The 47,477-nt window shown below is 60.0% G+C and carries 51 protein-coding genes; 12 read left to right on the top strand and 39 right to left on the bottom strand.

Annotation, left to right across the window (positions count from 1 at the left end; all coding sequences use genetic code 11):
• The 31 genes from QZ638_RS04420 to QZ638_RS04270 form a co-directional block, all read right to left on the bottom strand.
• A partial coding sequence (locus QZ638_RS04420) for an FHIPEP family type III secretion protein (RefSeq protein WP_295807381.1) occupies positions 1 to 842 on the bottom strand: 842 nt, incomplete at its 3' end.
• A gap of 99 nt (positions 843 to 941) precedes the next feature.
• Positions 942 to 1,208 carry a flagellar biosynthesis protein FliQ gene (gene fliQ, locus QZ638_RS04415; protein ID WP_295807379.1) on the bottom strand — a complete coding sequence of 89 codons (267 nt, stop codon included), beginning with the start codon at positions 1,206 to 1,208 and terminating at the stop codon, positions 942 to 944.
• A 3-nt stretch (positions 1,209 to 1,211) separates the two neighbouring features.
• Positions 1,212 to 1,613 carry a flagellar hook assembly protein FlgD gene (gene flgD / locus QZ638_RS04410; RefSeq protein ID WP_295807377.1) on the bottom strand — a complete coding sequence of 134 codons (402 nt, stop codon included), beginning with the start codon at positions 1,611 to 1,613 and terminating at the stop codon, positions 1,212 to 1,214.
• A gap of 3 nt (positions 1,614 to 1,616) precedes the next feature.
• The gene (gene flbT, locus QZ638_RS04405) at positions 1,617 to 2,054 is read right to left on the bottom strand and encodes a flagellar biosynthesis repressor FlbT (protein WP_295807373.1); all 438 of its coding nucleotides are present in this window, start codon (positions 2,052 to 2,054) and stop codon (positions 1,617 to 1,619) included.
• A complete protein-coding gene (gene flaF, locus QZ638_RS04400; protein ID WP_295807370.1) occupies positions 2,051 to 2,401 on the bottom strand; it encodes a flagellar biosynthesis regulator FlaF in 351 nt (116 codons plus the stop codon). The genes flbT and flaF overlap by 4 nt, the downstream gene beginning before the upstream one ends.
• 32 nt (positions 2,402 to 2,433) lie before the next feature.
• A complete protein-coding gene (locus QZ638_RS04395; RefSeq protein WP_295807368.1) occupies positions 2,434 to 3,483 on the bottom strand; it encodes a flagellar hook-associated family protein in 1,050 nt (349 codons plus the stop codon).
• Positions 3,484 to 3,494: 11 nt separating this feature from the next.
• Positions 3,495 to 4,955: a flagellar hook-associated protein FlgK gene (flgK, locus tag QZ638_RS04390; protein ID WP_295807367.1), complete on the bottom strand. Its 1,461-nt coding sequence runs from the start codon at positions 4,953 to 4,955 to the stop codon at positions 3,495 to 3,497.
• A gap of 37 nt (positions 4,956 to 4,992) precedes the next feature.
• Entirely contained in the window at positions 4,993 to 6,285 is a 1,293-nt protein-coding gene (locus tag QZ638_RS04385) for a flagellar hook protein FlgE (protein WP_295807366.1), read from the bottom strand.
• Positions 6,286 to 6,385: 100 nt separating this feature from the next.
• Positions 6,386 to 7,060, bottom strand: coding sequence for a response regulator transcription factor (locus QZ638_RS04380; protein WP_295807363.1), 675 nt, complete (start codon positions 7,058 to 7,060; stop codon positions 6,386 to 6,388).
• 137 nt (positions 7,061 to 7,197) lie between these two features.
• A complete protein-coding gene (locus QZ638_RS04375) occupies positions 7,198 to 7,752 on the bottom strand; it encodes a transglycosylase SLT domain-containing protein (protein WP_295807362.1) in 555 nt (184 codons plus the stop codon).
• Positions 7,724 to 9,019: a flagellar hook-length control protein FliK gene (locus QZ638_RS04370; RefSeq protein ID WP_295807360.1), complete on the bottom strand. Its 1,296-nt coding sequence runs from the start codon at positions 9,017 to 9,019 to the stop codon at positions 7,724 to 7,726. The genes QZ638_RS04375 and QZ638_RS04370 overlap by 29 nt, the downstream gene beginning before the upstream one ends.
• The gene (locus QZ638_RS04365; protein ID WP_295807358.1) at positions 9,016 to 10,290 is read right to left on the bottom strand and encodes a chemotaxis protein; all 1,275 of its coding nucleotides are present in this window, start codon (positions 10,288 to 10,290) and stop codon (positions 9,016 to 9,018) included. Before QZ638_RS04365 ends, QZ638_RS04370 begins: the two co-directional genes overlap by 4 nt.
• The gene (locus tag QZ638_RS04360; protein ID WP_295807357.1) at positions 10,287 to 11,621 is read right to left on the bottom strand and encodes a MotB family protein; all 1,335 of its coding nucleotides are present in this window, start codon (positions 11,619 to 11,621) and stop codon (positions 10,287 to 10,289) included. The genes QZ638_RS04365 and QZ638_RS04360 overlap by 4 nt, the downstream gene beginning before the upstream one ends.
• Positions 11,618 to 12,265: a hypothetical protein gene (locus QZ638_RS04355; protein WP_295807355.1), complete on the bottom strand. Its 648-nt coding sequence runs from the start codon at positions 12,263 to 12,265 to the stop codon at positions 11,618 to 11,620. Before QZ638_RS04355 ends, QZ638_RS04360 begins: the two co-directional genes overlap by 4 nt.
• Positions 12,265 to 13,905, bottom strand: a complete 1,641-nt coding sequence (fliF, locus tag QZ638_RS04350; protein WP_295807352.1) for a flagellar basal-body MS-ring/collar protein FliF — start codon at positions 13,903 to 13,905, stop codon at positions 12,265 to 12,267. The genes QZ638_RS04355 and fliF overlap by 1 nt, the downstream gene beginning before the upstream one ends.
• Positions 13,906 to 14,022: 117 nt before the next feature.
• Positions 14,023 to 14,892 carry a flagellin gene (locus tag QZ638_RS04345; protein ID WP_295807350.1) on the bottom strand — a complete coding sequence of 290 codons (870 nt, stop codon included), beginning with the start codon at positions 14,890 to 14,892 and terminating at the stop codon, positions 14,023 to 14,025.
• 202 nt (positions 14,893 to 15,094) lie between these two features.
• Positions 15,095 to 15,964 carry a flagellin gene (locus QZ638_RS04340; protein WP_295807347.1) on the bottom strand — a complete coding sequence of 290 codons (870 nt, stop codon included), beginning with the start codon at positions 15,962 to 15,964 and terminating at the stop codon, positions 15,095 to 15,097.
• 186 nt (positions 15,965 to 16,150) lie between these two features.
• Positions 16,151 to 16,891, bottom strand: coding sequence for a flagellar type III secretion system pore protein FliP (gene fliP / locus QZ638_RS04335; protein ID WP_295807343.1), 741 nt, complete (start codon positions 16,889 to 16,891; stop codon positions 16,151 to 16,153).
• Positions 16,888 to 17,388 carry a flagellar basal body-associated protein FliL gene (locus QZ638_RS04330; protein ID WP_295807340.1) on the bottom strand — a complete coding sequence of 167 codons (501 nt, stop codon included), beginning with the start codon at positions 17,386 to 17,388 and terminating at the stop codon, positions 16,888 to 16,890. The genes fliP and QZ638_RS04330 overlap by 4 nt, the downstream gene beginning before the upstream one ends.
• 23 nt (positions 17,389 to 17,411) lie before the next feature.
• Positions 17,412 to 18,116, bottom strand: coding sequence for a flagellar basal body L-ring protein FlgH (flgH, locus tag QZ638_RS04325; RefSeq protein ID WP_295807338.1), 705 nt, complete (start codon positions 18,114 to 18,116; stop codon positions 17,412 to 17,414).
• A complete protein-coding gene (locus tag QZ638_RS04320) occupies positions 18,113 to 18,625 on the bottom strand; it encodes a MotE family protein (RefSeq protein WP_295807335.1) in 513 nt (170 codons plus the stop codon). Before QZ638_RS04320 ends, flgH begins: the two co-directional genes overlap by 4 nt.
• Positions 18,626 to 18,634: 9 nt before the next feature.
• A complete protein-coding gene (locus tag QZ638_RS04315; protein ID WP_295807333.1) occupies positions 18,635 to 19,735 on the bottom strand; it encodes a flagellar basal body P-ring protein FlgI in 1,101 nt (366 codons plus the stop codon).
• Positions 19,732 to 20,199: a flagellar basal body P-ring formation chaperone FlgA gene (gene flgA / locus QZ638_RS04310; protein WP_295807330.1), complete on the bottom strand. Its 468-nt coding sequence runs from the start codon at positions 20,197 to 20,199 to the stop codon at positions 19,732 to 19,734. Before flgA ends, QZ638_RS04315 begins: the two co-directional genes overlap by 4 nt.
• A gap of 6 nt (positions 20,200 to 20,205) precedes the next feature.
• Entirely contained in the window at positions 20,206 to 20,994 is a 789-nt protein-coding gene (gene flgG / locus QZ638_RS04305) for a flagellar basal-body rod protein FlgG (protein WP_007008631.1), read from the bottom strand.
• Between the two features lie 12 nt (positions 20,995 to 21,006).
• A complete protein-coding gene (locus QZ638_RS04300) occupies positions 21,007 to 21,315 on the bottom strand; it encodes a flagellar hook-basal body complex protein FliE (RefSeq protein ID WP_295807327.1) in 309 nt (102 codons plus the stop codon).
• Entirely contained in the window at positions 21,312 to 21,731 is a 420-nt protein-coding gene (gene flgC / locus QZ638_RS04295) for a flagellar basal body rod protein FlgC (RefSeq protein WP_007008633.1), read from the bottom strand. Before flgC ends, QZ638_RS04300 begins: the two co-directional genes overlap by 4 nt.
• A gap of 3 nt (positions 21,732 to 21,734) precedes the next feature.
• Positions 21,735 to 22,112: a flagellar basal body rod protein FlgB gene (flgB, locus tag QZ638_RS04290; protein WP_295807324.1), complete on the bottom strand. Its 378-nt coding sequence runs from the start codon at positions 22,110 to 22,112 to the stop codon at positions 21,735 to 21,737.
• Between the two features lie 66 nt (positions 22,113 to 22,178).
• Entirely contained in the window at positions 22,179 to 22,820 is a 642-nt protein-coding gene (locus tag QZ638_RS04285; protein ID WP_295807321.1) for a hypothetical protein, read from the bottom strand.
• Positions 22,817 to 24,211, bottom strand: a complete 1,395-nt coding sequence (gene fliI / locus QZ638_RS04280; protein ID WP_295807320.1) for a flagellar protein export ATPase FliI — start codon at positions 24,209 to 24,211, stop codon at positions 22,817 to 22,819. The genes QZ638_RS04285 and fliI overlap by 4 nt, the downstream gene beginning before the upstream one ends.
• The gene (gene flgF / locus QZ638_RS04275) at positions 24,208 to 24,924 is read right to left on the bottom strand and encodes a flagellar basal-body rod protein FlgF (protein ID WP_295807318.1); all 717 of its coding nucleotides are present in this window, start codon (positions 24,922 to 24,924) and stop codon (positions 24,208 to 24,210) included. Before flgF ends, fliI begins: the two co-directional genes overlap by 4 nt.
• Before the next feature lie 6 nt (positions 24,925 to 24,930).
• Positions 24,931 to 26,055, bottom strand: a complete 1,125-nt coding sequence (locus QZ638_RS04270; protein ID WP_295807314.1) for a DUF1217 domain-containing protein — start codon at positions 26,053 to 26,055, stop codon at positions 24,931 to 24,933.
• 144 nt (positions 26,056 to 26,199) lie between these two features.
• Between QZ638_RS04270 and motA the strand changes: the two genes are divergently transcribed.
• The 6 genes from motA (at position 26,200) to QZ638_RS04240 (ending at position 31,116) form a co-directional block, all read left to right on the top strand.
• Positions 26,200 to 27,078: a flagellar motor stator protein MotA gene (gene motA / locus QZ638_RS04265; RefSeq protein WP_295807311.1), complete on the top strand. Its 879-nt coding sequence runs from the start codon at positions 26,200 to 26,202 to the stop codon at positions 27,076 to 27,078.
• A 32-nt stretch (positions 27,079 to 27,110) separates the two neighbouring features.
• Complete coding sequence (locus QZ638_RS04260; protein ID WP_295807309.1) at positions 27,111 to 28,049, top strand: FliM/FliN family flagellar motor switch protein; 939 nt, start codon at positions 27,111 to 27,113, stop codon at positions 28,047 to 28,049.
• A 31-nt stretch (positions 28,050 to 28,080) separates the two neighbouring features.
• The gene (gene fliN / locus QZ638_RS04255; RefSeq protein WP_295807306.1) at positions 28,081 to 28,464 is read left to right on the top strand and encodes a flagellar motor switch protein FliN; all 384 of its coding nucleotides are present in this window, start codon (positions 28,081 to 28,083) and stop codon (positions 28,462 to 28,464) included.
• Between the two features lie 39 nt (positions 28,465 to 28,503).
• The gene (locus tag QZ638_RS04250; RefSeq protein ID WP_295807303.1) at positions 28,504 to 29,511 is read left to right on the top strand and encodes a FliG C-terminal domain-containing protein; all 1,008 of its coding nucleotides are present in this window, start codon (positions 28,504 to 28,506) and stop codon (positions 29,509 to 29,511) included.
• A 77-nt stretch (positions 29,512 to 29,588) separates the two neighbouring features.
• Positions 29,589 to 30,659, top strand: coding sequence for a flagellar biosynthesis protein FlhB (flhB, locus tag QZ638_RS04245; RefSeq protein WP_295807301.1), 1,071 nt, complete (start codon positions 29,589 to 29,591; stop codon positions 30,657 to 30,659).
• Between the two features lie 16 nt (positions 30,660 to 30,675).
• Complete coding sequence (locus tag QZ638_RS04240; protein ID WP_295807296.1) at positions 30,676 to 31,116, top strand: hypothetical protein; 441 nt, start codon at positions 30,676 to 30,678, stop codon at positions 31,114 to 31,116.
• 10 nt (positions 31,117 to 31,126) lie between these two features.
• Here the strand turns inward: QZ638_RS04240 and QZ638_RS04235 are convergent, their stop codons facing one another.
• From QZ638_RS04235 to QZ638_RS04205, 7 genes are all read right to left on the bottom strand, one after another.
• Positions 31,127 to 31,780 (bottom strand): helix-turn-helix transcriptional regulator, encoded by a 654-nt coding sequence (locus QZ638_RS04235; RefSeq protein WP_295807293.1) that lies wholly within the window; start codon positions 31,778 to 31,780, stop codon positions 31,127 to 31,129.
• A 12-nt stretch (positions 31,781 to 31,792) separates the two neighbouring features.
• Positions 31,793 to 32,485, bottom strand: coding sequence for a helix-turn-helix transcriptional regulator (locus tag QZ638_RS04230; protein ID WP_295807289.1), 693 nt, complete (start codon positions 32,483 to 32,485; stop codon positions 31,793 to 31,795).
• A gap of 257 nt (positions 32,486 to 32,742) precedes the next feature.
• The gene (gene ugpC, locus QZ638_RS04225; RefSeq protein ID WP_295807286.1) at positions 32,743 to 33,831 is read right to left on the bottom strand and encodes a sn-glycerol-3-phosphate ABC transporter ATP-binding protein UgpC; all 1,089 of its coding nucleotides are present in this window, start codon (positions 33,829 to 33,831) and stop codon (positions 32,743 to 32,745) included.
• Positions 33,828 to 35,519 carry an alpha-amylase family glycosyl hydrolase gene (locus QZ638_RS04220; RefSeq protein ID WP_295807285.1) on the bottom strand — a complete coding sequence of 564 codons (1,692 nt, stop codon included), beginning with the start codon at positions 35,517 to 35,519 and terminating at the stop codon, positions 33,828 to 33,830. The genes ugpC and QZ638_RS04220 overlap by 4 nt, the downstream gene beginning before the upstream one ends.
• 8 nt (positions 35,520 to 35,527) lie before the next feature.
• The gene (locus QZ638_RS04215) at positions 35,528 to 36,664 is read right to left on the bottom strand and encodes a carbohydrate ABC transporter permease (protein ID WP_295807283.1); all 1,137 of its coding nucleotides are present in this window, start codon (positions 36,662 to 36,664) and stop codon (positions 35,528 to 35,530) included.
• On the bottom strand, positions 36,661 to 37,650 hold the full coding sequence (locus QZ638_RS04210) for a carbohydrate ABC transporter permease (RefSeq protein ID WP_295807384.1): 990 nt from the start codon (positions 37,648 to 37,650) through the stop codon (positions 36,661 to 36,663). Before QZ638_RS04210 ends, QZ638_RS04215 begins: the two co-directional genes overlap by 4 nt.
• Before the next feature lie 246 nt (positions 37,651 to 37,896).
• Positions 37,897 to 39,252, bottom strand: a complete 1,356-nt coding sequence (locus QZ638_RS04205) for an ABC transporter substrate-binding protein (protein ID WP_295807280.1) — start codon at positions 39,250 to 39,252, stop codon at positions 37,897 to 37,899.
• Between the two features lie 284 nt (positions 39,253 to 39,536).
• Between QZ638_RS04205 and QZ638_RS04200 the strand changes: the two genes are divergently transcribed.
• Both QZ638_RS04200 and QZ638_RS04195 read left to right on the top strand, forming a co-directional pair.
• A complete protein-coding gene (locus tag QZ638_RS04200) occupies positions 39,537 to 40,595 on the top strand; it encodes a substrate-binding domain-containing protein (RefSeq protein ID WP_295807278.1) in 1,059 nt (352 codons plus the stop codon).
• Positions 40,596 to 40,635: 40 nt separating this feature from the next.
• On the top strand, positions 40,636 to 41,991 hold the full coding sequence (locus QZ638_RS04195; RefSeq protein WP_295807274.1) for a GH1 family beta-glucosidase: 1,356 nt from the start codon (positions 40,636 to 40,638) through the stop codon (positions 41,989 to 41,991).
• A 7-nt stretch (positions 41,992 to 41,998) separates the two neighbouring features.
• On the opposite strand, the gene QZ638_RS04190 is transcribed toward QZ638_RS04195, so the two are convergent.
• On the bottom strand, positions 41,999 to 42,781 hold the full coding sequence (locus QZ638_RS04190) for an SDR family oxidoreductase (RefSeq protein ID WP_295807271.1): 783 nt from the start codon (positions 42,779 to 42,781) through the stop codon (positions 41,999 to 42,001).
• Between the two features lie 360 nt (positions 42,782 to 43,141).
• On the opposite strand from QZ638_RS04190, the gene QZ638_RS04185 reads away from it, so the two are divergent.
• The 4 genes from QZ638_RS04185 to QZ638_RS04170 form a co-directional block, all read left to right on the top strand.
• A complete protein-coding gene (locus tag QZ638_RS04185; protein WP_366936196.1) occupies positions 43,142 to 44,683 on the top strand; it encodes a glucan biosynthesis protein in 1,542 nt (513 codons plus the stop codon).
• The gene (locus QZ638_RS04180) at positions 44,667 to 44,822 is read left to right on the top strand and encodes a hypothetical protein (RefSeq protein WP_295807267.1); all 156 of its coding nucleotides are present in this window, start codon (positions 44,667 to 44,669) and stop codon (positions 44,820 to 44,822) included. The genes QZ638_RS04185 and QZ638_RS04180 overlap by 17 nt, the downstream gene beginning before the upstream one ends.
• A gap of 53 nt (positions 44,823 to 44,875) precedes the next feature.
• A complete protein-coding gene (gene mdoH, locus QZ638_RS04175; protein ID WP_295807265.1) occupies positions 44,876 to 46,675 on the top strand; it encodes a glucans biosynthesis glucosyltransferase MdoH in 1,800 nt (599 codons plus the stop codon).
• A gap of 9 nt (positions 46,676 to 46,684) precedes the next feature.
• Positions 46,685 to 47,477 (top strand): OpgC family protein (locus QZ638_RS04170; RefSeq protein WP_295807263.1); only part of this gene is annotated, 793 nt, incomplete at its 3' end.

Raw genomic sequence — 47,477 nt, 5'->3', positions numbered from 1 at the left:
TGGCCGAAGACGGCCTGATCTGCTGATCCGCGTGTGCCACCCTTGGAGACAAGGAGGCCGGCGGCCAGGGAGACGATCAGCGCCGGAATTTGCGAGACGAGACCGTCGCCCACCGAGAGCTTGGTGAAGACGTCCGCAGCCTCGCCAATGCTCATGTCGTGACGGGCGTAGCCGATGGCGATACCGCCGACGATGTTGATGGCAGTGATGATGAGACCGGCAATCGCATCGCCGCGCACGAATTTGGATGCACCGTCCATAGAGCCGAAGAAGGAGCTTTCTTCTTCCAACTCGGCACGCCGGCGCTGGGCTTCCTTGTCGTCGATTGTGCCGGCGGACAGATCCGCATCGATCGACATCTGCTTGCCGGGAATGGCGTCGAGGGTGAAACGTGCACCGACTTCCGCGATGCGGGTCGAGCCCTTGGTGATGACAACGAAGTTCACCACCACGAGAATCATGAAGACGATCAGACCGATCACGAAATCCCCGCTCATGACCATGCGCGAGAACCCGCCGATGACATAGCCGGCGGCGTTTGCGCCCTCGTGGCCTTCCGATAGGATCACACGGGTGGTCGCGATGTTCAGCGACAGGCGCAACATGGTGGCGATAAGCAGTATGGTCGGAAAGGATGAAAAATCGAGAGGCCGTTGAATCCAGAGAGCGACCATCAGTATGAGCACGGAAAGCGCGATGGAAAAGGCTAGGCCGACATCGATGAGGAATGGCGGGATGGGCAGGAAAAGCACCGCCAGAATGATGACGACGCCAACCGCGAAGCCGATATCGCGGCCGTGCTTCCTGGTCTCTGCGCCTGTGATTGCTTCGCTCAACGCCATGCCGTCTTCCCACTCGATTCGGGGCGTGTTTGCACGCCCGTGCGCCGAAGCTAGCGTCTCAAGCTTGCGTGAAAGAGGAGAAACGGAGGCGGGAAGGGATCAGAAGCCGCCTTCGATACGCTGGAAGATGACGTTGCTGAAGCCGGAAATCTGTGAGGCGACAAAAGGGGCGGAGAAGGCAACCGCCACGAGGATCGCAATGATCTTGGGCACGAAGGTGAGAGTGATCTCCTGCACCTGTGTGAGTGCCTGAACGAGCGCGATGCCGACGCCGACGACCATAGCGACGATAACAGCCGGGCTGGAGGCGACCAGCACGGTCCAGATCGCGTACTGGACGATGTCGAGTGCGTCGGCTTCGTTCATGGCCTAGCGGATCACGACACCGGGTCCGACGGGGATCTTGTCGCCGCTTTCCAGAATGGCCATCACGCCGTCGCTGTAAAGACGCACTTCGGCGACTTTGCCGGAAATCTCCCCGTCGGCGGAGGTGATCTCGCGCCCGACGAGGCTGCCGGCCTGTGCAAGCGCCGAGGCCTGAAGGATCTGGTCGAGTTTGGCGTTGGCCTGCACCGACTGTTCCACCTGCGAGAAGGTGGCAAGCTGTGCCACATAATCGGTGGACTCCATCGGGCTTGTCGGATCCTGGTTCTTCATTTCGGCAACCAGCAAACGCAGAAAGGCCTGATAATCCACGGTCTGCGGCGCATTGGCCTGCTGTGTGCCGTTGTTGTAGGGCTGCTGGGCGCCCGATGTCGCTTCAACGTTCATGGCTTACTCTCCTGCCACCGCCGCAACGGGTTCGTCCGTCGCCGGCGCGGTGTTCTGCCTCATGATTTCCTCTTCGACTGGGTAAAGTGCCCGGATCTCTTTGAGCGCGTCGTAGACCTGCCCGTTCGCCACGAGCTCTTCGATATGCTTCAGTCCGGCGCGGATGCGCTCGTTGGTGAAGCTGTTCAAAAGCCGCGGCAGCAATTGGTTGAAAAGTCTGCGCGCGTCGTCGCCATTGTCCGGTGTAATCAGCATGATCTGGACGGTGAAATAAAGCTGACGCAGCGGTGTATGGGCGTCCTCAGCCTGAAGCACGTGATTTTCCAGGAGGAACTGGACGTTGTTCAAGAACTCGAGCGTCACTTTCCGGTCGGTCTTGATGACGGCGCCGTTGACGTAGATTTTCTCATTCGCCTTCAGGGAAATCTTCAATGTACTCATTGTTGAATGCCGTCGCGGATGATCTGCGACACTTCAATAAGGCCATCGAGATTCTGCGAACGCCCCTGTCGGATCTCTTCGCCTTCCCGCAACAGCCATAAGCCGATGGAAATGAGATTGGCCCTCAGTTCTTTCGGCAGTTCGTTCTCTGAATTGCCGAGATCATCGATGAACGCGGTCCAGACGCGGATCATGAAGTGGATGGCTTCGACGGCTTCCTGCGAATTCACCCCCTTCTCGCGGGCAGCCTGGAGCAGATCGATCGAACGGCTCAGGACCTGCTCCTCCCGATCCCGGGCATCGGCGAGCGAGTCGGTTTGAATTTCGCTGTAGGAAAACTGATACATGTGCTTCCCGTTCGTTTGGTTCCGGCTGTCGGTTATCGCAGATAGTTCAAGATGCTGAGCTGCTGAAGTCGCGCTGTCAGAGCGTATGACGCGTCGAGTTGTGCCCTCAGATCGTTAACGCGGGTGGCGGCTTCGTAGGGGTCGATGCCCTCGCTGTCCTTGATGAGAGACTTGAACAGGTCGACCTGCGAGGAGAGGCGCTCGCTGGCTTCGGAAACGCGATTTTCCACAATGCCGGCCTGGGCCTGTGCATTGGCGATATCGGCAACGGCTTCGCCCACGAGCGTGAGGGATTTGTCGTAGAGAACCTCGCGGGCTTCCTCGCTGAGTGGTCCGTTCAAGAGGTCGGAAACCGTCGCGGCGACCATGGCCAGTTTGCGTATGCCGGCTTCGTTCGCGGTAAGCGACGTTTCGGCAGTCTCGTTCATCGTAATGCGGCTGGTGATCTTCTGGTCGGATGCGCTCGACCAGTTGGTCTCCCATCCCGCACCGATGAACTGCGGTTCCACATAGTTGGTGAGGAAGTCGTCCATGTCGGCCGCGCTGATGCTGGCGGCGGCAGGGTCGTCTTGGCTGAAGCCGAATTTCGCCATGAAGGCCGCATCGAAAGCGGTCTTTGCCGGAGAGGCCGGATCCTGAAAATCCGTTACCGGCTTAACATCCGTATTGATACCCGCGAACAGATACTCGCCGTTAAGATTGCTGTTGAGTATGCCGGTCATCGTCTTGAGCACGCGCTCGGCTTCAGCGCGCGAGACGGCAACCTGGTCGATATCGGATTTGGCCGCTGTCAAGGAAGCGAGAAGGCTCTGACCGATGTCGCCAAGCTGCGTCATCGCGTCTTGTGTCGCCGTCAGCCGGTTGGCGGCGATCGCGTTGGCATCGACAAGGCCGTTCAGGCGATCGATGTTGCGATTCATCGAAAGGTTGCGGCCGGCATGGGCGCCAAGTGCCGTGCCGACATCCGCATAGCGGCCAGTCTGCGATTCCTTCAAACTCTCGGCAAGCTCAGCCTGCATGCGCATGGTCTGGTAGCGCAGCGTTTGCGACATGGCCAGCGATGAGATGAAGGAGGTTTTCATGTTCGGTCTCTTTACCGGGTTGCCTGCATCAAGGTGGACAACATCTCGTCGATCACCGAGATAAGCCGCGCCGATGCCTCATAGGCGTTTTCGAGATCGAGCAGCAGCGCCATCTCGTTGTCGACATTGACGCCGGTCGCGTTCGAGAGCGCGGTTGCCGTACGCACGGCCAGAGCTTCCTTGCCTTCCGCGCCGCTTGCCGCTTGTTTGCGGGTGGCCTCCAGCCAGCCGACGGAATCGAACGAGAACGCCGTAACGCTTCGGTTTGTGTCGAGACCGGTCAGAGGATCGAAGGCCATCGGCTCGTCGAGGCGTTCCGAATAGCTCAGAAGAAGATCCGAGTAGGAGGCGGCACCCGTTGTGTTGTGCAGATAGGCGGCGCCGTTGGCACCGCCATCGCGCAGCAATGAGGGATCGCCGCCGGCACTCTTGTCGAAGGCCGCGTTGACGCGGATCGCGCCTGCCAGGCCGTCGATAAGTGTGCCTGCCGGCGGGATGCCGGGCCCGCCTGCCCAGCTGAAGAGGCCGGCCATGTCCGGAAGGGTGCCGCTCGGATCGGTTTCGGCGAAAGCGGTGATCAGGCCGCGCGCCACCTCGTCGAGCTGTCGCTGCATCTGTAGCGCGGTCTCGTCGCGTAGCTGCAGGGCGGCTGCTATGGAACCCTTGGCGCTGGTGTTGCCGCCCGCTCCGGGCACCAGCGGAACACCGTCTACATAGACCGAGTTGCCGGTGGTGCCGGGGCCATAGCTCGTGTTCGGCGTGAAGGTGACCGGCCGCGGAATGGTTTCGAACAGTGTCGCGCCGTCCGCGGTGACGATAACCATATCATTGCCCGAGCGGGTCGTTGTCGATATGGCTACATATTCCGAGATTTTCTTCAGGAGCGCATCGCGGCGGTCCAGAGCGTCGGAGACGTCTCGGCCCGAACGTGTGCCGTTGACGATCTCGGTATTGACGGTTTCGAACTCGCCCAGGAGGTGGTTGAGATCGTCTACGGCCGTTGCGATGTCGCGGTCGGCATCGGCCCGGAAATTTTGCACGGCGCCAGCACCGTCATTGAGCGAACGCACCACCTGGTGGGCTGCCTGCACGGCGCTTTCCGCAAGCGTGGCATTGGATGGCGTGGCGGCATAAAGTTGCAGCGCCTCCTGCAACTTGCTGATGGCGGTTGCCGGTGCGTTGGCGTCCTCGACGCCGTTCACCGTCAGGCGCATCGTATCGAGCCCACCGGACATGGCCTTCTGGCCCTGCCAGGCGGAGATCGCGAAGAGGTTCTGCCTGAAGAGAACTTCGTCGGCCGCGCGTCGGATCTGAACGACGCGCGCGCCGGGCGCCATGCTGGACAGAAGCGCGCTACGGTGCGCGTAGTCCGGATTGCTGGCTTCCGAAACGTTGCGTGAAACGACAGAAGTCTGGCGCGAGGTGTTGAAAAGCGCGGTCTGCGCGATGCTCAATGCAGATGTCAGTGACATTTACTTTCTTCCACTCCCCCGTTCCAGAAATCCGCGCTTATCGTTTCAGGTTGACCAGGAGTTCCATGAGTTCGGAACCGGTCTGGAATGATTTGGAGTTGGCCGTGTAATTGCGCTGGGCCTCGATCATGTCCGTCAGTTCCGTGGCGATGTCCACGTTGGAGCGTTCCACCGCTCCGGCTGTCACCTTGCCGAGGCCGCCGGTGCCGGCGAAACCGAGCTGCACGCCGCCTGAATCCGCGCTTTCGGAGAAAACATTGCCCGTGATCACGTTGAGCTGGTCCGGACTTTGAACGTTGGCAAGCGGGATGCGGTAAAGCGCGCGCATCGAACCGTCGGCATATTGGGCGAATATGGTGCCGTCTTCGGCGATCTCGACACTGTCGATGGCGCTGGGTGCGTTGCCGTCAACCTCGGCCTTGACGTCAAAGTCGGACGCAAGCTGCGTGAGCGACGACATGTCGAGTGTGAAGCTCTGGCCCACAGAAGCCGGAGGGACGTCGAAGGTCATGCTCGGTGTGCCGCCGGTTAGCTCGCCGTTTGCGTCGAACACGAGCGTCGTCGTGCTCAGCGGGCTCGGGCTTTCGGCGCTGCTGGCATAGGGAAAGCTGCCGCTTGCGGGATCGGCGTTTTCCCGGTCGAAGACGGCGACCTCCCAGGTTGTCGTGGGCGGAGGACCGCCTGCTGCGGTTTTCGTCATGTAGACGTCCATCAGCCGCTTGTTGCCGAGCGTATCGTAGACAACGACCGAGGTCTTCTTTGTGAACTCGGCGTTCGGGTCGTTGCTGCCTGGCGTGGGCGCCGTAACGACTTCGGCATCGGCGGGAAGATTGCCCGTGACGGAGCCGTTGGCGGACGGTGTCGCGATCAGATCCGACTGGGCGATGGAGACGGTTTCGAGCCCGGCGAAACCGTTGGCTGTCACGGCCGGATTGCCGTTGGCGTAGCTGTAGCCCATGAGCTTATAGCCGGCGGCATTGACCAGTTCGCCCTGCGAATTCGGCACGAAGGAACCGGCGCGGGTGAGGAAAGGTTGACCGTTAGAGCCCTCTACAACGAAGAAGCCACCGCCCTCGATAGCGAGATCCGTTCCCGATGTTGTGTATTGCAGCGGGCCGGATTTCGAAATCTCGTAGCGGATGGATGTCGTCACGCCACCCGAATTATAGGAGCCGCCGGAGGACGGCAGAACGAGCGAGGAGAATTCAGCCTTCGCGCGCTTGTACCCATTGGTGCTGGAATTGGCGATGTTGTCGGCAACGGTCGACAACCGGTTGGATTGTGCCGCCATGCCGGAAACGCCGGTACGCATCATGCCGTAAAGGCCCATCGGAAGTCTCCTCGTAGTCTACGCCGATCACGGTCAAGGTAGGAGACGTGACTTGCGTGAAACTGGTGGCGATGTGCTTTGAAGAAAAAAAGCTGGCGGATTATCCATCCGCCAGCCGGTAACCGAGGTAACGTTTGGAATCGATCGGGTCGAAACCAAGTTTTTCGCGCAATTTTTTGCGTAGTTTGCTGATGTGGCTTTCCACGACGTTTTCTTCGACATCCTCATCAAAGATGCCGTAGATGGCGTTGAATATCTGGGTCTTGGTGACCCGACGCGTCGGGTTGCTTGCCAGATATTCCAGAATGCGACGTTCGCGGCGCGGCAGGGGGAGGGGCTGGCCCTCAATCTCCGGATCGCGCCCGTCGAAATAGATGCGCATCGCACCGATTTCGGTGAACGTGGCCGCGTCCTGATGCGCACGCCGTCGGATCGCGGTGATGCGCGCCAGGATTTCGCGAATGTGAACGGGTTTGCGCACGACATCGTCGACGCCCCACTCGAACATGCGCAATGTATCGTCGAGCGAGTTGCGCTCGCTGAGCGCGATCAGCGGTGCGGCTGAACGCTCGCGGATGCGCTGGGCGCGGATGCCGCCCCCGTCGCACTGCCCGAGCAGAAAGGCGCTGACGGCCTTGAGCTCGTCATCTGCGACGGTCTCGACCCATTCGCCGAATTCATCCGGTGCGAACCCTGCGCTCGCAACCCCCTCACGATTAAAAAGTGAGTGATAACCATCTGTCACCAGCTCACGCTCGTCTATCACCACAATCAACGGCCCGCCCTCCGAATCACGTTATGTGTCAAGTGGTAACCGGTTGAGCGAATCGCGCACAACTATGAAATCTCAGGAGTCAATATTGGGGAGTCGCGCGAGAAGTGCGCTTCCGGGGTCAAAGTCGCGATATTCAATCAAGAGTCGCAGAAATTTCGCGCATCGGATGTCCACGCACCGAAGCCAGTGGCGACCATATTCGTGATGACCCGGCAGACATAACGCTTTTGTGCCGGATCGTTGTTTGGCCCGGCGTGGTAGCGGGCGACCGCCATCGACCACGACCCGTGGCGACGCTTGAGTTGCACCAGAAAACGGGCCGCGTAATCGACATTCTGTCGAGGGTCGAGCATGGAACGCAGATTCTCGAATTGATCGCCATGGTAGTGATGATTGATCTGCATGCAGCCCAAGTCGATGAGTTTCTTTCCCTGAGCGCGTGCCTGTTCGAAGGTGCGCATCGCATCGTTTGCATTGCGTGCGAACACCGCCGTGCCCTCGATGTTCAGTGCATAGGGCTGCAAACTGCCTTTCACGCCAGTCTCGGTGAGGCCGACGGCATAAAGAATGCCTGGCGGAACCCGATAGCGTTCGGCCGCGCGCAGGATCTCGCTCTCACAGGCATTGTCCGCTGCCTGGGCGTTTACGGTGAGGAGTGAAAGACTAAATATAAAGGCCGCCGCGCGCCGCATCCCCGCCGTCCTGCGCCTGTCTTCCCTTGTGGCGCTCCTGCTCGCGCGATGAGCGCTGATCGCCAGCTCCGTGCGAACGGTCGCCGTCACTCTCGCCATTGTTCATAGACTGGAACGCACCGTCGCGCCCGCTGCCGCCGGTCGCCGTGTTGCTCTGTCCGCCGGGCGCAGATTGCTGTACGTTCACGCGGTCGATTTCATAGCCAAGCGAACGCAACGCTTTGACGATTGAATCGCTATCGGTACTGAGGCGCTGGCGTGCTTCCGCGTTTTCCACCTGAAGATCCACCGTCAACTGATCGGCGACGATGCGCAGGCGCGCCGTCACCATGCCGAGCTCGGCTGGCTGAAGTTGAATCTTCAATGTCTGCACCATGCGCCCGGCTTCACCTTGCTGGGTGGCTTGGAGGTGAGGGGACTCGCTTGCCGCCGCGCGTTGTGTGCCGCCGGCCTGTTCGTTGCCGGCTAGGGGCGCGGGAGCGGGCACGCGCTGGATGGACACCACACGGATATCCGGCTGCTGTTGTTGCAGGCCCTCGCGCATTAAGCCTTCGCCGCGCTGCACAGCCTCGCCTTTGATTGCATGATTGGTCGGTTGCTCGACCGCCGATGCGAAAGCCTTTTCGCCGAGAGCGCCATTGACTTTGGCCGTCGCGTTGGCGGTCTCGGGCACGGGCCGTTCAGATCTGTTCGACGTGAATATCGATGCCGTGCGCTCCCGGCTGCTGCCCGCGCCCTGTGGATTGGGCTGCGCGGTGGTGGCCCGCGATGTGCCGGCGACCAGTGTTGCAGGGATTGGTGTTGTGTTTGCCGCCGGATTTTCCGACAGCTGTGTCTTGGCTTCGTTCGTGCGCTGAATATCCCCTGCTTGCGGGGTGCTCTTAGCGTTCGCGCCATTCTCATCGATTGGCACCGCCTTGCCCGCAACGTCGAGAGATATGGATCTGTCAGGGTTCTCGGTCGGTCGCTTCTGGGATACGGTTTCGGCTGGAAGCGAAATCTCGACCGATGTTTCGCGCTCACGCCCATTATCGCCCTCGACGTTCCCTTCCTGCACGTTCATCTTGTGCGGTACGGTCCATCGTATCGGCCGCCAGCCTGTCTCTTCATTCGCTGCCGTCTTTTCGTTGTCGCCTTCCGTGCCTTGACGTTCCTTCAACGCATCCCGGAATCCGGTCAGGTCCGAGGTTCCGGTGCCGCGTTTGTGCGAACCTGAATCAAGAGACTGTGCGGCGGCCGGTAGTCCTCGACTGATAGCGGCGTTCATTGACCGGTTTCCTTCTCAAGCAGTGCGTCGATGTCTTCGAGCTTGCTGCGCAATTCCTTCATGTAAGTATCAGCCGCCTCGTTCTCTTCATCGGCGGGGAATGCTGCGTCCATCGTCCTCGGCGACACGGCCGGAGCGGCATTTTGCTCGACAGCCATCGCTTCTTGGGCGTCGGCGGGAACGTCTTCGAGGGTAAGGAGAGGCGCCGGCTCTGGTTCATCGCTCACGGCAGAGGTGTGGCGTGGTTCATCCAGAACCGCCTTGGCGATGGCCTTGGCGGCGTCGAGTAGCTCTCGGTCGGCGGCGGAAAGCCGATCGCGGGCAATTCCGTTTAATGCCGAAAGCACGTCGTTGACATTATCCGAACTTACCGAAGCCATGTTCGCGTAAAGCACGGCGCGTGGATCGTTGGCGCCGTTTTCGCCCTGGCTGTAGGCCATCGCCTTGCTGGATGCGAAGGACAGCAGCCGATCGTACCCTTCGATGGCGCTTTTGCGCGCGAGCCGCAGATAGACGATCCGCGCCTGCTCGTTGGACATTTGCGCCGTCACGCGATCGATCATGGACGGGTCCACGGCATCGTGCATTTCCACAACTGCGGCAACGAAGGTGTCGACGAATTGCGTTGCATAGGGGGAGCGAAGGAAGCGGCGGACATATTGCTCCGATGCTCTTGCCAGCCGATCGGCATCCTTCATCGCTGCCGCGAGGGGGATGCTGCGCCGCAGGGCGGCCTCCTCGATCAGTGTGCCAGGGCTTAAAAGCCGGGCTTCATCGAGCATTCTGAGCGCAAAAAGCGGATTGTCCTGCGCGGTCACGGTTGCACTGACCAGGGCGACCGGAGGTCCGACTTCCGGCGGCAGTGTCTTCGGATCGATGGTCTGCAATACGGCTCGGGCGGCGGTAAAGTCGCCGAGCGCATAACGCACGATCGCTTCACCGAGCCGGGCCTGCGTCTCTGCAAGAGAGAGTTTTGCAAAAAGCATTTCCAGCGTCTTGGGATTGCCGCCGCTGAGACCGTAGATAAGCAGCGCTTGGAGGTTTCTTGGATCGGAGAAATCCTCCGGTTCGGCCTTTCTTATACGATTGTCGATAATGCTCAGAAGCTTCTGCTGCATCGGCAGTGCCGCATGATCGCCATTGGCGATCTGGTCCTGAAGGCGCTGCAGCGAGCGAACCATCTGATAGGGCTGCATGGGAGCGGCGTGGGCGCCGGCATGAAGACACATGCCGGCCGCCAGGAAAACAGCCAGTCTTGCGGCCCTTTTCATCGCGGCACTTCCAACAGGATCTCGATGCGGCGGTTCGCGCTGGCATAAGGATCATCAGGCACTTTGAGCTTGCGGTCTGCGAACCCGGCGACCTGTTCGATACGCAATTCATCGAGCCCGCCGCGAACAAGCATGTAATAGGCAGCTTGAGCGCGTGCGCTGGAAAGGCGCCAATTGTCGTAGGTTTCACTGCGGAACGGGCGACCGTCCGTATGACCACGCACGTTTATCTTCCCGGGTTGAGCGGCAAGCGTCTGGCCGATCTTGTCCATGGCCAGTACGAGTTCGCGCTGCGGCACGGCAGAACCGACCGGGAACATGCCGTTCTCGAGGTTGTCGGTGATTGAAACCAGAACGCCTTCATCCGTCGCCACGACCGAGATCGAACCTTCGAGTGGACTGCCGGCGAACTGTTCCGCGAGCTGAGCACGAATTTGCTCGGCAAGTTGTTCGCCACGCTCTGTGTGCTGTATGTCGGAATTCGCGGACGCCTCTTCGGCGATCTCCGCCAGTTGCGGTTCGGCATGCGGTGTCGTCGGTTCGGATTCGGGTTCCGCCTGTTCGGCCGGTTTCAGCGGCTCGACCTCGGCAACGGGTTTTAGTGCGACGGCGGTTCCATCGCCATCCTCGGGCGTTTCGCGGGCCACCGCTGGCGGCCTGTTTTCGCCGTTGGTCGGAACGTCGACGTCGCTGCCCGCCGGGTTTTCGCGTGCATCATCGGGATCGCCTTGCACGCCGATGCGAGGGCGGGCCACCTGCTGCGACCAGAAATCCGGCGCGAAGGGATCGCGATAGGATTCGCCGCCCGAGGCGCCTGAAGAGGGACCGGCAATCCGCGCCCCGCCTTCGCCCTTGTTCGATATGTTCTGCATCGTGTCCGTATCGGCCGCGATTTCCGCCAGCACGGCATAAGGGTCCGAGAAGAGATTTTCGTCGGACAGTTGCTCTGTCTCCGAACGCCCGACGGCGTTCTCGAAACTCATGGGACCCGATGTCTGATCCTGATTCTGGGACGGTGCGCCGGGCGCATCGGTTTCCACCTCGTCTGGCGCGTCTTGGACAGGCTCGCCTTCAACGTCTTCAAGACCTTTGCTGCTTGTGCTTTGATCAACGAGCTTCACCGGATTGAAATAGCTTGCCAGAGCCGTTCTCGTGTCGTCATCGGTTGCGTTGATGAGCCACATAACCAGAAAGAAGCACATCATGGCGGTCATGAAATCCGCGAATGCGATCTTCCATGCACCGCCGTGATGGCCCTCGTCTTCGTCGCCGCCGCCGCGACGAACGATAATGATCTCGGATGCCCGTTCCTCGTTCTCGGCCATGCTCATGAGATCAATTCCGCCAATGTTGCCGACCACTCTGTGAGCCGTGTTTCAAAGAGCTCCTCATCGACCGCTATGCTGATATCGAAGCCTGGCGTTTCGGTGAAATCGACATGGCTTGCCTTTTCACCGAGACCGGCTTTCAGACTTTCCCAAAGCGCAGGCGAGCCGCTAACGCGGATTCGCACAGCATCGCGATCGTCGATCGCGGCGCGCACCACACGTTCGAGTTCAGCGACGGAGCGTTTTTGCAGATCGTCCGTTAACGTCGTGGCGAGCATGCGTGCCGTCGCCTGCGTGGTAAGATCGACGACCTGCTGTTCCAGTTCGCAGAAACGGGTCTTTATCGTCTCGCCTGTTGCCTCGCCAAACTGGGCCCGGACCGCTTCCAATTCCTCCCGGTGACGCTGGCGCTCCTGCTCAAGCTGCTGCGTGTGTTCGTGCGCAAGCCTTTCGGCAAGAGCGGTCTCCGCAGCGACAACCATTTCGTCCGCCTGGGTCTGCACTGAGGGGGCGGGCTCTTCGGTCGGCGGTTCCGGTGCCCGCAGCAGCGGATCGAAATGGTTCGCGGTGGCACGTTGCGCGGCGGCTGAGGGAGCCGGACTGCCGAAATCCGGCAGGACGTCCATCAATGAGAGGGCGGGGGGCATCAGCCTGCCTCCGCCTCGGCGCGCGCCCATTTGCGCAGAATATGCGCTGTGCGTTCCTCGTTGAGATCGACCATACGCGCCAGGCGCTCCTGGGGTGCTGGACGGATCTTCAATCGATGGGTGCCGTAGGTGTCGTCTTCCTCGAACTCGGGATCGGAATAGGCGCCGTCCGTAAGGCGGACCTGATCTTCCTCCAGGTTCGGCAAGGTGCGCTGCCCATCGTCCTCGGCAGAATCTTGCGCGATCATCGGGCGCATCAGGTTGTTGCCGAGCGGCTTCAGACCGAACCAGGTGACAAGAAAGGCGACCAGAATGAACGCGGCGGCGTTGATCAACGTGCCGGTGTGCTGGCCTATGGAAGCGAGAATGCCGGGTTCAGGCAATGGCGTGCCGTCCAGCCCGTCGATAAACTCCACAGACGAGACGTTGATAATGTCGCCGCGAGTTTCATTGAAGCCGGTGGCCGAGGCCACGACATTCCGGATCTCGCCGATGCGCTCGTCGATCTGATCGGGCGTCGCGTTGGGACCGAGAATCTCCGTGATGCGCGCCTGGTTGACGACGACCGCGATCGACATTTTGTCGACGCTATAGCCATTGCTGGTGGTGGCGATGCGCTTGGTGTTTAGTTCGTAGTTTGTGGTTTCCTCGCGTCGCTCGCTTTCCTCGGACGATTTGGGACCCGCGGTTGCGCTGGTGTCGTCTTCGGGGAGGTTTTGTGCAACGGAAGTGGGTTGGATCGCCGTTTCGCGGTTGGCACTGTCACTGGAGCGCACCACTTGGACGGAGCGTTCGACGCGCGAGTCGGGATCGTAGATGACTTCTTCGATCTGACGGGCATCAGTGTTGACGTCGGCCTTGACGCTGGCACGGAAATTGTCCGGCCCGAGATAGGGGGCGAGCGCACGGCGGATATTCTGTTCGATCTGGTTCTCGACGGTGCGTTCCACGCCGATGGAGCGCTGCGCTGTGCTGTTGGACGGATCGTCGCCTGCGGCAAGCAAGGTGCCGGCGGAATCGAGCACCGTCACCTTTTCCGCGTCGAGGCCCGGTACAGCAGCGGCGACGAGGTATCGAATCGACCCGGCGGCCTCGGTGGCGTCGAGATTGGAGGCACGGATGACCACGGATGCCGAAGGCTGACGCTCTTCGGTACGAAAGGTGCCGCGTTCCTGCATGACGATGTGAACGCGCGCGGCCTTGATGCCGCTAAGCGATTGTATGGTGCGGGCGATTTCGCCTTCCAGGGCACGCACGCGGGTCACCTGCTGCATGAAGGTGGTGAGGCCCAGGGAGCCGACATTGTCGAAGAGTTCGTAACCGGCATTGGTGCTGCTGGGCAGGCCCTTCTCGGCGAGAAGCATTCTTGCCTGTGCGGTTTTTCCGGCTGGAACCAGAACCGCGGTTCCATCGGAAACCACATCGAAACCGATGCCGGCTTCTCCCAGAACGAGGCCGATCTGGTTCACGTCGGAACGATCGAGCCCGACATAAAGGGTTTCGTAGGCCGGCTTGTTGAGATAGGCCGCGCCGGCAACGATGACGGCCATCACCAGCGCCAGCATGCCGCCCAGAAGGACGAGCCGGCGCATGCCGAGGCTTTTCAAGTTTTCAACGACGGTCTGAATCTGCTCAGGCAACGCCCAATGCTCCCATACGAAATCTGTCGGGGAGACTAGAGGTCGAAGCTTGTGCGAAAATGAAATGGGGCCGCGATGCGACCCCATTTCGAAATCGGCTGTGTCGAGATCGTGCGGCTATTTGAACAGAGCGAGAATGCTCTGGGCATTCTGGTTGGCGATGGCCAATGCCTGAATGCCGAGCTGCTGCTGAACCTGAAGGGCCTGCAGGCGGGTGGACTCTTCGTTCATGTCGGCGTCGACGAGTTGGCCGACGCCGCGCTCGATAGAGTCCATCAGGTTGGAAACGAAATCCTTCTGCAGATCGAGCCGGGTCTTGGCGGCGCCGAGGTCGGCGGCTGCCGTCGACATGCTGGACAGGGCCGTTTCAACGTCCGTGAGATAACCGTCGATGTCGGCATCCGCTCCGTTGGTGACGATGTCGATCTGCATGATGTCGTCGGCGAGACCGCCCGGCAGACCACCGGCGGCGAACAGCTTGACGCTGGCGATGTCGATCTGGATGGTGTCGACGGTGACGGTGCCGGCCGAGGATCGGTTATATGCGGAGACGACCTCCATATCGCCGGTGTCATCGGTGGCGAGAACGTTGGTGCCGGCGTAGCTTGCGCCGGTGGCGGCACTTCTGATCTGATCGAGCAGGATGTCGATTTCAGCCTGGATCTTGCCCTGGTTCTCGGCACTTGCGCCGCGTGCGGTCACCAGCTTCGACTTGATGGAATCGACAGCCTCCAGAACGTTGTTCATGGCGGTGTAGGACGTGTCGATCTTGCCGGCACCGAGCCCGAGCGCGTCCTGGACGGCCGATAGAGCCTTGTTGTCGGAACGCATAGTGGTCGCGATCGACCAATAGGCCGCATTGTCACTCGCTTCGGCGACACGGTAACCCGTGGAGATGCGTCCCTGCACCACGTCCATGGACTTGTTGGTCGCTTTCAGGCTCTGCAATGCAACCATCGCAGATGTGTTGGTCATGATGCTGGCCACGTGATCACCCCTTTGTTCAGCCGCCCCCGATCCGCGCCCATATACGGCGCCGGGTATGGTTAACAATGAGTAGACTCACATGGTTAACAGCCGATTAACGCAAGATGCCTGCTGTAGACTGCACAAAAAAAATCGGGCCGCTCTTACGAGCGGCCCGATCGGTTCTGAAGGATACCGGCGCTGAATGTCCGGGATCGATCGCTTAGCGGAACAGCGACAGAATGTTCTGCGAGTTGGAGTTGGCGATCGACAGCGCCTGAACGCCCAGCTGCTGCTGAACCTGCAGGGCCGAAAGACGAGCCGACTCTTCGTTCATGTCCGCATCGACCAACTGGCCAACACCACGCTCGATGGCATCGGAAAGCTTCGAGACGAAGTCTTTCTGAAGATCGACGCGCGACTTGGCTGCACCGAGATCCGCAGCCTGGTCGGCAAGCGTGGAAAGTGCGGTTTCCACTTCGCCCAGCATGGTGTCGATCGCTGTGTCGGCGATTGCACCGCCCGAAGCATCGAACCAGCCAGCGGTGACCACGGTCGAAGCGCTACCGGCCGCCCCGGCGGCGTCCAGCACCAGAACATCGGCACCCGTGAGCGTGATCTGGTCGACCGTAACGGTGGTGCCATCACGGTTGTAGGAAGCAACGACGTTCACATCGGCGTTGTCCTGGATGATGTTGGAGCCGGCATAATTGGAGTTGCCGACGACCGAAGTGATGTGAGACTGAAGTGCCTCGATCTCGCTCTGGATCTTCTGCTGGTCTTCCTGCGAAGCACCGCGTGCCGTCACAAGCTTCTGCTTGATTTTGTCGACGGTGTCGATGACTTCGTTGATACCCGTGTAGGCCGTGTCGAGCTTGCCGGCACCGAGACCCAAAGCATCCTGAACGCTGGAAAGGGCCTTGTTGTCGGACTTCATCGAAGTCGCGATCGACCAGTAAGCCGCATTGTCGGAGGCTTCCGCCACGCGCAGGCCCGTCGAAATGCGGGACTGGGTGGTGTCCATGTTCTTGGAGATGGTGTTGAGGGTCTGCAGCGCGGTCATTGCCGACGCGTTGGTCATAAGACTTGCCATGGGATAAACGCCCCTGAAATACAAAACAAACGAGGGACATACCGGGCTCACCGGTATGACGGAGCGGCATCATGCCCTTGATCCCGTTGCAGGATCTGTCCGCCATGCTTGGGGGCATTTATGGCGGCGATTTCCTACCAAAAAGCTAATGTATGGACGTTATTTTCCCGGGCGAGCGATTTCTCGCTAGACGAAGGATCGCACGAGACTGCCCACGAGCAGGTTCCAGCCGTCGATGAGGACGAAGAACAGTATCTTGAACGGCAAGGAAACGACGGTGGGCGGAAGCATCATCATGCCCATGGACATGGTAATGGTGGCGACGATCAGGTCGATCACAAGAAACGGTAGCACGATCAGAAACCCGATCTCGAAGCCGCGTCGAATCTCCGAAATCATGAAAGCGGGTACGAGCACGCGCAGATCGGCGGTTTCGACCGTCACGTCGATGTCGACGTTTCCGCGCTCTGCGGCAAGGTCGGCGAAGAGGGCGAAATCTCTTTCGCGCACATTATTGACCATGAAGCCCCGGAATGGCTCCGCGATGCGCTGTACGGCATCCTGTTCGCTGATCTCGTTGTTCATCAGCGGGCGAATTCCTTCCGCCCAGGCGCGGTCGAATGTGGGGGTCATGACGTAGAAGGTCATGAACAGCGACAGGCTGATGAGGATCAGGTTGGCCGGTGTCGTCGGCAATCCCATGCCGGCGCGCAGGATGGAAAAGGCGATCACGAAACGGGTGAAGCTCGTGACCATGATCAGGATTCCGGGTGCGACGGAAAGCACCGTCAGCAGGCCGAAAAGCTGAATGATCGTGCCGATGGTCGAACCGTCGGCGCCGGTCAGAGCGCCGAGGTCGAGGGTCTGCGCCATTGCCGCGGAAGGCAGAAGAAGCACGCCGACAATCGATAGGAGAAGGCGTTTCATTCGAACAGAAGGGCCCGGAAAAGAATCTGTTTCACAGCACCTTCGCTGCGGATGCTGGCGCGTTCGGTCAGATCGGAACGTAGATGTTGAAAGCCGCTGGCGGTCTCCACCTGGCGTAGTTTTACGGTGCGCAGATAGGCAAACAGATCCTGGTGCACGGCTTCGGCGATTGCTGCATCGGGCTCACCTTCGAAGACGAGTGCCATTTCCGCGCGCACCCACACCTCGCTGGGTTCCGCGAGATTGGTGGTAATCGGTTCGATGGCGTATACGCCTGCCGGTTCGCGGGGCTTGTTCTCTTCGTCCGTCGCTTCGTCGTGCGCGCCGCTTTCAGCCATTGCCGTATCGGTATCTTCGCCGACGGTCCTGCTTTCCAGGTAGCTGCCGGCGAGCCAGGCGGCGCCTGCGGCGAGCGCGGACATGACCAATAGCATCGCCAACTGAACGGCGAGGGAAGGCCCCTTGTTCTGCGATGGTTGTTGTTCGAGTAACGCCATGCGTGTTCAGGCTCCGGCGGCGGTTAGAATGGAAGCACCTGGTCGAGAAACTGCTGGCCGTAGGGTGGCTGCTGTACCTCGCTGATCCGCCCGCGCCCGCCATAGGAGATGCGGGCTTCGGCGATACGCTCGTAGGAGATCATGTTCTGCGGGTCGATGTCGCTCGGCCGCACGATGCCCTCGATTGTAAGGATGCGCAGCTCCGCGTTGACGCGCACTTCCTGTGTGCCGCGAATGCGCAGATTGCCGTTCGACAGAACCTGCGTGACCACTGCAGCCACCAGAAGGCGAATATTCTCCGAGCGTTCGGTTTGTCCGCCACCCGCGGTTGAGGTGCCCGAGCCGATCTGGCCTTCGGCGGCCGCAGAGGAACCGGCACCACCGACCGAGTAGGATCCCGAAAGGCCCAGGCTGCGCGCCGCGTCGCGCGAGCGTTCGGATTCGTTCTTGAAACGGGCCTTGTCGTTGATGGAGATTTCGACAGTCAGTATGTCGCCGACATTGAGTGCGCGCGGATCGGTAAAGAGGCGGCTTTGCTTGTCGTCCCACAGCGAGTAGCGCGTGAGGGCGGGAGCAGGCCGTTTTGGATAATTGTAGGCGGCCATCACTTCCGGATCGATGGTGGCACCGACCTGGGTCATGGTCGGTTCCTTGCCTATTTCCTTCAGCGATTGCGAGCAGCCTGCGACGAAGACAAGCGGCAGAAGCAGTACGGGCCGGAACGTCATGTCGGGTCCTCCGGACGCGCGGCACTGGCAATGATGGTCGTCAGCGTCGCAGCGGATTTGCTGTTCATTTCATTGAGGATGATGCCGGCGGTGCGCGGCTCCAGCTTCATCAGGATGGCGGCGGCGAGTTCGACGCGCACTTCCGCCAGACGTTCGGCAGCGGCGTCGGGCCGCATCGACGAATAGATCTCGACGATGCCGGCCTCAGCCTGTGCCAGAAAGTCGTTGCGACGCTCCAACCATCCCTCGTAGTCGGCGCGCTTCTCTTCCAGCGCTGCGATGCGTTCGTCTACCTCGCCCTTGAGTTTCTCCAGTTCCATGGCCTGGAGCGCATAGCGCCGGTCGCGCGCGGCATCGGCGATATTGGCGCAAAAGCGCTCCACTTCGTCCGGCTTCATGCCAGTCGGGTCGTCTGCCGCCAAAGCGTGAAGCGGCGCGGTCTGCGTAGCAAACACGATGCCCGCGAAGGCGCTTATGGCAAATTGCTTCAATCGGATCCTGCGGGGCATACGGCGCACCTATTGCAGCACGAGTTCGGCCTGCAAAGCGCCGGCGGACTTGATGCCCTGAAGAATGGCGATGATGCCATCGGGCTTCACGCCCAGCCGGTTGAGGCCGGAAACGAGGGTTTGCAGGTTGGGTCCGTCCAGCAGCGCTACATTGGCGTCGGGCTGGTCGGCTTCGATTTCGGTGAACGGCTCGACGGCCGTTTCGCCGCGTGAAAACGGTTCGGGCTGGACCACACGTGGCGTTTCGGTGATGCGCACGGTGAGTGTACCGTGGCTGATGGCGACGCGGGAGATGCGCACATCGTTGCCGATGACCACCGTGCCGGTACGCTCGTCGACCACGACGCGGGCGGGGGCATCCGACTCCACCATGAGATTTTCGATCTCTGCGTAAAAGCGGGCATAGGAAATGCCCTTCGGTCGACGAATGCGAATGGTGCGCGCATCTTCTTCCTTGGCGAGCCGCGCGCCGAAGCGCGAACCCGTATAGGTGTTGATCGCATCGGTGACCCGTACGGCGGTGGAAAAGTCGGCATTGCGCAATTGCAGCACCAGCGTTGCACTGTCGGACATGGAGGCTTCGACCTTGCGCTCGATGATTGCGCCGTTGGGGACGCGTCCGGACGTGGGAACACCTTGGGTCAGCGTCTCGGCCTGACCTTGGGCACTGAAGCCGGAGACGATGACCGATCCCTGAGCCACGGCGTAAATCTCGCCGTCGGCGGCGCGCATCGGGGTCATGACCAACGTTCCGCCGGCAAGAGAGGTCGCATCGCCGAGCGACGAAACATTGACGTCGATGCGCGCACCGGATTGGACGAATGGTGGCAGATTCGCCGTCACAATCACTGCGGCGACATTCTTTGCGCGGGCGCGTCCACCTTCGGACGCTATACCGAGATTCTCGAGCATGGCGCGCATGGATTGTTCGGTGAAGGGCGAATTGCGCAGGCTGTCACCGCTGCCCTGGAGGCCGATCACCAAGCCATAGCCGACAAGCTGGTTGTCGCGTGCGGCTTGCAGCATGGCGATGTCCTTGATGCGCGAAGCCGCGCCGGCCGGAAGGGCCAGCGCTATGATCATCACTGCAAGGAAGAGGCGGGGGATCATATGGCACCGACCTGGACGGTTCCGTCGGCAAGCACCACGCCCATGAAGGTGCGCCCGCTTTCGATGTTGCGCAATCGGATCATGTCGCCGGCGGCGCCGGCCTGAAGGGGGACTGCCCGCAATGAGATGGTGAGGGCACCTTCGCTTAAGGTGACGGTAACAGGGCTGCCCGTTTCGACCAGATAGGCGTCGCGAACATAGCTGACGGGTATGAGCCGTCCCGGCAGCAGTGTGCGCCGGGCAACCTTGCCGTCAATGTCTTCGAGCATGCGGGCGATCGCCGTGTTGCCGCGCGGCGGGCGGCGCAAGACCACCTCGTCGAGCGCGTCGATGGCAATGGTCTCACCGGGATAGATGACGCGAGTTGACACAACCGCCTGTTCCTGCGCCGCAGCCGAAAGGCCGGTCGCGACAATGCTGACCAGTGCGAGAAAGAGCGCGTGGAAGGGGCTGTGCCGGTTCATGCCAACCTACCGGATCGACTGTGTGACGGTTGCAGCCATTTCGTCGGCCGCGCGAATGACTTTGGAGTTCATCTCATAGGCGCGTTGCGCAGAGATCAGTTCGGTGATTTCTTTCACCGGATCCACGTTGGAGCCCTCGAGATAACCCTGCTCGATAACGGCGAAGCCGGGATCGCCCGGTACGCCCTGGATGGCGGCACCTGAAGCCGGCGTCTCGCGGAAGAGATTGTCTCCGATCGGATCGAGCCCCGCCTCGTTGGCGAAGTTGGCCAAGGTGAGCTGACCCAGGTCTTGAAGCTCTGCCTGGCCATCGATGCGGGCGAAGACCTGGCCGGTCTTGTTGATCACAACCTCCACGGCGTCCTCCGGAATGACGATTGCCGGATTGACGTTGTAACCCTGCGTGGTGACGAGTTGACCGGTGGCATTGGTGTTGAACGAGCCGGCGCGCGTGTAGAGTGGTTCGCCGTCCGTGCCTTCTATCTCGAACCAGCCCTTGCCGACCAATGCCACATCGAGCTTGTTTCCGGTGTTGTTCATCGGCCCCTGAATGTGAAGGTTGCGCACGGCGGCGGCCTTAACGCCCAGGCCCACATTGGCGCCCTCCGGCACGATGGCCTGGTTGGCGCGGCTTGGAACGCCCTGCATGCGCTCGGTCTGGTAGAGCAGGTCCGAGAACTCGGCACGGGCGCGCTTGAAGCCGGTGGTGTTGATGTTGGCGATGTTGTTGGCGATGACTTCCAGATTGAGCTGTTGGGCGCTCATGCCGGTTGCGGCGATCGACAGGGCTTTCATTGATCAGGCTCCTCAGATGGCCATGCGGCTGATGTCGAGATAGGCGGTGACGAGTTTGTCGCGTACGGCAATGGAGGCCTGAAGTGCCTGTTCGGCACTCATGACCGCATCCACAACTTCGCGGGTCTCGGCCTCGCCCTGAAGTGCTTTGAGCGAAAGTCCTTCGGCGTGGTTCAACTTGGCGACCGTGTCGGCGGCAGCTTCGCCGAGCATGGCGCTGAACGCCTCGCCGGTTTCGGAGGCGGGCGTTTGGCGCGCGGATTGAAGGCCGGTGGTTTCGGTCAGGGTGGAAGGGGCAATACTGCCTACGGGAGGGATCATGACTGGCTCCGCATCAAATCAATGGTCATGGAAATGAGTTCGCGTGCCTGCTTGATGACCTGCAGGTTCGCTTCGTAACCGCGATTGGCCTCGCGCATGTCGGCCATCTCGATCAGCACGTTGACGTTCGGCATTTTCACATAGCCACGCTCGTCGGCGGCCTCGTGACCGGGATTGAACTCAAGTGTGAATTCGGTGGGGTCGCGTGCGACGGAACCGACTTCGACGACGCTGCCACCGATATTGCGGTCGAGTTCGGCGACGAAGCTGATCGTTTTGCGCCGATAGGGATCGCCGCCGGGTATATCGCTGGTGGATTTTGCGTTCGCCAGGTTTTCCGACACGACCTGCATGCGTTCGGACTGCGCTTGCAGGCCGGAAGCGGCGACTTTCAAGGAAGCGGAAAGCGGATCCACGGATTAACCCCTCGACGTGTTCATGAGCATGCGGTGAAATGCCTTGACAATGGCGGTGTTGAGCTCGAAGGCGCGGCGCACCTCGCCGGCATTGGCGAGTTCGTCTTCCATCTTCACCGTGTTCTCCGAAGGCAGAACCGCCGGATCCTCAGTGCTGCCGACAGCGAAGGAGGCGTTGGTCGCGCCGAACTGCAGATGGTTCGGATTGGTGCTCTGGAGAGCCACGCGCGACCCGTTCAGCACGTTTTCGAAGGGTTCGACTTCAAGCGCCTTGTATCCGGGTGTGTTGATGTTGGCGACGTTGCTTGCGACCGTCGTCTGGCGGACGGAAAGCCATTTCGCCTGTTGCGTGGCGAGATCGAACAGATTGACGGGCTGCATCGGGCAAGTCTCTCGGTCTATGCGAACATGTCTGCCGCACTTTAGGTAGTCAGTCTTGTGCGGGCCTTACGTTCCGTTTTCGTCGGAAAGCGTGATCACAAGTTCGCGCGAGGTCATCATTTCCCAGTGACCGTTCTTCCACTGGATTTGCGAAACACGGCTGCCATCGGGCAATCGCGATCCGCGACGCACCATCCAGTAACCTTCGTCATCCTCGATCATGGCGCGTCCACCGATCACATGGATCAGGCGGAAGCTCGGCGTGTCGCCGGGAAACGGCTGATCTTCAAGTGCCTTCGTGGGTGTGCGGTCGACTGTGCCGGTCGGTGTGTAGTCGACCTGCGGCATCGCGATCATCTGCGTCGGTATGCGTGCCCCGACAAGTCCGGGGAGCGCTTCGCTGCGTGGTGCGTCCGGGGATGGCCGCCCGGCAAAAGACATCGGACGAACGCCAAATTGCTCCTGATTGAAGAAGATGTACCAAGGAAACATCGCACAGATGGCGGCGAGGCCGATGCCTCCAAGCATGATTACCCAGTCGCTTCTGCTGCCGCTTGGCCGGTGAACCACGGTGCCCGTGTTCTGTTTGCGTCGAGGCAGGAAGCGGGGCCTGTGGGCTGACGGCGCTTCGGTCAGGGCGGCGGCGGTCGGATTCGGTTCCGTGCGCCGTCCATCCGGAAGTTCGAGGCTGGCCAGTTTCATCGTCATTGTACAGGCTCCCCGGCTTTCAATTTCATTGCCAGGTCCGTGAAGGGATCGGTTGAGCGTGGGTCGTTCGGCGACTGGCTAAGGGCATCGTAGATCAACGGTATCTGCCGGACGGCCTGATCGAGCTCGGCGTCGTGGCCGGGCTGATAGGCTCCGAGCAGGCGGATGTCGCGGGTATCCTCGAAGCGCGCGATCATCGCCCTGAGCCGCATGACAAGCCGCTTTTCATCGGGTTTCCACGCACGGTCGGCAAGTCGTGAGATGGAGGAGAGCGGGTTGACGGGTGGAAACCGCCCCTGTTCGGCGATGGCACGGTCGAGCACCACATGGCCGTCGAGAATGCCGCGCACCGCGTCAGCGACCGGATCGTTGTGGTCGTCGCCGTCGACGAGCACCGAAAGGATGGCCGTGATCGAACCGCGTCCCGTCTCGCCGGGGCCGGCACGTTCGAGCAGGCGCGGAAGTTCGGTAAAGACCGATGCGGGGTAGCCCCGGGCGACGGGCGGTTCGCCGGCGCCGATGGCGACCTCGCGCAGCGCGTGCGCAAAGCGGGTAATGGAATCGACGATCAACAGGACCTTGTCACCGCGATCGCGGAAGTATTCGGCGATGCTCATCGCCGTATCCGGGGCACGCCGCCTCATCATGGCGCTTTCATCGCTGGTAGCGACCACGGCGACGGATTTCGCCATGCCCTGCGAACCGATCGTGTCTTCGAGAAATTCGCGCACCTCGCGACCGCGTTCTCCCACCAGCGCGATGACCACCGTGTCGAAGGCGTCGGCGTTTGCAAGCATCGACAAGAGCGTCGACTTGCCCACGCCGGAGCCGGCGAAGACACCCAGTCTCTGCCCATGACAAAGCGGCGTGAAGATATCGATGACGCGCACGCCGGTGCGAAATCCTTCGGCAACGCGTTGGCGTTGCATGGCGGGCGGCGTTATCGGCGTCGTGTCCGTCGAGTTCGGGCCGCCGGCAGGGGCGGGCTTGGCGTCGGCTGGTCGGCCCAGTGCGTCCACCACGCGTCCGCGCCAGGATGGACCGGGAGCGAGAGCGAGTGGGCCGCGGTTGAACACGGCTTCACCCAGGCCGACTTGTCCCGCCTTTTCGTAAGGTGCGACCAGAACGCCATCCTTGGCAATGCGCACGATTTCGCCGGCCCCCGCCGCACCGCCTCGCTTGTCGCGTCGTGACACGAGATCGCCCAACCTGGCGGTTTCCGAGAGGCCTCGAACGCTGTAATGCGTGGGCGAAACCTCGCTTACGCGACCGCCGTGGCTGACGAGAAAGCGTTCGTCGCCGGCAATCCGCCGATAGGCTTCTTCCAGCGCGGTGAGCACGGTTTCCCGCGGCGGGGTGGGGGAGGAGAACTCTGTCACAGCGTCGCTCATGCACCCAGCAGTTTGATCGCGTCTTTGAGTGCGGTGTCGCTATCGCTCATCAGCGCCGACACGTGTTCGAAAGTGCGCTGCACCTCGATGAGATTCATCATTTCGAGCACGGGATTGACGTTGGCTTCCTCCACAAAGCCCTGTGCCACGCCAATGTCGGGCTGATCGACGACCGGCTGAGCGTCGTTGGCGACGAAACCGGAATTGCCGAAGCGCGCGTAATCTTGGGACGGAGTGAAGGCGTAAAGCCCGACGGCGCCGACAAGTTGGCCGTTCTGACGCAACGTCCCGTCGGCACTGGCTTCGGGCGGGCCGCCGAGTGGGTCGAGCAGCAAAGGCGCGCCGCCCGCATCCAGGACGGGATGTCCGTCGATGCTGACGAGCTCGCCGGTTTCACGCATGGTGAAACGGCCATCCCGTGTGACGACCGTGCCGGCCGGCGTGTCCAACGCGAACCACGCGTCGCCCTGTACGGCAAAATCGAACGGGTTTTTGGTTTCACGCAGGCCCCCGGCATGGGTGTCTATGTTGGGCGTTCCGGGTGCGGCGAAGGAAACGGAATCGGGTCCGTCGCCATTGACCATGTCGCGGAAGTTGACCGACGTGGCACGGAAGCCGACCGTGCCGGCATTGGCGACGTTGTCGGCGAGCGTTCCAAGACGCTTTTCCAATGCCACCTGGGAGGAAAGGGCGACATAGAGTCCGGTCTGCATGGTCTGCTACCTCTTTAACTGCGCAATCGTGAAGAGCATGTCGGTGGAAATGCCGAACTCCGCCGGTTGACTGAACAGCGCGGCGATGGATGTCTGCTGCGAACTCGATGGATTCTCGAGTTCCCACATGGTGGTGAAGCGCTTCAGAAATTCATCGAGCTTTTCGGGATCCTTGAAATCCTCGATCTCGATACGCTCCTTGATCAGTTCGACCTGCTTGTCGATATCGGCCTGGGCGAGAGCGGGCGGGAAGCCGAGCGCAGTGCGCACCACCTGTGCGACTGCCTTGTCGGCAAGCAGTTCGTAGTAGGAGCGGAAATCGGGCGCCTTGCGCTGGAAGTAAAGCGCCAGCCGGACGCCTTCGTTCTGTTTGCCCGCGTCCTCTTCGAGCGTCTGGCGCATATAGCGTTCGACGGCCAGATTGTTCGTGACATTATAGGTGGTCGCATCTTCCCCGTAGCGGGCGAAATTGAAAGCCCCGGCGAGCGCCTTGTATCGCTCGTCCTCGCTCTTGTTCGCCGGACTTTCGGGATCGTCGATCCCGCCTTCCAACACCGAGCGCAGGAATTCAAGGTCGATGACCTCATCGACCTCAAAACCATGCGCCATCAATGCGAAGCTGAGCATCTCCTGATCGCCCATCAAGTCGTCGACGGACTTGATGTCGGAAATCTTCGACAGATAGGTGTTGATACTGCCGATAAGCGCCGGGTCGTTCGGCTCCACGCCATTGCTGATCGCACGCGAGAGATATTTGTCGACCGTACCTTTCTGGGCGGGGTTGTAGGTGGTTGTGTTCGTTCCGCCGGCGGCAAAGTTGTAGGTGCGGGCAAATTCGACGTAGCGCTTGTCGGTCAGTTTGTTGGCGAAACTCTCCGGATCGCTGATGCCTTCCTCGAGCACCTTGACCATGAACGCCTTTGCATAGGCCATGTCTTCAAGACCGTGCGCCTTCATGGCGTAGCGGAACAGGCGGTCGTCGTTGATGAATTCCTCGATGGAAGCCACCCGCCCTATGTTCTCTTGATAGTATTCGGTCTCGCGCTGCACCATGGGTTGCGATTGTACGCGCTCAAGGGAACGCGACAGGTCGCGGTTGATCAAATGGTAGCTCGTAAACGTGTTGATCAAGGCGCACCCTCCGCCATCTTCGGTTGCGCCAAAATTAGTCCGTCTATCTTGCGCGAGGCTTTCGCGCAGACGTTCGACATTCAAGCCTCACGCAAGCCACGGCGGATACACAGGAGCAAAGGCCTACAGATAATGGCGGTATAGATGGGTATTCTTGTCGGACTGGTGGTAACGCTCGGCTGTGTGATCGGCGGCTATATGGCGATGGGTGGGCATGTGGACGTGCTCATCCAGCCGTGGGAAGTGGTGATCATCTGCGGGGCTGCGTTCGGCACTTTCCTCGTCGCCAATCCCATGTCCACAGTGAAGGATGCCGGCAAAGCCTGCATGGAAGCCTTCAAGGGCGCGGTTCCCAAGGAGACCGATTATCTTGAGACGCTCGGTGTCCTGCATAGCCTGATGCGCGAGCTGCGGACCAAGTCGCGCAGCGAAGTGGAGGCTCATATCGACAATCCGGAGGAATCGGCGATCTTCCAGACTTATCCGACCGTGCTGAAGAACAAGGAACTCACCAACTTTATCTGCGATTATTGCCGCATCATCATCATCGGCAATGCCCGTCCTTTCGAGATCGAGGCTTTGATGGACGAGGAAATCCAGACCATTCGCCGGGACAAGTTGAAATCCTACAATGCGCTCGTTGCCGTTTCCGAGGGCCTGCCCGCACTTGGCATCGTGGCTGCCGTGCTCGGCGTCATCAAGGCCATGGGCGCGATCAACGAATCTCCGGAAATTCTTGGCGGTCTGGTTGGCGCGGCGCTCGTTGGTACCTTCCTTGGAATTTTCATGTCCTATGCGGTGGTCGGCCCGGTCGCGACGAAGATCAAGATCGTCCGTGAGAAGAAGAATAGGCTCTACGTTATCGTGAAACAAACTTTGCTCGCCTACATGAATGGCTCACTGCCGCAAGTGGCGCTGGAGTTCGGCCGAAAGACCATCTCGGCCTACGACCGGCCAACCATCGACGCGGTCGAGCAGAGCACCATGAATGCCGGTGGGGCCGGTGAGAAGCAGGCCGCGTGATGCGCGCGGCGTTAACGGAGTAACAGCCGATCATGGCGTTGACGGAAGACCCTGAACTGATGCGTGCGCTCGTCGTGGAGCGGTTGGTGGGCGCCACTGGCGATCCGCGACGTGTGTCGGAAGCGGCGCGCTCCTGCGCAAGTCGTGCTTTGCCGCGCGTTATGGAAAGCCTGGAGGAGAAACTTCCCACGCCCATCGCGGTTGACCTTATCGACGTCGAGATCGTGCGTTTGGCGGAATTGAAGCCGAGGCCCGAATGCTGTGACGCATTGGTGGTCGTTGCGGGAGAGGTTTCGGGCGATGCGCTCACCATGCGGCTCGACCCCACGGCGATCTCGCTTCTCGTCGCAGCGATGTTCGGTGGCAACCCGGAACTGCCGGCGGTGCAGATCGAACGCCCGCCATCGGCGATCGAACGCGACGTGGCAGCGCTTGCTTTCGACATTTTTGCGAAGGCCCTGAACGGAAAGGGTGCCCGATCGCTGGGACTGCGCCTGCAGGTGCCGGCAGTTCTGGCCGGGGCGGATTTTCGCCGTTTCGTGGTGCGCGACGGACCCGGGGTGCGGATGCGGTTCGCCATAGGCGGGGAAGAGCATGGTGGTGTCCTTTCCGCGTGGATGCCGCAACGTCTCCTTTTGGAAACGCGCGAGATGGAGGCAGGCGATCAGCGTCAGCAGAGCGCCAAGGCAGCCGACTGGCACAACCGCTTTAGCGACGAGGTGATGCGCTCGAATGTGCGCCTGAAGGCGTCCATACCGCTGATGCGGATGGCGCTCGGTGAGCTTGCCTCGCTGCATGAGGGGCAAGTGATTGAATTCGGCGACGGTGCACAGCCCGAGGCGCGCCTGGCGGTGCGTGAGAAGACGGTGTTTACGTGCGATTTCGGAAAAGCCGGACACCATTACACGGTTCGGATCAAACAGCCTTTCGATGCCCGCAAGGACGTCGTCGAAGGGCTCCTGGCGCAATGATGCGCCGGGACGGCGGTGAAGGAGAATAACGATGACCAATGCCGAGCCTGAGCCGCAGGAAAACGGCGAGGAAGAACTGAACAAGGCTATCGAAGAGCTGAAGGACGTTCTTCACGAGGAAAATCCCGATGCCGGTGGCGGCAGCACGGCTTCTTTCGAAGGCAATCCCGACCTGGTGATGAGCATTCCGGTTGAGGTCCAGATCGTTCTGGGCAGTGCCGAGATGCCCGTTTCCCAGCTTATGGCCTTGAAGAAGGGATCGACCGTTTCACTCAATCGACGTGTCGGCGAACCCGTGGAGGTGGTGGTTAACGGCCGGCGCATTGCGCGGGGCGAAATCACGCTCGTTGATGACGACCCGTCGCGTTTCGGTGTGAAGCTGACGGAAATAGCCGGCAAAGCGGCTGTCGAATAGCGCGAGTTGCGGATTGCGAAGGGAAAGATCGGGTCGGTTATGACAGAAGCTCTGGTTCTGACACAGGCACAAAAGGCTGCCACCATTCTCGTGGCGATGGGCAAGCCTTCGGCGGGTCGCCTGCTGAAATTCTTCAAGCAGGAGGAATTGAAGGCGCTGATGGAAGGCGCACGTCTGCTGCGAACGATTCCCCAGGCGGAACTGGAAAAGGTTGTCGGCGAGTTCGAGTCCGAATTCACAGAAGGTGCGGGTTTGCTGGATTCGGCCGACAGCATCGACACCATTTTGAACGAGACGCTGTCCGAAGAGGAAATGAACCTTCTGATGGGGCGGGCGGCACCCGTGGCCGGGGAGGCAGAAGAGGTTTGGGCGGAACTTGAGAAACTCGATCCCGAGGAATTGATCGAACTGGTTTCGGCCGAGCATCCGCAGGTTATTGCGGCTATCCTGGGCGGCATTGCGCCGTCAATCGCTGCCAAAGTTCTGGTCAGTCTGGACAAGTCGTTGCGAACATCCGTGGTCAGCCGCATGGCCGCGATGGGCGATATGCCGACGCCGGCCAAGAAGCTCATCGAAGGGCGCATGACCGAATTGCTCCGCAACATGCGTGCCGGCAAGGATTCGGCAGTCGGTTTGGCGCGCGTGGCCTCGCTTCTCAACGAACTGGATAAGGATCAGGCCGACGAAGTAATTCTCGAGCTGGAACAGACCGGTACCAGCGATGTGAAGGCCATCCGCTCCCAACTCTTCAGCTTTGAGGAGATTGTGCTGCTCGATCAGAAGGCGCGTGTCGCGCTGTTTGACGGCCTGTCGAGCGAGTTGGTCACCATGGCGTTGCGCAATGCGCCCGACGATACGGTGGAAGCGGTTCTATCGGCGCTTGGCCAGCGCACGCGCCGTATGATCGAGGCCGAACTCAGCACCGGTTCGGACGAGGTGCCCGAGACCGAAATCCTCCAGGCTCGCAAGCGTATCTCCGCAAGCGCCGTTCAACTGGCTCAGCAAGGCAACTTCGTTTTGCCCGGGATGCAGCAAGAGGCGGCCTGACCTGTTTCTGCCTGACATGTCTGGAACGATATCCGGCAGATGGACCGTATTTGCAAATCGCTTGAGCGAAGGGACTTATGGCGGAAGGCGCCGACAAGGAAAGCAAAACGGAGGAAGCGACCGAGAAGAAGGTTCGCGATTCCGTAGAAAAGGGCCAACTGCCCTTTTCCAAGGAAGCGCCTGTCTTCGCTTCGTTCCTTGCTATTCTCGTTTTTACGATCTTCTTCGCGCAGGACAGCGCGATGCGGCTTGGCGGTTTTCTCTCGATCTTTCTGGAGCGCGCCGACGGCTGGTCGCTCGAAACCCGTTCCGACGCCATGGCGATCTACCAATTGGTCTTCATCGAGATCGCCAAGGTGGTGGGCGTCGTAATGCTGCTTTTGGTGACTGCCGGCATTGCCGCATCCGTTTTCCAGAACACACCGCGCTTTGTGCTCGACCGGATCCAGCCGAAACTGTCGCGCATCTCGCTTAAAGAAGGCTGGAGCCGGATATTCGGCGTCAAGGGATTTGTCGAATTCGCGAAATCTCTGGGCAAGATCGTTGTCGCCGGCGGATTTCTTATCCTGGCAATGCGTGAGGCGGAAACGCGGCTTCTGGCGGGCATGATCACCAATCCGGTCGAATTCACCTCCGTCATTCGCGACATTGCGGTGCAGAGCCTCGTGGTCGTCACTTTGGTCGTGGCTGTCATTGCGGTTGCCGACCTCTTCTGGTCGCGGCATCAGTGGCGTGTGGAACTGCGCATGACCAAGCAGGAGGTCAAGGACGAGCACAAGCAGACGGAAGGCGATCCCATCGTCAAGGCGCGGTTGCGCTCGCTCGCCCGCGATCGGGCGCGCCAGCGCATGATGTCGGCGGTGCCGCAGGCCACGCTCGTGATCGCCAATCCGACCCATTTCGCCATCGCGCTTCGCTACCGCCGCGACGACGATGCCGCGCCGGTAGTTGTCGCGAAAGGGCAGGATCTGATCGCCCTGCGTATCAGGGAGGTCGCCACCGAGCACAATATTCCAGTTTTCGAAGAACCGGTGCTCGCCCGCTCCATGTACAAACAAGTTTCGGTTGATAATTTGATTCCGTCACAGTTCTACAAGGCTGTCGCGGAGCTCATCCGCCGCATCTACAGAACCGGTGAGAGACCGTAGTCAGCAGGGATACATTATGGACAAGCAGCCACATTCGCCTGCTCGCGAAATCATCGTCGCCAATGCCATCCGGGCTGTTGCGAACGAGTTGCGTCTTATCGACGTGGCCGACTATATCGCCTTCATCCGGCTTGAGAGTCTGGCGAGTGTGGCCGATATCGTGGAAACGGCGGCGGAGCTGTACTTCATGCCGGGCACGTTACGTCTCGGACATGGCTGTGATGCACATGTTTCATGGGACGGAAGTCCGCGCATTTCGCTCGATCTGGAACTGCGCCCAAGCGGTGCGACGGTTTATTTCACGCTCGAACTCAGCGACGACAATGCGGCTGTGGAAGTCAATTACGTGGCGTTCGACGATCCCTCGGACGATCCGGAAATGAACTCTCGCTATCTCGCCGAAGCGCTACAGGCTTCGCGTATCGTGCGTACCGAAAGGCCGTTGATCAACGGATAGGGACATCCGGTCAGTCTATCAGCCCCGTGCGGAGAGCCTTGGCGACGGCATGAACACGGTTGACCGCGTTCAGCTTCTGGGTCGTGTTGGCGAGATACTGGTTTGCCGTGTGCACCGATAGGCCCAGTCGTTTGGCGATTTCCTCGCTTGTCAGACCGTTGGCGGTTAGCTTGAGGCATTGCAGTTCGCGCTTCGAAATGGCCGGCCCTTGGTTCTCCAACGGGAACGGGTCGCGTTCCACGGTCTGCGCAAAAAGCGCATGGCAACGGCCATGCAGGTCGAACAGGGCATCGCGTTCCATATATATGACGTTGCCGATGAAAAAGATAACGCCGAGCTGACGCTGTTCTGTCGCCAGCGGCAGGACCACACCGCAGTTATCTTCGAGGGAGGAAATTTGTTCCCAGTGCAGACCGGAAACCTTGCCAGGCAAATCGATCCCCCAGGTCATGGGATGGAAGGTCTGGGAGATTTTTTCTGCGAAACGCCTGGGTAATCGGCCGACAAGTTCGGTGGTCTCCGCACTGGTTTGCGGGAATCCGTGATCGAGGCGGAATGCCAGTTTCGGTTTGTTCAGTTCGCTGATCGTGAAGAGGTGAAACCGATTTGCACCGATGCTTTCGGTGAGCTCGCGGAGCTCCTGAGCAATATCCGAAAGCGTCATCGATTCATCGCTTTAGATTAAATGGTTGCGGATGGCCGTTGCGATGGCCATGGCGCGATTTCTCGCTGCCAGCTTGTGAATTGCATGGGCGACGTAACTGTTCACCGTGTTCGATGACACATTGATGATGAGCGAGACCTCGTCGGCGGTTTTTCCCTCCGATGCCCAGTAAAGGCATTCGCGCTCGCGTTCCGACAAGGGTTCGCCGACCGCGACTGCCTCGGATTTGAAACCGGAAAGGAGATGGCACAGCCCCATCTGAAGGCGGGAAAGCCCGGTGCTGTCGAGTGCGGTGGCTTCAGTGCCTGAAATCACGGCGATGTAGTGTTTCTTGCCCGATGGAAGTTTGAGCAGAAACATTTCCTCATGATCGTGCACGCACAAATTCGCGACATCGTCGCAGGCCAGAAACGCGGCGAGCGCCAGGGGATGCCACCCGCGTGGCGGAGTTCCGGGAAACGTGGAAACGGAGCTCTCTATGAGCCTGGTTATCGCCGGCAACCCGACATCCTCGATGGTATCGAAGCTCCAGTTGGAGACAAGAACGCTGGTCATTCCGCTAACACTGTCCGGCGTCGCTTCGGCGATCAGATATGCGGCGTTGCCCGCTGAACGACAATAGTCGCGGGCGAAGCCCGAAATGTCACGTCGCGTCACCGCCTTGTTGTGCAGGCCAGCCCGTTTTTCGCGTGTCTCAGTCGCCATCAAGCATCACCGCAAATCCGCATCCGCCGACGGGCGGTTGCCGTTGGTTTCGCGGATACGCAATACGAGGCCCGCTACTTTTCCGCTTCAAACGAGGCAAGCGCCGGTGGGCCGGCAGTGACAGAACACGACGTTCCAAAGCGGACAGCGCTTGAAGCTTGAAAAGCAGTTTTTCATGATAAGCCCCAAGTCGCTGCAGGAATGGTTAGGTAAGCTTTCGATTCGGGTCAAGAAATGCATAAATCGTTTCAATCGCCTCAAAGGTAGAGAAACGAGCGCCCTTCCTCCGTGAAAAGGTGCATCTTTTCCGGGTTTGCGGTGATACGCAGCCGATCACCCTTGTCGTGTTTCTGCACGCCGGGAACCTTTACGACCACGGGTTCATCCACATCTTTCACATTGAGGTAAATATTGGTGACTTCGCCGAGGCGCTCGACGAAGTGAATCGTGCCTTCGAGAAGATGGTCGTCATCGTCTGCGATGCGCAAATCTTCCGGTCGCACGCCGAAATGAGCCGACGCGCCGGCAAGGTTCTCGGGTGAGGGAATCGGAACCGTGGCCTGCCGCCCGGCAAGGTTGATGACGGTATGCTCTCCGGTGTTTTCGATCCGGGCGGGTTGGAGGTTCATCGCGGGTGAACCGATGAAACGGGCAACGAAAAGGTTGGCGGGTTTCTCGTAGAGTTCGATAGGCGCGCCGACCTGCTCGATATGCCCGGCTGACAGGACAACGATGCGATCGGCAAGCGTCATCGCTTCCACCTGATCGTGGGTTACGTAGATCATGGTGGTTTCGGGCATCGAGCTTTTCAGTTTCGCGATTTCGATGCGGGTCGCGACCCGCAAGGCCGCATCCAGATTGGAGAGCGGCTCGTCGAAGAGGAACACTTTCGGATTGCGCACAATGGCGCGTCCGATCGCGACGCGCTGGCGCTGGCCCCCGGAAAGCGCTTTGGGCAAGCGATCCAGATAAGGTGTTAGCTGCAGTATCTCGGCCGCCGCCTGCACACGTTTGTCGATGTCTTCCTTCGGCGCCTTGGCGATTTTCATCCCGAAGGCCATGTTGTCGTAGACAGTCATATGCGGGTAGAGCGCATAGGACTGGAAGACCATCGCAATGCCGCGCTGGGAAGGGGGGATGTCGTTGACCCGTGCGCCGCCGATGAACATCTCGCCATCGGTGATGTTCTCCAATCCGGCGATCATGCGCAGGAGCGTGGATTTGCCGCATCCGGATGGGCCGACGAAGACGATGAATTCACCATCGTCGATTTTCAGGTCGATACCGTGAATGACCTTGGTGACGCCGTAGCTTTTCTGGATATTCTGCAGGTGCAGCGCTGTCATCGTCCTACTACTCCCTTGCTGCCGAACCAGCTTCCGTAGGCGGGCAGTTTCAGCACACCGTCCTCGAAGGTTCCGCTGCCGTCCCAGTCCTCCATTGTCGCATAGCCCTCGAGATCGAGCGGCAGTTCCAGGGGACTATCCGCCGTGTTGATTGCCACCAGAATCGCATGAGCCGCCATGGAGCGTTCAAAGATCAGTGTATTCTCTCCGCCATCGTGGAAGGTGATATCTCCCTTGGCGAAAACGGGATGGCGGGCGCGAAAGGCGAGTGCCTTGCGGTAGTGGGACAGAAGCGAGCCCGGCTCGTCCTGCGCCGAGACGGCGAGGTGCAGGTGCTCCGGCGGGACCGGCAACCAGGGTTTTGCGCTTGAAAAGCCGGCATTGACCTGCGTTTCCGACCATACCATCGGTGTGCGGCATCCATCGCGTCCCTTGAAGGTCGGCCAGAACTGGATGCCATAGGGGTCTTGCAGGTCCTTGAAGTCGAGTACGGCTTCGGTAAGCCCGAGTTCTTCTCCTTGGTAGAAGCAAACCGAACCGCGCAATGACAGCAGCAGCGTTGTGGTCATCTTGAGGAAGGCTTCGCGGTCGTGGACCTGATCGGCCCAGCGCGAGGCGTGACGCACCACATCGTGATTGGAAAAGCTCCAGCACGACCAGCCGTCCGGCGCTTTCGCCTCGAAGTCTTCGATGACCTTCCGGACACGTTTGGGCGTGAGCGGTTCTTGCGAGAGGAAGTCGAAGGAGTAACACATATGCACCTTGTCGCCGCCGCTCGTGTATTCGGCGACAATATCCAGTCCGCGCTGTGCATCGCCCACTTCGCCGACGGCCGTGGTACCGGGATACTCGTCGAGCAGTGCGCGGAAGCGCTTCAGGAAATCCAGATTCTCGGGTTGATTCTTGTCGTAGAGATGATTCTGGAAATTGTACGGATTGACCGCTGGTGCGATGGAGGCGTTGCGCTGGTCCTGTTCGAGCGGCGGATTGTCTTCAAGGCCGGCTGAGTGGACGTAGAAATTGATCGTGTCGAGGCGGAAACCGTCGACGCCGCGCTCCAGCCAGAAACGCACCGTGTCGAGCAGCGCGTCCTGAACCTCTCGATTGTGGAAGTTCAAGTCCGGCTGGCTGGTCAGGAAATTGTGCAGATAGTACTGACAACGGCTCGTGTCCCATTGCCACGCCGAACCCCCAAAGATCGACAGCCAGTTGTTTGGTGGGCTGCCATCCGGTTTTGGATCGGCCCACACATACCAGTCGGCGCGGGGGTTGGTCCGATTCTGGCGGCTTTCGACAAACCAAGGATGCCTGTCCGAGGAATGTGAGATCACCTGATCGATTATCACTTTTAGGTCCAGACGGTGGGCCTCGGTGATCATAGCGTCGAAATCGGCCAGCGAGCCGAACATGGGGTCGACCTGAGTGTAGCCGGAGACATCGTAGCCGAAGTCGAGCATGGGCGATCTGAAGAATGGCGAAATCCAGATCGCGTCCACGCCCAGCGAAGCGATGTAGGGCAGCCTTTGTGTGATGCCTTTCAGATCGCCGATCCCGTCACCGTTGGAATCCTGAAAGGAGCGCGGATAAATCTGATAGATGACCGCGCCGCGCCACCAGTCGGGGTCCTTGGCATGTCGGCTCACGGCTCCGGGAGCGTGTTCGAAGGGAACATCGTGCAGGACATTCATGGGAGCGGTCAGCCTCCTTTGACGGATCCGGCCAGCAGGCCGCGGACCAGATAACGTTGCATTGCGAAGAAAACGAGAATGGGCACCACGATGGCGACGAAGGCCGAGGCGGTGAGAATTTCCCAGTTGCCGCCATAGGAGCCGAGCAACTCGCGCAGCCGCCCCGTCAGCACAAGTTGCTCTTCATTGTTGCCGAGGAAGACGGTGGCGACGAGCAGATCGTTCCAGACCCACAAGAACTGGAAAATGGCGAAGGAGGCGAGCGCCGGAAACGACAGGGGAAGGATGATTTTTCGGAATATGTCGAAATCCGATGCGCCGTCGACGCGCGCGCTTTCGATGATCTCGCGCGGCAGGCCGGCCATGTAGTTGCGCAGCAAATAAATGGCCAGCGGCAGGCCGAACCCGGTGTGTGCAAGCCATATGCCGATGAAGGATTTGCCAATGCCGATTGTGTTGTACAAACGCAGGAGTGGGATAAGCGACATCTGCAAGGGCACAACAAGCAGGCCGACAATGGCGGCAAGCAAAAGCGCGCGGCCGGGAAACTCCATCCATGCAAGCGCGTAGGCAGCATAGGCCGCGATCAGGATCGGGATGACGGTGGCCGGAATCGTCACTGTCATTGTGTTGATGAAGCTTTTTCCCAACCCTTCTGAAAAAAGGACATTCTCGTAATTCTCGGTGGTGAATTTCGGCGGCTCGACGGAACTCACGAAGATGCGCTGACCACGCCCTGGCTCGGGACGCTCCTTGTAAACGATCTCATAATCGCCATTGGGTTCGACGGTGAGCATGCCTCCGCCGCGCAGTTCGGCGCTTTCTCCGACAGGGAATGCTGAAGGATCGCGCGAGGAAATGCCGAAGGCGGCGGCCTTGCCGCTTCCGCCCTCGAAAACATTGCCCGTAAGCGCGTAGTTGTCACCCACCGGCTGGGCTTCCTCCGGCGGGGCCGAACGGGCAACGATGTTGCGCTCGGCGGGTGTTAACGCCGTCCACCAGCCGCTGATGGCAAGTTGATCCTTGTCGCGCAGCGACGAGACGAGAATCCCGAAGGTGGGAAGGGTCCACAGTGCCACGAGCAGGATGACGGAAAGATTGACGACCCATGTCAGAGCGGGCCGGGAGCCGACGGGCGTGCTCATTTCATGTCCTTCCGTGCTTCGCGGATGTTCCAGACCATGATCGGTGTCACCATGGCCATGATGACCAGTGCGATGGTGGAGGCGCGGCCGAAATCGAGCCCGCGGAACATCCAGTCGAACATGTAGTTGGCGAGCACCTGGCTGCCCCATTGGCCGTTTGTCATCGCCAGCACGATGTCGAACACCTTGAGGACCAGAATGGTGATCGTGGTCCAGACAACGGCGATGGTGCCCCAGATCTGCGGCACTTTGATTTTGTAGAAGATCTGGAAGGGCGAGGCACCGTCGATGATGGCCGCTTCTATAGTCTCCTCGGGAATGCCGCGGAGCGCTGCTGAGAGGATGACCATGGCGAAGCCGGTCTGGATCCAGATCAGGATGACCATCAGGAAGAAATTGTTCCAGAAGGGGATTGTGATCCACGCTTGGGGTTCGGCTCCGAAAAAGGTGACAATGGCATTGAGTATGCCGATCTGCTCGGAGCCTTGGGCGCGGTAATCGTAAATGAACTTCCAGATGACGCTTGCTCCGACAAAGGAGATGGCCATGGGCATGAAAATCAGGCTCTTGGCGACATTGCCCCAACCGATCCGGTCTGTGAGGGCGGCGGCGATTAGTCCGAAGAACGTGGCGGCCGCCGGCACGACGATGAGCCAGAGTATGTTGTTGCGCATGCTTTCGCGGAAGGCTGCGTCTTGTGCCAGCCAGGCGTAATTGGCCCCGCCCACCCAGCTTTCGCCGCTTGGCCCGTGAAAGGACAGGACGATCGAATTGACCACCGGGTAGACCAGATAGACACCGAGTATGACGATCGCCGGTCCGAGGAACAGCCATGGGCGGATGCCGTTTGCGGCGTTGATGTTTTCCGCGACGCGGCTGCCCCGCGGCGGGTAGATTATGTCGAGGAGACGGTTTGAACCCCAGAAATAGCCGAAACAGGCGGCTACGCCGAGCATCATGACAAGCACGGCCTGGATGAGCTTGATATCCGGAAGCACCGTGTTGAGTGCCGCAAATACGGCGACGGCGCAGAGCACCGCAAAAACGATGCCCGCGATCATGATGGCAAGTGCAATTACAAGATGGAGCAGGAAACTGGCGGGGCCGGGCGAGCCGGCCGACGGAGCTGTTTCATTTGAGGAAATGGCCATACCAGGCCTCCTGGGCGCATGAACGATTTTTGACCGCCGTTCCCCGCCGCCTCTCGACAGCGGGGTGTCAGGTTTGTGCGCCTATTTGATGGCGTCCCATTCCCTTTGAATGTCGCCGGCGACATCTTGCGCGGATTTGCCTCCGACATAATCGATCATACCGGTCCAGAATGCACCTGCACCTACCCTGCCAGGCATCAGGTCGGAGCCGTCGAAGCGGAAGGTCGTTGCGTTGGTGAGGATCTCGCCCTGCTTGCGCAACGCATCGTTTGCGTAAGCCTCGGGATTGACGCCCGTATGCGGGGTCAGGAAACCGGCCTGAGCCATCCAGATTTCATGCGCGATGGGAGTCTTCAAGAAGTCGATGAAAGCGCGCGCAACGTCCGAATCCTTCGTAATTGCAAAGACCGTTCCCGCACCGAGCACCGGGGTTCCGAGGTCCTTTTCCGCATAGGCGGGCAGATAGAAGAAGTCTGCGTCGCGGCCAAGCTGCGTGCCTTCCGGGAAGAAAGAGGGAATGAACGATGCCTGTCGGTGTAGATAGCATTTAGGCGGTACGGCGAAGAGGCCCTTCGGGCTGTCGCGAAAATCGGTCGATGCCACCGCGCCGGCACCGCCGTCCACATAGTCGTCATTACGGGCGAAGGCGCCGAATTCCTCGATTGCGGCGACGACGCGTTCGTCATCGAACGGAATCTCGTTCGTTACCCACTGATCGTAGACCTCGGGTGTCTGGGTGCGCAGCATGAGGTCCTCCACCCAGTCGGTGGCCGGCCAGCCGGTCGCGCCGCCGGAGCCGAGGCCGATGCACCAGGGCGTTTCGCCATCCGCGACGATCTGGTCCGACAGAGCCTTGAGTTCCTCCATGCTCTGCGGAACCTCATAACCGGCATCCTCGAAGTTTTCCGGAACGTACCAGACAAGCGATTTGACATCGGCCTTGTAGGCGAACGCGAAGAAACTCTCCGTGCCGTCTTCGCCCTCATACGTGCCGAGATCCACCCATGATTCGCCTGCGGCATAATTTTCCTTCATCCAGTCCGCCGTGTCGTCGCCGAGCGGCACAAGCAAGCCCTTGGAGGCGAGATCGGCGGCAAGGCCCGGCTGTGGGAAGACAGCGACATTGGGCGCGCTGCCGGCTTGCGTGTCGATGACGATCTGCTGTTCGAAGGAATCCGAGCCCGAATAATTGACTTTGGCTCCGGTGGCTTCCTCGAAATAGGCGGTTACGGATTCGACGAGGTCCTTGTCGGCGCTTAGCCAGGGACCGAACAGGCTCATCTCCTGGCCGGAGAGGTCGTGCGCGGCCCTGAAATCCTCGAAACTCTGCCAGTTGAACCGGGCATCCTCGCCCGGAGCGAACTTGAGATCGGCGGCATAGGCTGTACTGCCGGTCAGCGCCAGGGCAACCGCGCCGATAAGCATGGACGTTTTCATGGTTCCTCCACTTGCGGCGCTGAGCCGCTCCTCCTCGTGTCTTCTGCTGGTCCCGCACTATGATAACGTTTTAAACGAAATCCAAAGCGCTTTGGATTTGAACAGCATCAATCCGCAGTGTGAACGAGTCAAGGGGGAGGTTCGTTTTCATGGTGAAATTCGCCAAAAATAGCGTTTTTCGAGTGAATTGTCATGAAAACGGACGAGCGCTCTGTGGAAGGACTTGATCTCACGGAATAGCTGTGACACGAAATTTTAATGCGCTTTGGAAGAAAGGGGATTTCTTGACCACCCGAAAGGCCATCAATCTGAAAATGCTCTCGCAAACGTTGGGGTTGTCGCAGACGACCGTCTCGCGGGCGCTGAACGGCTTTCCGGAAGTGGCGGAAAAAACGCGCGCCCGCGTGATCGAGGCGGCAGAGCGGCTGAATTACCGTCCGAGTCCCAGCGCGGCGAGCTTGGCGACTGGGAAATCCCTCATGATCGGTCATGTGGTCAGTCTTTCCGAGCACATCATGATCAACCCGCATTTCGCCGATTTCATTGCCGGCGCGGGTGAGGTTTACGGCCAGAACGGCTACGATGTTCTGCTGAGACTTGCTCCGCTTGAAGAGCAGGAGCGCATCTATCGCGACCTAGCTGAAGATCAGCGTGTCGACGGGGTGGTGGTCCATGGGCCGCTTACCGGCGACAGCCGTATCGGCATTCTCAACGGGCTCGGGCTTCCATTCGTCGTTCACGGCCGCAGCGACGAGGAAGGGGCGGATTACTGCTGGATGGACGTCAACAATCGTCGTGCCTTTCATCGCGCCACGAAGTTCCTACTGGATCTGGGGCATCTGCGCATCGGTTTGATCAACGGTCTGGAAAAGATGAACTTCGCCGATCGGCGTAGGCAGGGGTACGAGGTGGCGCTGGAAGAAGCCGGGATCGCGCTGGACGACCGGCTGCTATTCAGCGCCGACATGGTCGAGCCGTATGGGTATCGCGCGACGCGGGCGCTGATGGAACTGGAACAACCGCCGACGGCAATCGTTGTGGCGAGTGTTCTACCGGCCATGGGCGTGACACGGGCGCTTGCCGACCTCGGCCTGCGCGCCGGAGAGGACGTTTCGATCATCGCGTTCGATGACTGTCTGTCTTTCCTGCAATCCGGATACAAGGGCAGTGTGCCCGATATTCCGTTTTTCACGGCTGTGCGTTCCTCCATTCGCGAAGCGGGAAAACGTGTGGCCCGGATGCTGCTTGAGCGTATCGACAATCCGCAAGCCCCTTTGCAGAGCGAATTATGGGAGGCCGATTTCGTGATCGGCCAGACGACCGCGCCGCCGCGCCGGCATTGAAGACGACGATCTCATTTCCGAAAGCAACGGGGAGAACCTCATGTCCGCCAAAGGTACGGAAGCAATGGAAGTCGAGTTCTCTCGCACGGATTTTCCTGCCGATTTTGTTTTCGGCACGGCGACCTCGGGCTACCAGATCGAAGGCAGTCGTTTTGGTGGCTGCGGTACGTCGCATTGGGATACGTTCGCCGCAACACCCGGAAACACGGTGCGCGGTGAGGACGGGGCGACGGCCTGCGATCACTATCACCGGTGGGAGAACGATCTCGATCTGGTGCGCGATGCCGGACTGGATTGTTATCGTTTCTCGATCTCCTGGTCGCGTGTTCTGCCTGAAGGGCGCGGTGCGGCCAACGCCGACGGGCTCGATTTCTACGATCGTCTCGTCGATGGTATGCTGGCGCGAGGGCTGAAACCCTTCGCCACGCTTTATCATTGGGATCTGCCGGCCCCGCTCGCCGACCTCGGCGGCTGGCGCAACCGCGACATTGCACATTGGTTTGCCGATTACGCTGAACTTGTAATGAAGCGGATCGGCGATCGTGTGGCGACGGCGGCGACGATTAACGAGCCGTGGTGCGTGGCTTGGCTCAGCCATTTCCTGGGAGAACATGCGCCTGGCCTGCGTGATATACGCGCGGCGGCCCGTGCGATGCATCATGTGCTTCTGGCGCATGGGCGGGCGACGCAAGCCATGCGCGCGCTGGGTATGAACAATCTTGGCCTCGTCACCAATTTTGAGTATGCGGCTCCCGCCGATGACAGTGAGGCGGCAAGAAAGGCGGCCAGGCTTTATGACGGCATCTACAATCGCTGGTTCCTCGGCGGTGTGTTCGACAAGGCTTATCCCGAAGACGTTCTGGACGGGTTGGGTCCCCATATGCCGGAGGGCTTCGAGAAGGATTTCGATGTGATCGGCACGCGGGTCGACTGGCTCGGCATCAATTATTACACGCGCAAGCTGATCGCATCCGACGGGTCGGATCAATTCCCGGCATTGAAGGAAGTCGAAGGGTCGTTGCCGAAAACGCTGATGGACTGGGAAATCTACCCGGAAGGGCTCCATCATTTCATCACCTGGGCGCACGAGAATTACACGAGGGGGCTGCCCATCTACGTGACGGAAAACGGTATGGCTTCGCGTGACGAAATGGCAGGCGGGCGGGTCGATGATCCGGCACGCATCGATTTTCTGAACAGTCATATGCATGCGGTGCGACGCGCGATGGCCGAAGGTGCACCCGTCAAGGGTTACATCGTCTGGTCGCTTCTCGACAATTATGAATGGGCGCTCGGCTACGACAAGCGTTTCGGCCTCGTTCACGTGGATTTCGAGACGCTGGAGCGCACGCCCAAGGCATCTTGGCATGCGCTCGGGCGCGCGCTGAAGCGCTGAGCCTGGTTTAGACGGAGCGCGTCGCGCCGCCGTCGATGCGTACTTTGGTTCCGGTGACGTAAGACGCGCGTTCGGAGGCGAGGAAGACGGCCATGTTGGCAAACTCCTCCGGATCGCCGTAGCGGCCCATGGGGATGGTCTCCGCCGCCGCGGCGGAAACCTCCTCCACCTGCTTGCCGGAACGATTGGCGGCGGCGGTGTCGAGTTCGACCACGCGCTGCGTATGAATGCGTCCGGGCATCAGCACGTTGACGGTTACGCCGTCGCGCGCGACTTCGGTGGCAAGCGTCTTCGACCAGCCGACGATGGCCGAGCGGATGCCGTTGGACAAGGCCAGCATTGGAATGGGTTGCTCAACGCCAGACGAGGTGACGGTGAGAATGCGGCCCCATTTGCGCTCGCGCATCGTTGGCAAGAGACGTCCGGACAGGTGAAAAATGTTTGCGGCCATTGTCTCGAAGTTCGAGATCCAATCGCTGCGTCCGGCTTCAATGGCCGTGGCGGGGGGCGGGCCGCCTGTATTGTTGACGAGAATATCGACGCCGCCTTCGGCCAAGAGCTTGTCGGCCAGTTCATCTATGGCCGCTATATCGGACAGGTCGAGCGCGTGGGCTTCGACCGTGCCTGCATTGTCCGGCAAGTTTCCGGCCCAGGCCTCGATCTTGTCCTTGTTGCGTGCGGCGGCGATTACGGTCGCGCCTTCCTTCGCCAGCCCTTCGGCAATGGCCGCGCCGAGGCCACGGCTTGCGCCGAGCACCAGGGCGCGCTTGTTTTTCAGTCCTAGATCCATCGGCAAATTCCCGGATTTATGAACCGCCACATGCCTTGGCGCGCCTCGGCTGCGGCGGTCGATGGTGGGTTTTCTCACGTTTCGTGAACTGCGCGATTGGGCATGATTCAGAACAGGATTGCAAGTCGCGATGGGACGCTGTACAGCGATCCGCCGCTTGGCGCTGTGCCTTCAAATCTTGGTAACGGTCCGTCTTCGAATGTTATGTGTTCTGCCGAAACTAAACCGCAATTGATGCGTTGAAAGCGCGTGGCTTGTGCCGCGGCTTCACCCAGAGTTTTTCGCATACGAGTTCCGTTTATGGACCGACGATCCTTTATTGTTTCCTGCCTATCAGCGTCGCTGTTGGGCTCTTCCAGCTTGATAGCCATCGCGCCCGACGCACGCGCGCAGGATGCGGCGCCAAAGGAGGGCGACCCGGAGGGTAAGGTACAATCCTTTTCCTTCGATGCATTGACGCAAGCCATGAAGAGCAAGGCTTCGGAGGCTTTTGCCAAGGCGGATTTCGCACTGCCGGAGCAAATCGCCGAACTGACCTACGATCAGCATCGCGCGATTCGCTTTCGCCCGGATCACGCCCTATGGCAGGGAGAGGCTCCATTCGAATTGCAGGCGTTCCACATGGGATGGCTGTTTAAGGAACCGGTACGTCTTTATGCAGTGGAAGGCGAAACGGCACATCCGATTATTTTCACCGGTCGGGACTTCGAGTATCGCAAGCCCCTGGATCCTTCCCGTTTTCAGGATCTCGTGATGGAAGGAGAGGCCGGGTTCCGGCTCCACTATCCGCTTAATGCTCCCGACGTGATGGACGAGCTGGTCTCTTTTCTCGGGGCGAGTTATTTTCGCGCACTCGGTCGCGACACGCTTTACGGCCTTTCGGCCCGTGGCCTGGCAATCGATACGGCGACCGCCAATGGCGAAGAGTTTCCGCGCTTTACCGATTTCTACATCGAGAAACCCAACCGGCGCAGCAAGGAGATCACGATTTACGCTGCGCTCGACAGCGAAAGTGTGACTGGCGCGTTCCGCTTTGTCATTACGCCGGGCCGCAACACGGTCATGAACGTGACCGCGCGCTTTTTCGCTCGCAAGGATATCGGGCGCTTCGGCGTGGCGCCGATGACGTCCATGTTCCTGTTCGCAGAGAACAACGACAGCGCGTTCGATGATTATCGCGGTCAGGTTCACGATAGCGACGGATTGAAGGTTGTTCGTCAGGACGGTGATGAGCTCTGGCGCAATCTGAACAACCCTTCGGTACTCGCGACCTCCTTTTTCTCCGAAGACAGCCCGCAGGCGTTCGGTTTGTTTCAACGAGACCGGGATTTCGTGCACTTCCAGGATGCCGGTGCGCATTACGAACGGCGACCCTCGCTGCTCGTGGAGCCGCTGGAACCTTGGGGGCGGGGTGCGATTACACTGGTCGAGATCCCGACCGAACTCGAGGTCAATGACAACATTGTCGCCTTCTGGGTTCCGGAGAAGGACGTGAAAGCAGGGGATGCGTTGGAGTTCAATTATCGTTTGACCTGGGGTGCGGTCGAGGAGACGACCAACCGCTTCGCCCGTGTGATGGCGCTGCGCAGCGGCGAAGGCGGCGTGTCCGGGGTCGAGAACAAGGATGGCCTGCGCAAGTTTGTTGTCGACTTCGAAGGCGAGATTTTGCGGAACCTTCCAAGCGATTCAAACATTGAAGCGATTGTGAATGTAAGCCGGGGCGAGATCGCGCACTCAACGGTTTCGCGCATAGCCAGCAATGGGATGTGGCGCTTGGTGATCGACCTGAAACCTAACGGTTCCGGGCCGGTGGAGATGAGCGGCCATCTCAAACTCGACGACAAACGACTTTCTGAAATCTGGACCTATCAGTGGAGAGATACAGATGACGCACGTTCTTGAGACGGACAGCAAGCCGATGACGCTTCATCGTCACGCGCTGCCGACCGCCCCAATGGCCATGCCCGAGCAGGTTCTGGAACGCAAGCGTGCGCGTCCGGCGTTGTTTTCGGAGTTCTTGAAGCGCTTCGCCTGGAAGTGAAGCACAGCATGAAGCTGAACAACCAAACGGCGGTCTGAGAACCGCATGAGAGTATGATGGTCAGCGTAAGGCGCGTATTATCAATCCTTTTCTGCCTGCTTATGGCTGGCCTCGTATCCTTGCTCGCTGTCGGCTATTTTTCTGCCGACGGCATTCAGTGGATTGACGCGGTGCGCATCGTGCTGCTGGCCGCCAGCACGGCTTGGCTTGCCTGGGGTGCCGCTTACGCCTTCAACGGGCTTTTGAGCTTGCCCCTGAGGCAGCAGGAAAACTCGTTCGAATTGATGCCGACGAATGCCCGCACGGCCGTTCTTGTGCCGGTTTACAACGAAGATCCCATCAAGACGTTTTCGCATGTGGCGGCCATGATCGGCAGCCTTCATGCGCTCGGCATCGCCGGGCGGTTCGACTTCGCGGTTCTGTCCGACACGCGCGACCCCCGGGTAGCGGATCAGGAAGAACGCTGGTTCAAGCGCCTTCAGATGGAATGTGGTGCGCACACGGCGATCTATTATCGCCGCCGCGAGAAAAACACGGGCAAGAAAGCCGGGAACGTTGCCGATTTTATCCGCACCTCCGGCGCGATGTACGAGTATATGATCGTGCTTGATGCCGACAGTCTGATGGAAGGCGCGACCATGGCCGAGATGGTGCGGCGCATGGACGCCGACCCCAAGCTCGGTCTGCTCCAGACCTTGCCCAAGATCGTTCATGCGCGCTCGTTCTTCGGGCGCGCGATGCAATTTTCCACCGGCTATTATTCGCCCGTCTATACGCGCGGTCTTGCCGCCCTGCAGGGAACTTCGGGTCCCTTCTGGGGGCACAATGCCATCGTGCGTACGCGGGCTTTCGCTCAGAGTTGCGGCTTGCCGGAATTGTCGGGTACGCCACCTTTCGGTGGTCATATTCTGAGCCACGATTATGTGGAAGCCGCGCTTTTGACCCGCAACGGCTGGACAGTGCGCGTCGATCCGGATCTGACCGGCTCTTACGAGGAGGGGCCGGATAATGTGGTGGACTTCGCCAAGCGCGATCGCCGTTGGTGTCAGGGCAATCTTCAGCACGGTCGCGTAATGGTGGCGCCGGGCTTGAAGCTTTGGAGCCGCTTCGTTTTCGTGCAGAACATCATGGCGTATGTCGCATCGCCGCTTTGGGCCCTGTTCATCATAGCGTCCATTGCCGCGCCGATGCTGAAGGGCGTTCCGGACTATTTCCCCGAACCCGGACTTTTCCCGGTGTTTCCGCGCGTTGAACAGGGGCTGGCGCTGACACTGCTTGTCGGTGTTTTCGGTTTGTTGATCGGCCCCAAACTGCTCATCGTTGCGCGCGGGGCGTTGAGCGGGGTGAACGAAACGTTCGGCGGTACGGGGCGTGCGCTTCTCAACACGCTGACGGAAATACTGTCGACCAGCATGCTCGCGCCGATCATGCTCATGTATCAATGCCGTGCGGTTCTGGAAGTTTTCCTCGGCATGGATGGCGGTTGGCCTGCGACCGATCGTGAGGCCGGGGCGGTCAGCCTGTCGGAAGCGTGGTCCGCCAGTTGGTGGATCAGTGCCACGGGGCTGGTCACGCTGGGGCTCGCCTTTCAGTTTGCGCCCGAGTATGTCGGTTGGCTGCTTCTCGTGGCCGGACCGCAGGTCTTCGCACCGCTCCTCATCCATATTGGTTCGTGGAGCGCGCTGAATGCCCGCGAAGCCGGTCTCTTTCAGACCGCCGACGACCGCGACCCTTCGCCTGTCGTGCTCAGGCAGGAAGCCGTTCTCTCTCATTGGCGCGGTGGCACTCAGCCAGCACCCGTGAACGAGCCGGTGGCTGAACCGGCACTTGAACCCGCTGACGTGGAGCAGTGAAGCTCCACCATGAACGCTCCCTTCGTTCCCGGAAGCGTTGGCCGCGACCAGCGCTTGGATGTGTTTCGCGGTCTCGCCCTGATCACGATCTTCATCAACCATGTGCCAGGCAATCTCTATGAGAACCTGACGTCGCGCAATTTCGGCTTTTCCGATGCGGCCGAGGCTTTCGTCCTCATGTCCGGCATTGCCGTGGGGCTCGCCTATTCGCGCGGTTTTCGCGAGAGAGCCCTGTTCTCCGCCTGTATGAAAGTTTGGCGACGCGCCGGCGTCCTCTACGTCACCCACATCGTAACCTCGATCACGGCGATCGCGCTCGTCGCTGGTGGGGCTCTTTATCTCGGCGTGTTCGAGATGCTGGGCCGGATCAATTTCGGACCGCTGCTCACCGAGCCTCTGCAGACAATGGTCGGCCTGCCATTGCTCGGCCATCAACTCGGCTATTTCAACATTCTGCCGCTTTACGCCGTGCTTTTGCTGATCTCGCCGTTTTACATCGTGATTGGCCTGCGCAGCCCGCTGACACTGATCGGCATGGCCGTCGGCATCTGGTTTCTTTCGGGAACGTTTCGCCTCAATCTGCCGAATTATCCGAACCCCGGTGGGTGGTTCTTCAATCCGGTGGCGTGGCAACTCGTCTACGCTGTCGGCATCGCCGGCGGGCTTTGTATGTTGGAGGGACGGAAACTTGTTCCTTATCGCCCCTGGTTCTTCTGGGCGTGTACCGTCTTCTTGGTCTTTTCCTGCGTTTGGGTTTCACTCAGGGCTGGGGCGTTGCCCGGACACGATATGCTTCCATTCT

Origin of the sequence: uncultured Nitratireductor sp. (genome assembly GCF_913053745.1) — a bacterium.
Taxonomy (GTDB): domain Bacteria; phylum Pseudomonadota; class Alphaproteobacteria; order Rhizobiales; family Rhizobiaceae; genus Nitratireductor.
The sequence above is the reverse complement of the archived record's forward strand: the minus strand, read 5'-3'. Positions and strand labels throughout refer to the sequence as shown.

Excerpts from the sequence above, each read along its gene's own strand:
- fliQ (WP_295807379.1), bottom strand. The coding sequence starts at position 1,208 with ATGAACGAAGCCGACGCACTCGACATCGTCCAGTACGCGATCTGGACC.
- flgD (WP_295807377.1), bottom strand. The coding sequence starts at position 1,613 with ATGAACGTTGAAGCGACATCGGGCGCCCAGCAGCCCTACAACAACGGC.
- flbT (WP_295807373.1), bottom strand. The coding sequence starts at position 2,054 with ATGAGTACATTGAAGATTTCCCTGAAGGCGAATGAGAAAATCTACGTC.
- flaF (WP_295807370.1), bottom strand. The coding sequence starts at position 2,401 with ATGTATCAGTTTTCCTACAGCGAAATTCAAACCGACTCGCTCGCCGAT.
- QZ638_RS04395 (WP_295807368.1), bottom strand. The coding sequence starts at position 3,483 with ATGAAAACCTCCTTCATCTCATCGCTGGCCATGTCGCAAACGCTGCGC.
- flgK (WP_295807367.1), bottom strand. The coding sequence starts at position 4,955 with ATGTCACTGACATCTGCATTGAGCATCGCGCAGACCGCGCTTTTCAAC.
- QZ638_RS04385 (WP_295807366.1), bottom strand. The coding sequence starts at position 6,285 with ATGGGCCTTTACGGCATGATGCGTACCGGCGTTTCCGGCATGGCGGCA.
- QZ638_RS04375 (WP_295807362.1), bottom strand. The coding sequence starts at position 7,752 with ATGCGGCGCGCGGCGGCCTTTATATTTAGTCTTTCACTCCTCACCGTA.
- QZ638_RS04370 (WP_295807360.1), bottom strand. The coding sequence starts at position 9,019 with ATGAACGCCGCTATCAGTCGAGGACTACCGGCCGCCGCACAGTCTCTT.
- QZ638_RS04365 (WP_295807358.1), bottom strand. The coding sequence starts at position 10,290 with ATGAAAAGGGCCGCAAGACTGGCTGTTTTCCTGGCGGCCGGCATGTGT.
- QZ638_RS04360 (WP_295807357.1), bottom strand. The coding sequence starts at position 11,621 with ATGAGCATGGCCGAGAACGAGGAACGGGCATCCGAGATCATTATCGTT.
- QZ638_RS04355 (WP_295807355.1), bottom strand. The coding sequence starts at position 12,265 with ATGCCCCCCGCCCTCTCATTGATGGACGTCCTGCCGGATTTCGGCAGT.
- QZ638_RS04340 (WP_295807347.1), bottom strand. The coding sequence starts at position 15,964 with ATGGCAAGTCTTATGACCAACGCGTCGGCAATGACCGCGCTGCAGACC.
- fliP (WP_295807343.1), bottom strand. The coding sequence starts at position 16,891 with ATGAAACGCCTTCTCCTATCGATTGTCGGCGTGCTTCTTCTGCCTTCC.
- QZ638_RS04330 (WP_295807340.1), bottom strand. The coding sequence starts at position 17,388 with ATGGCGTTACTCGAACAACAACCATCGCAGAACAAGGGGCCTTCCCTC.
- flgH (WP_295807338.1), bottom strand. The coding sequence starts at position 18,116 with ATGACGTTCCGGCCCGTACTGCTTCTGCCGCTTGTCTTCGTCGCAGGC.
- QZ638_RS04320 (WP_295807335.1), bottom strand. The coding sequence starts at position 18,625 with ATGCCCCGCAGGATCCGATTGAAGCAATTTGCCATAAGCGCCTTCGCG.
- QZ638_RS04315 (WP_295807333.1), bottom strand. The coding sequence starts at position 19,735 with ATGATCCCCCGCCTCTTCCTTGCAGTGATGATCATAGCGCTGGCCCTT.
- flgA (WP_295807330.1), bottom strand. The coding sequence starts at position 20,199 with ATGAACCGGCACAGCCCCTTCCACGCGCTCTTTCTCGCACTGGTCAGC.
- flgG (WP_007008631.1), bottom strand. The coding sequence starts at position 20,994 with ATGAAAGCCCTGTCGATCGCCGCAACCGGCATGAGCGCCCAACAGCTC.
- QZ638_RS04300 (WP_295807327.1), bottom strand. The coding sequence starts at position 21,315 with ATGATCCCTCCCGTAGGCAGTATTGCCCCTTCCACCCTGACCGAAACC.
- flgB (WP_295807324.1), bottom strand. The coding sequence starts at position 22,112 with ATGCAGCCCGTCAATCTGTTCGATCTCGCCACGCAACAGGCGAAATGG.
- QZ638_RS04285 (WP_295807321.1), bottom strand. The coding sequence starts at position 22,820 with ATGACGATGAAACTGGCCAGCCTCGAACTTCCGGATGGACGGCGCACG.
- fliI (WP_295807320.1), bottom strand. The coding sequence starts at position 24,211 with ATGAGCGACGCTGTGACAGAGTTCTCCTCCCCCACCCCGCCGCGGGAA.
- flgF (WP_295807318.1), bottom strand. The coding sequence starts at position 24,924 with ATGCAGACCGGACTCTATGTCGCCCTTTCCTCCCAGGTGGCATTGGAA.
- motA (WP_295807311.1), top strand. The coding sequence starts at position 26,200 with ATGGGTATTCTTGTCGGACTGGTGGTAACGCTCGGCTGTGTGATCGGC.
- QZ638_RS04260 (WP_295807309.1), top strand. The coding sequence starts at position 27,111 with ATGGCGTTGACGGAAGACCCTGAACTGATGCGTGCGCTCGTCGTGGAG.
- fliN (WP_295807306.1), top strand. The coding sequence starts at position 28,081 with ATGACCAATGCCGAGCCTGAGCCGCAGGAAAACGGCGAGGAAGAACTG.
- QZ638_RS04250 (WP_295807303.1), top strand. The coding sequence starts at position 28,504 with ATGACAGAAGCTCTGGTTCTGACACAGGCACAAAAGGCTGCCACCATT.
- flhB (WP_295807301.1), top strand. The coding sequence starts at position 29,589 with ATGGCGGAAGGCGCCGACAAGGAAAGCAAAACGGAGGAAGCGACCGAG.
- QZ638_RS04240 (WP_295807296.1), top strand. The coding sequence starts at position 30,676 with ATGGACAAGCAGCCACATTCGCCTGCTCGCGAAATCATCGTCGCCAAT.
- QZ638_RS04235 (WP_295807293.1), bottom strand. The coding sequence starts at position 31,780 with ATGACGCTTTCGGATATTGCTCAGGAGCTCCGCGAGCTCACCGAAAGC.
- QZ638_RS04230 (WP_295807289.1), bottom strand. The coding sequence starts at position 32,485 with ATGGCGACTGAGACACGCGAAAAACGGGCTGGCCTGCACAACAAGGCG.
- ugpC (WP_295807286.1), bottom strand. The coding sequence starts at position 33,831 with ATGACAGCGCTGCACCTGCAGAATATCCAGAAAAGCTACGGCGTCACC.
- QZ638_RS04220 (WP_295807285.1), bottom strand. The coding sequence starts at position 35,519 with ATGAATGTCCTGCACGATGTTCCCTTCGAACACGCTCCCGGAGCCGTG.
- QZ638_RS04215 (WP_295807283.1), bottom strand. The coding sequence starts at position 36,664 with ATGAGCACGCCCGTCGGCTCCCGGCCCGCTCTGACATGGGTCGTCAAT.
- QZ638_RS04205 (WP_295807280.1), bottom strand. The coding sequence starts at position 39,252 with ATGAAAACGTCCATGCTTATCGGCGCGGTTGCCCTGGCGCTGACCGGC.
- QZ638_RS04195 (WP_295807274.1), top strand. The coding sequence starts at position 40,636 with ATGTCCGCCAAAGGTACGGAAGCAATGGAAGTCGAGTTCTCTCGCACG.
- QZ638_RS04190 (WP_295807271.1), bottom strand. The coding sequence starts at position 42,781 with ATGGATCTAGGACTGAAAAACAAGCGCGCCCTGGTGCTCGGCGCAAGC.
- QZ638_RS04180 (WP_295807267.1), top strand. The coding sequence starts at position 44,667 with ATGACGCACGTTCTTGAGACGGACAGCAAGCCGATGACGCTTCATCGT.
- mdoH (WP_295807265.1), top strand. The coding sequence starts at position 44,876 with ATGATGGTCAGCGTAAGGCGCGTATTATCAATCCTTTTCTGCCTGCTT.